This is a genomic window from Acidocella sp., assembly GCF_050253495.1.
Lineage (GTDB): Bacteria > Pseudomonadota > Alphaproteobacteria > Acetobacterales > Acetobacteraceae > Acidocella.
In genome coordinates, this window is record NZ_JBFWIX010000007.1 from 56,791 (window position 1) to 111,154 (window position 54,364).

General features: G+C 62.3%; 58 protein-coding genes, 1 tRNA gene, 1 pseudogene and 1 riboswitch (2 of these 61 running past the window's edge). Of the genes and pseudogenes, 25 read left to right on the forward strand and 35 right to left on the reverse strand.

The annotated features are described in order from the left end of the window. From AB7D48_RS07540 to AB7D48_RS07555, 4 genes are all read right to left on the reverse strand, one after another. Positions 1-382, reverse strand: the 5' portion of a protein-coding gene (locus AB7D48_RS07540; RefSeq protein WP_427977231.1) for a metallophosphoesterase. Its footprint begins 293 nt before the window's first position; only the first 382 of its 675 coding nucleotides appear in the window; it begins with the start codon at positions 380-382; the stop codon falls past the left edge of the window. A 173-nt stretch (positions 383-555) separates the two neighbouring features. Next, on the reverse strand, positions 556-1,965 hold the full coding sequence (locus AB7D48_RS07545; protein WP_427977233.1) for a cryptochrome/photolyase family protein: 1,410 nt from the start codon (positions 1,963-1,965) through the stop codon (positions 556-558). A 2-nt stretch (positions 1,966-1,967) separates the two neighbouring features. Next, a complete protein-coding gene (locus AB7D48_RS07550; protein ID WP_427977235.1) occupies positions 1,968-2,654 on the reverse strand; it encodes a metallophosphoesterase in 687 nt (228 codons plus the stop codon). A gap of 79 nt (positions 2,655-2,733) precedes the next feature. Next, on the reverse strand, positions 2,734-3,171 hold the full coding sequence (locus AB7D48_RS07555) for an MAPEG family protein (RefSeq protein ID WP_427977237.1): 438 nt from the start codon (positions 3,169-3,171) through the stop codon (positions 2,734-2,736). Between the two features lie 91 nt (positions 3,172-3,262). On the opposite strand from AB7D48_RS07555, the gene AB7D48_RS07560 reads away from it, so the two are divergent. After that, positions 3,263-3,835, forward strand: coding sequence for a hypothetical protein (locus tag AB7D48_RS07560; RefSeq protein WP_427977239.1), 573 nt, complete (start codon positions 3,263-3,265; stop codon positions 3,833-3,835). 40 nt (positions 3,836-3,875) lie between these two features. Here the strand turns inward: AB7D48_RS07560 and topA are convergent, their stop codons facing one another. The 6 genes from topA to AB7D48_RS07590 are packed head-to-tail and all read right to left on the reverse strand — an operon-like array spanning position 3,876 to position 10,853. Further along, the gene (topA, locus tag AB7D48_RS07565; protein ID WP_427977242.1) at positions 3,876-6,569 is read right to left on the reverse strand and encodes a type I DNA topoisomerase; all 2,694 of its coding nucleotides are present in this window, start codon (positions 6,567-6,569) and stop codon (positions 3,876-3,878) included. A 41-nt stretch (positions 6,570-6,610) separates the two neighbouring features. Next, positions 6,611-7,708 (reverse strand): DNA-processing protein DprA, encoded by a 1,098-nt coding sequence (gene dprA / locus AB7D48_RS07570; protein WP_427977244.1) that lies wholly within the window; start codon positions 7,706-7,708, stop codon positions 6,611-6,613. Continuing rightward, a complete protein-coding gene (locus tag AB7D48_RS07575; protein ID WP_427977246.1) occupies positions 7,701-8,075 on the reverse strand; it encodes a hypothetical protein in 375 nt (124 codons plus the stop codon). The genes dprA and AB7D48_RS07575 overlap by 8 nt, the downstream gene beginning before the upstream one ends. Further along, positions 8,072-8,665: a glycerol-3-phosphate 1-O-acyltransferase PlsY gene (gene plsY / locus AB7D48_RS07580; RefSeq protein ID WP_427977247.1), complete on the reverse strand. Its 594-nt coding sequence runs from the start codon at positions 8,663-8,665 to the stop codon at positions 8,072-8,074. The genes AB7D48_RS07575 and plsY overlap by 4 nt, the downstream gene beginning before the upstream one ends. Continuing rightward, positions 8,662-9,933: a dihydroorotase gene (locus AB7D48_RS07585; protein ID WP_427977249.1), complete on the reverse strand. Its 1,272-nt coding sequence runs from the start codon at positions 9,931-9,933 to the stop codon at positions 8,662-8,664. The genes plsY and AB7D48_RS07585 overlap by 4 nt, the downstream gene beginning before the upstream one ends. Further along, positions 9,930-10,853, reverse strand: a complete 924-nt coding sequence (locus AB7D48_RS07590) for an aspartate carbamoyltransferase catalytic subunit (protein ID WP_427977251.1) — start codon at positions 10,851-10,853, stop codon at positions 9,930-9,932. The genes AB7D48_RS07585 and AB7D48_RS07590 overlap by 4 nt, the downstream gene beginning before the upstream one ends. A 156-nt stretch (positions 10,854-11,009) precedes the next feature. Here AB7D48_RS07590 and AB7D48_RS07595 point away from each other — a divergent pair, with 156 nt between their 5' ends. Both AB7D48_RS07595 and AB7D48_RS07600 read left to right on the forward strand, forming a co-directional pair. Further along, positions 11,010-11,363 carry an OmpA family protein gene (locus AB7D48_RS07595; protein WP_427977254.1) on the forward strand — a complete coding sequence of 118 codons (354 nt, stop codon included), beginning with the start codon at positions 11,010-11,012 and terminating at the stop codon, positions 11,361-11,363. Between the two features lie 445 nt (positions 11,364-11,808). After that, a complete protein-coding gene (locus tag AB7D48_RS07600; protein WP_427977256.1) occupies positions 11,809-13,176 on the forward strand; it encodes a Hint domain-containing protein in 1,368 nt (455 codons plus the stop codon). A gap of 52 nt (positions 13,177-13,228) precedes the next feature. Here the strand turns inward: AB7D48_RS07600 and AB7D48_RS07605 are convergent, their stop codons facing one another. The 7 genes from AB7D48_RS07605 to AB7D48_RS07635 are packed head-to-tail and all read right to left on the reverse strand — an operon-like array spanning position 13,229 to position 19,747. After that, positions 13,229-14,017 carry an MBL fold metallo-hydrolase gene (locus tag AB7D48_RS07605; protein ID WP_427977258.1) on the reverse strand — a complete coding sequence of 263 codons (789 nt, stop codon included), beginning with the start codon at positions 14,015-14,017 and terminating at the stop codon, positions 13,229-13,231. Then, positions 14,014-14,793, reverse strand: coding sequence for a TatD family hydrolase (locus AB7D48_RS07610; RefSeq protein ID WP_427977261.1), 780 nt, complete (start codon positions 14,791-14,793; stop codon positions 14,014-14,016). Before AB7D48_RS07610 ends, AB7D48_RS07605 begins: the two co-directional genes overlap by 4 nt. Continuing rightward, positions 14,793-16,328, reverse strand: coding sequence for a methionine--tRNA ligase (gene metG, locus AB7D48_RS07615; RefSeq protein WP_427977264.1), 1,536 nt, complete (start codon positions 16,326-16,328; stop codon positions 14,793-14,795). Before metG ends, AB7D48_RS07610 begins: the two co-directional genes overlap by 1 nt. Then, entirely contained in the window at positions 16,325-17,302 is a 978-nt protein-coding gene (locus AB7D48_RS07620) for a DNA polymerase III subunit delta' (protein ID WP_427977267.1), read from the reverse strand. Before AB7D48_RS07620 ends, metG begins: the two co-directional genes overlap by 4 nt. Next, on the reverse strand, positions 17,299-17,928 hold the full coding sequence (tmk, locus tag AB7D48_RS07625) for a dTMP kinase (RefSeq protein ID WP_427977269.1): 630 nt from the start codon (positions 17,926-17,928) through the stop codon (positions 17,299-17,301). The genes AB7D48_RS07620 and tmk overlap by 4 nt, the downstream gene beginning before the upstream one ends. 2 nt (positions 17,929-17,930) lie before the next feature. After that, on the reverse strand, positions 17,931-18,800 hold the full coding sequence (locus AB7D48_RS07630; protein ID WP_427977271.1) for an RlpA-like double-psi beta-barrel domain-containing protein: 870 nt from the start codon (positions 18,798-18,800) through the stop codon (positions 17,931-17,933). Beyond that, positions 18,797-19,747, reverse strand: a complete 951-nt coding sequence (locus AB7D48_RS07635; RefSeq protein WP_427977274.1) for a lytic murein transglycosylase — start codon at positions 19,745-19,747, stop codon at positions 18,797-18,799. The genes AB7D48_RS07630 and AB7D48_RS07635 overlap by 4 nt, the downstream gene beginning before the upstream one ends. A 128-nt stretch (positions 19,748-19,875) precedes the next feature. Between AB7D48_RS07635 and AB7D48_RS07640 the strand changes: the two genes are divergently transcribed. From AB7D48_RS07640 to AB7D48_RS07650, 3 genes are read left to right on the forward strand one after another with little or no spacing between them, the layout of a single operon-like run. Continuing rightward, positions 19,876-20,328, forward strand: coding sequence for a YcgN family cysteine cluster protein (locus tag AB7D48_RS07640; RefSeq protein ID WP_427977437.1), 453 nt, complete (start codon positions 19,876-19,878; stop codon positions 20,326-20,328). Beyond that, a complete protein-coding gene (locus tag AB7D48_RS07645; protein WP_427977276.1) occupies positions 20,325-21,029 on the forward strand; it encodes a M48 family metallopeptidase in 705 nt (234 codons plus the stop codon). Before AB7D48_RS07640 ends, AB7D48_RS07645 begins: the two co-directional genes overlap by 4 nt. Before the next feature lie 55 nt (positions 21,030-21,084). After that, complete coding sequence (locus tag AB7D48_RS07650) at positions 21,085-22,095, forward strand: zinc-binding alcohol dehydrogenase family protein (protein ID WP_427977279.1); 1,011 nt, start codon at positions 21,085-21,087, stop codon at positions 22,093-22,095. Between the two features lie 50 nt (positions 22,096-22,145). Here AB7D48_RS07650 and AB7D48_RS07655 read toward each other — a convergent pair whose 3' ends face one another. Then, positions 22,146-23,057 carry a LysR substrate-binding domain-containing protein gene (locus AB7D48_RS07655; protein ID WP_427977281.1) on the reverse strand — a complete coding sequence of 304 codons (912 nt, stop codon included), beginning with the start codon at positions 23,055-23,057 and terminating at the stop codon, positions 22,146-22,148. 104 nt (positions 23,058-23,161) lie between these two features. Between AB7D48_RS07655 and AB7D48_RS07660 the strand changes: the two genes are divergently transcribed. Beyond that, on the forward strand, positions 23,162-24,631 hold the full coding sequence (locus tag AB7D48_RS07660) for a catalase (protein WP_427977284.1): 1,470 nt from the start codon (positions 23,162-23,164) through the stop codon (positions 24,629-24,631). Between the two features lie 140 nt (positions 24,632-24,771). After that, on the forward strand, positions 24,772-25,800 hold the full coding sequence (locus AB7D48_RS07665; protein WP_427977287.1) for a diguanylate cyclase: 1,029 nt from the start codon (positions 24,772-24,774) through the stop codon (positions 25,798-25,800). A gap of 27 nt (positions 25,801-25,827) precedes the next feature. Here the strand turns inward: AB7D48_RS07665 and msrA are convergent, their stop codons facing one another. Together msrA and AB7D48_RS07675 are read right to left on the reverse strand one after the other, a co-directional pair. Further along, positions 25,828-26,358: a peptide-methionine (S)-S-oxide reductase MsrA gene (gene msrA, locus AB7D48_RS07670; protein ID WP_427977289.1), complete on the reverse strand. Its 531-nt coding sequence runs from the start codon at positions 26,356-26,358 to the stop codon at positions 25,828-25,830. Next, a complete protein-coding gene (locus AB7D48_RS07675) occupies positions 26,355-26,765 on the reverse strand; it encodes an EVE domain-containing protein (RefSeq protein ID WP_427977291.1) in 411 nt (136 codons plus the stop codon). Before AB7D48_RS07675 ends, msrA begins: the two co-directional genes overlap by 4 nt. A gap of 65 nt (positions 26,766-26,830) precedes the next feature. Here AB7D48_RS07675 and ccmC point away from each other — a divergent pair, with 65 nt between their 5' ends. From ccmC to AB7D48_RS07730, 11 genes are all read left to right on the forward strand, one after another. Further along, the gene (ccmC, locus tag AB7D48_RS07680; protein WP_427977293.1) at positions 26,831-27,607 is read left to right on the forward strand and encodes a heme ABC transporter permease CcmC; all 777 of its coding nucleotides are present in this window, start codon (positions 26,831-26,833) and stop codon (positions 27,605-27,607) included. Beyond that, complete coding sequence (gene ccmD / locus AB7D48_RS07685) at positions 27,604-27,753, forward strand: heme exporter protein CcmD (protein WP_427977295.1); 150 nt, start codon at positions 27,604-27,606, stop codon at positions 27,751-27,753. The genes ccmC and ccmD overlap by 4 nt, the downstream gene beginning before the upstream one ends. A gap of 1 nt (position 27,754) precedes the next feature. After that, positions 27,755-28,258 (forward strand): cytochrome c maturation protein CcmE, encoded by a 504-nt coding sequence (ccmE, locus tag AB7D48_RS07690; RefSeq protein WP_427977298.1) that lies wholly within the window; start codon positions 27,755-27,757, stop codon positions 28,256-28,258. Continuing rightward, a complete protein-coding gene (locus AB7D48_RS07695; protein ID WP_427977301.1) occupies positions 28,255-30,219 on the forward strand; it encodes a heme lyase CcmF/NrfE family subunit in 1,965 nt (654 codons plus the stop codon). The genes ccmE and AB7D48_RS07695 overlap by 4 nt, the downstream gene beginning before the upstream one ends. After that, positions 30,219-30,776: a DsbE family thiol:disulfide interchange protein gene (locus AB7D48_RS07700; protein ID WP_427977303.1), complete on the forward strand. Its 558-nt coding sequence runs from the start codon at positions 30,219-30,221 to the stop codon at positions 30,774-30,776. The genes AB7D48_RS07695 and AB7D48_RS07700 overlap by 1 nt, the downstream gene beginning before the upstream one ends. After that, positions 30,773-31,225, forward strand: coding sequence for a cytochrome c-type biogenesis protein (locus AB7D48_RS07705; protein WP_427977306.1), 453 nt, complete (start codon positions 30,773-30,775; stop codon positions 31,223-31,225). Before AB7D48_RS07700 ends, AB7D48_RS07705 begins: the two co-directional genes overlap by 4 nt. Next, complete coding sequence (gene ccmI, locus AB7D48_RS07710; protein WP_427977309.1) at positions 31,222-31,848, forward strand: c-type cytochrome biogenesis protein CcmI; 627 nt, start codon at positions 31,222-31,224, stop codon at positions 31,846-31,848. The genes AB7D48_RS07705 and ccmI overlap by 4 nt, the downstream gene beginning before the upstream one ends. Positions 31,849-31,961: 113 nt before the next feature. Continuing rightward, on the forward strand, positions 31,962-32,429 hold the full coding sequence (locus AB7D48_RS07715; RefSeq protein WP_427977310.1) for a hypothetical protein: 468 nt from the start codon (positions 31,962-31,964) through the stop codon (positions 32,427-32,429). An 82-nt stretch (positions 32,430-32,511) separates the two neighbouring features. Next, positions 32,512-32,664, forward strand: coding sequence for a DUF1674 domain-containing protein (locus AB7D48_RS07720; RefSeq protein ID WP_427977313.1), 153 nt, complete (start codon positions 32,512-32,514; stop codon positions 32,662-32,664). Next, positions 32,664-32,996 (forward strand): DMT family transporter, encoded by a 333-nt coding sequence (locus AB7D48_RS07725; RefSeq protein ID WP_427977315.1) that lies wholly within the window; start codon positions 32,664-32,666, stop codon positions 32,994-32,996. Before AB7D48_RS07720 ends, AB7D48_RS07725 begins: the two co-directional genes overlap by 1 nt. A gap of 122 nt (positions 32,997-33,118) precedes the next feature. Next, positions 33,119-33,412 carry a hypothetical protein gene (locus AB7D48_RS07730; protein WP_427977317.1) on the forward strand — a complete coding sequence of 98 codons (294 nt, stop codon included), beginning with the start codon at positions 33,119-33,121 and terminating at the stop codon, positions 33,410-33,412. Between the two features lie 179 nt (positions 33,413-33,591). On the opposite strand, the gene AB7D48_RS07735 is transcribed toward AB7D48_RS07730, so the two are convergent. Genes AB7D48_RS07735 through AB7D48_RS07745 form a run of 3 tightly spaced genes read right to left on the reverse strand, consistent with a single transcriptional unit; the run spans position 33,592 to position 38,096 of the window. Then, complete coding sequence (locus tag AB7D48_RS07735; protein ID WP_427977319.1) at positions 33,592-34,377, reverse strand: SDR family NAD(P)-dependent oxidoreductase; 786 nt, start codon at positions 34,375-34,377, stop codon at positions 33,592-33,594. An 18-nt stretch (positions 34,378-34,395) separates the two neighbouring features. Then, the gene (gene mfd, locus AB7D48_RS07740) at positions 34,396-37,821 is read right to left on the reverse strand and encodes a transcription-repair coupling factor (RefSeq protein WP_427977322.1); all 3,426 of its coding nucleotides are present in this window, start codon (positions 37,819-37,821) and stop codon (positions 34,396-34,398) included. Beyond that, on the reverse strand, positions 37,818-38,096 hold the full coding sequence (locus tag AB7D48_RS07745; RefSeq protein ID WP_427977324.1) for a succinate dehydrogenase assembly factor 2: 279 nt from the start codon (positions 38,094-38,096) through the stop codon (positions 37,818-37,820). The genes mfd and AB7D48_RS07745 overlap by 4 nt, the downstream gene beginning before the upstream one ends. On the opposite strand from AB7D48_RS07745, the gene recG reads away from it, so the two are divergent. Both recG and AB7D48_RS07755 read left to right on the forward strand, forming a co-directional pair. Then, on the forward strand, positions 38,095-40,194 hold the full coding sequence (gene recG, locus AB7D48_RS07750) for an ATP-dependent DNA helicase RecG (protein ID WP_427977327.1): 2,100 nt from the start codon (positions 38,095-38,097) through the stop codon (positions 40,192-40,194). The two genes, AB7D48_RS07745 and recG, sit on opposite strands and share 2 nt — an antisense overlap. A 6-nt stretch (positions 40,195-40,200) precedes the next feature. Further along, positions 40,201-40,623 carry an NUDIX hydrolase gene (locus AB7D48_RS07755; protein WP_427977329.1) on the forward strand — a complete coding sequence of 141 codons (423 nt, stop codon included), beginning with the start codon at positions 40,201-40,203 and terminating at the stop codon, positions 40,621-40,623. A 36-nt stretch (positions 40,624-40,659) separates the two neighbouring features. Here the strand turns inward: AB7D48_RS07755 and AB7D48_RS07760 are convergent, their stop codons facing one another. Then, positions 40,660-41,151: a glutathione peroxidase gene (locus tag AB7D48_RS07760; protein ID WP_427977332.1), complete on the reverse strand. Its 492-nt coding sequence runs from the start codon at positions 41,149-41,151 to the stop codon at positions 40,660-40,662. 28 nt (positions 41,152-41,179) lie between these two features. Here AB7D48_RS07760 and mazG point away from each other — a divergent pair, with 28 nt between their 5' ends. The 4 genes and pseudogenes from mazG (at position 41,180) to AB7D48_RS07780 (ending at position 45,334) form a co-directional block, all read left to right on the forward strand. Further along, positions 41,180-41,968 carry a nucleoside triphosphate pyrophosphohydrolase gene (gene mazG, locus AB7D48_RS07765; RefSeq protein WP_427977335.1) on the forward strand — a complete coding sequence of 263 codons (789 nt, stop codon included), beginning with the start codon at positions 41,180-41,182 and terminating at the stop codon, positions 41,966-41,968. Next, entirely contained in the window at positions 41,965-42,561 is a 597-nt protein-coding gene (locus tag AB7D48_RS07770; protein ID WP_427977337.1) for a carbonic anhydrase, read from the forward strand. Before mazG ends, AB7D48_RS07770 begins: the two co-directional genes overlap by 4 nt. A 109-nt stretch (positions 42,562-42,670) precedes the next feature. Then, positions 42,671-43,951: an Nramp family divalent metal transporter gene (locus tag AB7D48_RS07775; protein WP_427977340.1), complete on the forward strand. Its 1,281-nt coding sequence runs from the start codon at positions 42,671-42,673 to the stop codon at positions 43,949-43,951. An 86-nt stretch (positions 43,952-44,037) separates the two neighbouring features. Further along, a pseudogene (locus AB7D48_RS07780) lies at positions 44,038-45,334 on the forward strand (O-acetylhomoserine aminocarboxypropyltransferase/cysteine synthase family protein). A gap of 6 nt (positions 45,335-45,340) precedes the next feature. Here the strand turns inward: AB7D48_RS07780 and AB7D48_RS07785 are convergent. From AB7D48_RS07785 to rpmF, 11 genes are all read right to left on the reverse strand, one after another. Further along, on the reverse strand, positions 45,341-46,615 hold the full coding sequence (locus AB7D48_RS07785; protein ID WP_427977342.1) for a cation:proton antiporter: 1,275 nt from the start codon (positions 46,613-46,615) through the stop codon (positions 45,341-45,343). A 6-nt stretch (positions 46,616-46,621) separates the two neighbouring features. Continuing rightward, positions 46,622-47,428, reverse strand: coding sequence for a universal stress protein (locus AB7D48_RS07790; RefSeq protein WP_427977344.1), 807 nt, complete (start codon positions 47,426-47,428; stop codon positions 46,622-46,624). A 12-nt stretch (positions 47,429-47,440) separates the two neighbouring features. Continuing rightward, complete coding sequence (gene crcB / locus AB7D48_RS07795) at positions 47,441-47,881, reverse strand: fluoride efflux transporter CrcB (RefSeq protein ID WP_427977347.1); 441 nt, start codon at positions 47,879-47,881, stop codon at positions 47,441-47,443. 60 nt (positions 47,882-47,941) lie between these two features. Beyond that, positions 47,942-48,006: riboswitch (Fluoride riboswitch) on the reverse strand. Positions 48,007-48,061: 55 nt separating this feature from the next. Then, a complete protein-coding gene (locus tag AB7D48_RS07800; protein ID WP_427977350.1) occupies positions 48,062-48,931 on the reverse strand; it encodes an NAD(P)-dependent oxidoreductase in 870 nt (289 codons plus the stop codon). Between the two features lie 12 nt (positions 48,932-48,943). Further along, a complete protein-coding gene (locus AB7D48_RS07805; protein ID WP_427977352.1) occupies positions 48,944-50,794 on the reverse strand; it encodes a chloride channel protein in 1,851 nt (616 codons plus the stop codon). Between the two features lie 182 nt (positions 50,795-50,976). Beyond that, positions 50,977-51,053: transfer RNA gene (locus tag AB7D48_RS07810), tRNA-Pro, on the reverse strand. 142 nt (positions 51,054-51,195) lie between these two features. Beyond that, positions 51,196-51,813: a MerR family transcriptional regulator gene (locus AB7D48_RS07815; protein WP_427977355.1), complete on the reverse strand. Its 618-nt coding sequence runs from the start codon at positions 51,811-51,813 to the stop codon at positions 51,196-51,198. 12 nt (positions 51,814-51,825) lie between these two features. Then, positions 51,826-52,140, reverse strand: coding sequence for an integration host factor subunit alpha (locus AB7D48_RS07820; RefSeq protein WP_427977358.1), 315 nt, complete (start codon positions 52,138-52,140; stop codon positions 51,826-51,828). A 111-nt stretch (positions 52,141-52,251) separates the two neighbouring features. After that, positions 52,252-53,235 carry a beta-ketoacyl-ACP synthase III gene (locus AB7D48_RS07825; protein WP_427977360.1) on the reverse strand — a complete coding sequence of 328 codons (984 nt, stop codon included), beginning with the start codon at positions 53,233-53,235 and terminating at the stop codon, positions 52,252-52,254. Continuing rightward, positions 53,228-54,280 (reverse strand): phosphate acyltransferase PlsX, encoded by a 1,053-nt coding sequence (gene plsX, locus AB7D48_RS07830; protein WP_427977363.1) that lies wholly within the window; start codon positions 54,278-54,280, stop codon positions 53,228-53,230. Before plsX ends, AB7D48_RS07825 begins: the two co-directional genes overlap by 8 nt. Positions 54,281-54,336: 56 nt before the next feature. Next, positions 54,337-54,364, reverse strand: partial view of a 50S ribosomal protein L32 gene (gene rpmF / locus AB7D48_RS07835; RefSeq protein ID WP_427977366.1) — the final stretch only. It continues 176 nt past the right edge of the window; 28 of the gene's 204 nt are visible here — the last part of the coding sequence; the start codon falls outside the window, past its right edge; it ends in the stop codon at positions 54,337-54,339.

A 54,364-nucleotide genomic window follows, 5' to 3' on the forward strand; every position in this document is an offset into this window, starting at 1 on the left:
GCATTGCCGGATGAAATCCGCCATGCACGAAAAAAAACGCCCCGCTATGCAGCCAAACGGGCGCGGCCATGATTTCCGCCCGCGTGCGTGCCTGCATGTCGCCGGGCAAAATTTCCATTGTCCTGGCGGTTGGCTCACCGCGCACCCGGTCGCCGCGCAAGGCCCTCGCCAGCTTGAAATCATGATTTCCCAGCAGGAATAAACCGCGCTTTTCATCCAGCAGCCGGAACATGATGCGCAACGCCCCGGGGGTATCTGGCCCGTCATCGACCAAATCGCCAAGCTGAATCAGAAATCGGTCGGTTTCCGCCGCCGCGGCAAGTCCCTTGGAATCTCCATGCACGTCACCGAGAATCCGAAGCGGCACGCCTGCGGGGATCATGCGCGTCCCTCCTGGCATGCCAAGGTGTGATTGGCCAATCTCAATCACGCCTTGCCTCCTCGATTGCGATCGCGTTCTTTGATTTGGCCCAAAGCGTGCCGATGGCGATCTAAGGCATCATATTCCATTACAATTAAAAGATGGGATGCTGACGGTGTCCTGGCAAGGGCGGGCTAACCGGTGTGTCGCGCCGCCTTCAATGTCTCATAGGCGGCCAGTGCCGCCTGCCTGCCATCGGCTGGCTGCACCAGCGGGACGGGATACTCATGCCCGAGCCTGATTCCGGCACCGGCCAATACCGCCTGGGGGGCCTCCCAAGGACAGTGGAGATACGCATCCGGCAGGTTTTTTAGCTCCGGCACGAAGCGCCGCACATACACCCCATCCGGATCGAATTTCCGTCCTTGCAGCACGGGGTTGAAGATACGGAAATAAGGCGCGGCATCGGCCCCGCAGCCCGCGACCCATTGCCACGAGGCGCCATTGGCCGCCTCATCGGCCTCGCACAGTGTGTCCCAGAACCATTTTTCTCCCGCTTGCCAAGGGATCAGGAGATGCTTCACGAGATAGGACGCGCAGATCATCCGCACCCGGTTATGCATCCAGCCTGTCCGCCAAAGCTCACGCATTCCGGCATCGACGATGGGGATGCCCGTTTGGCCTTTTTGCCAGGCGGCCAGATATGCTTGGTTGTCCCGCCAGGGGAAAGTCTCGAACTCCTCGCGGATCGGCCTGGTGCGAAGCTCCTCATGCCGCCACAGCAGGTTGAGGGAGAATTCCCGCCAGAGCAGTTCCTTCAGGAAAATCTCCACCCCTTGGCCATGCCCCGCCGCGAGGGCCCGGTGCCAGACCAAACGCGGTGAAATCTCCCCGAAATGCGCATGAGGAGACAGCCTGGAAGTGCCATGGCGCGCCGGAATATCCCGTGCCGTGGCATAATCCCGCACTGGCTCGGACAGGAACGCGTCCAGCCTTGCCATGGCGCCCGCCTCGCCAGGGTGCCATTGCGCGCGCAGCCCACCCGCCCAGTCAGGCTCGCGCGGCAGCAGGGACCAATTGGCCAACTTGTCGCTTTGGGTTTCCGGCCCGTGCAGTTTCTCCGGCGCCGGCAGGAAACCTTCCCGCACACCGGCTTCCCGACAGGCCCTTGCGAAAGGTGTGAATACCCCGAACGGTCCGCCCGCCTTGGTGGTGATTTGCTCCGGAGGAAAAAGCGAGGTGGAAAGATGGCGGTGTAACCCACAATCCAACCCTCGCAACGCCGCATCCAGCACCCTGTCCGTTTTTCGCCAAAAAGGTTCGTAGGCGCGCGCGGCATGCACGGCGGTCACGCCATGCTCTCGCACCAGCTCGGCGATGATCTCCACCGGCTCTCCCCGGCGCAGTGTCAACATTCCACCCTTCGCTGAAATATCTTGCGCCAGGGCGGTCAATGAATGATGCAACCACCAACGCCCCGCCGCGCCGGTCCGTTCATCCAGAATATAGAGCAGCAGCAAGGGCGCGTTGCCCTGAGCCGCCGCGTGTAGAGCCGGGTTGTCGGCCAGCCTCAAATCATTTCTGAACCAGACAAGCCTTGTCATGGTTATGCGACGTCCGCGAGCCGCCCCAATTGCTCCAGCGCGAAGGCGTAAAGCTGTTCCTGCCCCAGGAGAAACACCCGCAGCCCATGTGGAAAGAACTGCGCGATGGCCGGGGCGTGCACGTCCAACCCGCCATGGGGATTGCCGAAGGCGGGTAGAACCAGCCGGTGGGAATCCATCACGAAACAAGGGCGCGAGACATGTTTGCCGCGTGTGTCGATGCTCGCCCTTGGCCGATAATGGCCGGAAATTTCAATTTCCCGCGCCCCCAGACGCTGCACCGCCTCATGCCTGAACACGAACGGTCCTTCGCGATGTTCTTCGGCGCGGAGCCCAGGCAGATCGGATGCCACCGTGGATTGTGCCTGAGCCACCCAAATAATCTGCGCCTCCCGTCCCACGGCTTCGAGACGGGCCCGTTCGTCCTTGGTCAGACAAACAGGTCCGCCGCCAGCGGAAAACGCATTCCCGAGCGCGATCAACCGGGAAGGGCGATAGAGCCGCACCAGCCTTGTCAACCGCTCCAGTGCCGCGCGTGTATTGTAAGCCGATGCATCTCGGAGGGAGGGTGGCGCGCTTGAGGCCGGCAGATCGGAGACGATCAACACGCGTTTCGCCGGCCAGAACGCAGCGCCGGAAGGGTCGAGCATCAGCCGTTCATTGCGGAAATGAATTGGGGCAGCGGTCATGACGGATGAGAAAGCACATTCTGACCCGTTGGGCCATGCGCAAAATCAAGAAGAAACCGATCCCTGGCCTACCAGGAAGTCATGATGCCTGGCAGGCCAGATAAAGTGCCTCGGCACTGGCGAGCAGCAGCACCGCCCAGGTCAAAACCGCGCCGCCGCCGCGCAACGGGTTGGGGGCGGGCAGGCGCATGCCCACCGCATGGGCCAAACGCGCCAGCACCAGGACCGCGCCCGGCCAAACCACCCAGCGTGCCGCCGCTCCCGCATAGGAATCAGCCGCCAGCAGCAGCAAGATCAACGGGACATATTCCGCGAAATTCGCATGAGCCCGCACGGCGTCCCGCAACGCTTCCATGCCTTCCTGCCCGGCGCCATCGCCAATGAGCACGTGTTTGACGACACGCAGGCGCACAACCTCTCCGCTCAATGCGATGAAGATCAGGCCGAGCAATCCCGAAATGAATAACAGACCGTGAAACCCCGCCATGTTCACCTCCGGCAATCGCGCCTCGATCAAACTCGCCCATGAAACTCAAAACCGCTGGAAACATTTTCCAATTTTTCCGTGGCCATGTTTATACTGCAATCGGCCGATAAAGGAATGTGACATGAATCAGCTTCATCATCACAAAATGGATTCCGGTTTTGATCTGTCCGGAGGACCATTTAATCCCGACGAATTCATCCGCCAATGGCAATCGCGCGCCTTCATGCTGTTGCAAGCTCAGGAACGAATCGTTCAAGGCCTCGCGGCGGCGGCGCGCGCGCAATTGCGGTTCAGCCAGGAATTCATGCTCAACCGCGTCAATATGCTGCATTGGGACGCGGTGGATGGAGAACATCTGAGTGAACATGCCCGTCAGGAGATCGAGCATCTCGGCGCGCTGATACATGAGGTTTCGGATGAAATCCGCACCTGCTTCAACGAAGCCGGGGAAATGCTGGAAATCAGGCGCGCCCATGATAAACCTGTGGAAGCTCCCGCCGCCAAGCCGCAAGAGCCCGCCAAGGCCACCGTCAAACCGCCCGAACCGGTTGCGAAAGCCGAGCCGAAGGCCAAGGCGGAACCCGTTACGCAGGCCAAGCCAGCACCCTCTTCGCCCCCCGTGGCCAAGACCGCTCCCAAGGCCACTCCCGCCCGGGTTCGTCATACGTCGCGCCGGGTCAAAACGCGTGGCTGAACGGGTCCAGGAGCATCGCGCGGTCAGCGCGGATTCCGTTCTAGGCTGATTTTTTTGACGCTGTTTTCCTGCTCGCGGTTTTTTCAGCAGCGGTTTTCTTGACCGCTGCTTTTTTGGCGGGGGCCTTGCTCGCGGGTTTGGCGGTTTCTTTCTTGGCGGCCGGTTTGGCCGTTTTCACCGCCGCTGTCTTTTTGGTCGAGCTTTTGGCCTTGGCGCCTTTCTTGCCACGCGGCGCGAGCATCTTGCCTTTTTCAGCCAGCAGCGCCACGGCTTCGTCCAGGCTGACCGCTCCCATCTCCGTGCCCTTTGGCAGGTTGGCGACCATGTTGCCCCATTGCGCATAGGGGCCGAAACGTCCCTTGCGAACCAGCACGTCCGCACCGTCCTTGGGATGCGCGCCGAGCGTCTTGATGGAGTCCTGCTTCTTGGCGATGAGATCCATGGCCCGGTTGAAGCCGAGATGCAGCACGTTGTCGTCCCGGTCCAGCGAGGCGTAAAGCGCGCCCATTTTTACATAGGGGCCGAAACGCCCAATATTCGCCTCGATTTTTTGACCGGTTTCCGGGTGCAGCCCGACCAGGCGAGGCAGGGACAGCAGCCCCAGCGCTTCCTCCAGCGTGAGGCTGGCGCCATCCATGCCACGCGCCAGGGAGGCGCGTTTTGGCTTGGCCTTCTTGTCCTCGGGATCCGGCTCGCCCTGCTGGACATAGAGACCATAGGGGCCGCGGCGGAGCGTGATAGTCTCGGCCGTTTGCGGGTGCTGACCAAGCACCCGCATGCCATCCTTTAAGGCATCATCTTCTGTCTCGCCGCCCTCGACGGCGAGTTTGCGGGTATATTGGCAGGTGGGGTAATTCGAGCAGCCGATGAAGCTGCCGAAACGTCCCAGCTTCAAGCCCAGCCTTCCATTTCCGCAGGCGGGGCAGGCGCGCGGATCGGATCCGTCCTCCCGTGCCGGGAAGAAATGCGGGCCCAGATCCTGATCCAGCGCATCGATCACATCCGAGATCTTCAGATCCTTCGTCTGCGCGATCGCGGCGGAAAAATCGTCCCAGAAAGCACGCAGGATCTCCCGCCAATTGGCGTTGCCCTCGGCGATTTGATCCAGCTCTTCCTCAAGATTGGCGGTGAAACCGGTATCGACGTAGCGGGCGAAGAAACTGACCAGGAAAGCCGTGACGAGCCTGCCGCGATCCTCCGGCACAAAACGCCGCGCCTCGAGCTTCACATAATTTCGGTCCCGCAGCACGGACAGGATGGAGGCATAGGTGGAAGGCCGGCCAATGCCCAACTCCTCCATCTTCTTCACCAGCGAGGCCTCGGAATAGCGCGGCGGCGGTTGGGTGAAATGCTGCGTAGCGCTTACCTCGCGCGTCCCGGCGGGGTCCCCCTTGGCGATCGGCGGCAGGATGCGGCTGTCCTCATCCGTGTCGGACGGATCGTCCTGATCTTCCTTATAGAGTTTCAGGAAGCCATCGAAGGCCAGAACCGAACCCGTGGCGCGCAGGGTCTGGCCCTTGCCGTCGGTCAGGTCCACGGCGGTCTGGTCCAATTCGGCGGGGGACATTTGGCAGGCGAGGGCGCGTTTATAGATCAGCTCATAGAGCTTTGCCTGCTCGGCATTGAGCATGCGGGCAATTTTTTCAGACTTTAGCGAAATATCGGTCGGGCGGATGGCTTCATGTGCCTCCTGCGCGTTCTTTGCCTTGCTTTGGTAGATGCGCGGCGCGACGGGCAGATATTTGTCGCCAAATTCCGCCTGGATCTGCTTGCGCATGGAGGCGACGGCTTCTTGCGCCAGCTGCACGCCATCGGTTCGCATATAGGTGATGAGACCGACCGTATCGCCGCCAATCTCCACACCCTCGTAAAGCTGTTGGGCGAGGCGCATGGTCTGCTGCGAGGAAAAACCGAGCTTGCGGCTGGCCTCCTGCTGCAAGGTGGAGGTGATGAATGGCGGCGGCGGTGAGCGGCGGGTGCGTTTTTTCTCGACCGAGGCAACGTTGAACGTTCCCGCCTGCACGGCTTTTTTCGCTTCTCTCGCCCGGGTTGCGTCGGGCAGGTCGAATTGTTCGAGCTTCTTGCCCTGGTAATGGGTGAGGCGGGCAGGGTAGGGCGCGCCGGTGGGGGTGAGCATGGAAGCTTCCACCGTCCAATATTCACGCGCCTTGAAGATCTCGATTTCCGCCTCGCGCTCGCAGATGAGGCGCAGCGCCACGGATTGCACGCGTCCGGCCGATTTGGAGCCGGGCAGCTTGCGCCAGAGCACGGGCGAGAGGGTGAAGCCGACCAGATAATCCAAGGCGCGGCGAGCGAGATAAGCCTCGATCAGAGGGGTGTCGAGGTCACGCGGATGCGCCATGGCATGCTTGACGGCGCTCTTGGTGATCTCATTGAAGGTGACACGTTTGACATGGACGCCTTTTAACGCGTTGCGTTCCAACAAGGCGGTTTGCACATGCCATGAAATCGCCTCGCCCTCGCGGTCGGGGTCGGTGGCGAGGTAGAGAGTCGACGCCCCCTTGAGAGCCTTGGCGATCTCGCTGAGCTGCTTGGCGCCGCGATCATCGGCCTGCCAGTCCATGGCGAAATCCTCGTCCGGGCGGACGGAGCCATCCTTGGGCGGCAGATCCCGCACATGCCCGAAACTGGCCAGAACCTTATAGGAATCTCCGAGGTATTTATTGATCGTCTTGGCTTTTGAGGGAGATTCGACGACGACGATATCAGTCAACGAGCCGTTCCATTCATTCGTCTTCAAGCCGCGCCGGCGGCTCAGGGGTCTTCAGGCAGAGCCACCCTGTCCCCAGCAAGGCTTTCCACGCGCCCCGCCAGTTCAAGTTCCAGGATGACAGCCCTTATTGCTGTGAGCGAGAGTTGGCAGCGCCGGGCGATCTCGTCAACTCCGACGGGTTCGGGACTGAGCAATGCCGGGATTTCGCGCCGAGCGCGAGACAGGTCCGTGTCGGGGGTGGGTGTCTCCTCCCAAAGCGGCGGCGGCTCGGCGAACCCACGCGCTAAAGGCCGCGCGGGCAGGTTCGCCAGCACATCGTCGGCGGTTTCGGTCAGGTGCGCGCCTTGGCGGATAAGATCGTTGCCCCCGCGTGCCCTCGGGTCCAGGGGAGAGCCGGGGACGGCAAAGATCTCTCGCCCCGCCTCGGCCGCCAGACGCGCGGTAAGCAGCGAGCCGGAGCGGGTGGCGGCCTCCAGCACCACCAGCCCGAGCGTCAATCCGGCGATGATGCGGTTGCGCTTGGGAAAATGCCGGCCGATGGGGGCTGTGCCCAGTGGCGCTTCCGCCACCACGGCGCCATTTTCGGCGATGCGGCGCTGAAGGTCCGCATTATCTTCCGGATAGGGCATGTCCAGCCCCCCCGCGATCACGGCGATGGTCCGCCCGCCGCGCAGGGCCCCCTCATGCGCGGCTGTGTCGATTCCCCGCGCCAGGCCGGAAACGACGATGAGACGCGGCGCCAGTTCGGCGGCCAGATGCGCGGCCAGGCGCATGCCATTGGCCGAAGCGTTGCGCGCCCCGACGATGCCGATGGAACGGGCCGCGAGCAGGTCAGCATCGCCCAGCACGGCGATGGCGGGCGGGGCATCCGGCAGTTCGGCCAGATAGTCCGGGTAGCCGGGTTGGTCCAGAAAGAGAAAAACGCCTCCCATGCGGCTGACGGCCAGATACTCACGTTCAATCTCGGCCATGGGCGGAATGCGTGGCGGCGTGGCGCGACCGCCGGACTTGGCCAAGGCGGGCAGGGCGGCCAGCGCCTCTTCGGGGCTGGGAAAACGCGCCAGCAAACGCCGATATGTGACGGGGCCCACGCTTTGCGTCCGTGCCAGGCGCAGAAATCCCAGCACGGGCTCAGCCATTGAGCCTCAGGATGGACAGCAATTGCGGCAGCTTATCCGCTGGCACCACCCAGGCCCCGACAGGGGTGGCGTTTTCATAGAAGCTGGCGATCACACCGCAGGTTGGGGTTTGCCCGGCGAGCGTCGCCTCTGGCGTACCAGGCACGGCACCGCTGACCAGCGCGCCGATTTCATCGAAGCCGGGGGGATTCACATTGATGAACCCCGGCGCGGGCTGGCCCGTGCCGATAGTGATCCAGAGCGGCCCGGTGGGCTTGGCGCACTGGCCAGGATTGAACAAGCGGATACGGTTTGCCTGCAAATGGCTTAACGCCAGGGCCGGTGCGGCGCCGAGAAGCCAGAGCACCAGCAGCGCCGCCGTCCTCATACCGCCGCCCTCTGGCCAATTCGGGGTTCCTGCCCAGCCAGCAGCCGCTTGATATTGGATTTGTGCTTCCAATAGACCAGCGCCGCGATGATCAGGGTCGCCTCCGCCGCCAAGGGGCCGTTCATGAACAAGGCGGCAATCGGGGCAACCGCGTAGGCGGCCAGGGCGGACAGCGAGGAATAGCGCAGCGTGAACGCCGCCAGCAGCCAAACCGCGCAGCACAGTGCTCCCAGCGGCCACGCGATGCCGAAAAACACCCCCAGCCCAGTGGCGACCCCCTTGCCGCCCTTGAAACCAAGCCACAAGGGAAAGAGATGGCCCAGCACCGCCGCCAGCCCGGCGACCAGCACGCCGTGGTGAAAGGCGAGTTTCACCACCAGCACCGCGGCGAAGCCCTTCAGCCCATCCAACAGCAAGGTGGCGGCGGCGAGTGTCTTGTTGCCGGTGCGCAGCACATTGGTGGCGCCGATATTGCCGGAGCCGATGGCGCGTATGTCCCCCAGCCCGGCAAGACGGGTGAGCAGCAGCCCATAAGGCACGCTGCCCATCAGATAACCAAAAACGGCGACGGCAAGATAAAACCCGATCACCCGTAAACCCTCCGTCCGGCTTTCCAGGTGCCCAGCACCACGCCTTCCAGCGCCCGCCCGTCGAAGGGCGTGTTCTGCGCCTTGCCTGGAAGCTTCCCGGCCTGAACCTGCCAGGATTTTTCGGGATCGAAAAGACAGAGATCGGCGGGGCGGCCCTTGGCGATGACCCCAGCCTCGATCCCGAGCCAGGCGGCGGGCTTGGCGGTCAGCAAGGCAAGCGCCAGGGGCAAGGAGAGATCGCCATTCTGCACCCGCGCCAGCGTGACGCCGAGCAAGGTGGCAAGGCCGCAGCCGCCCGGCGCGGCATCCGCGAAGGGCAGGCGTTTATCGTCCGGGTCGCGTGGCTGATGGTCCGAGGCAATGGCGTCGATCGTGCCATCCTTCAACGCCGCGACCACGGCCAGGCGGTCCGCTTCCACCCGCAGCGGCGGAGAGAGCTTGGCATAGGTACGGTAACCGCCGATCGAGGTCTCGTTGAGGTCGAAATAAGGGGGGGCGGTGTCGCAGGTGATCTTCAGCCCCTTATCCTTGGCGCGGCGGATGAGATCCAGCGCCTCGGCGGTGGTGACATGGGCGAAATGCACGGCTCCGCCGGTGAGTTCAGCCAAGCGGATGTCGCGGGCGACGCCGATGGCCTCGGCCGCGGCGGGAACTTGCGGCAGGCCCATCCAGGTGGCGCGGGGACCGGCGGTGGCGGCGCCGCCACGGGCCAGTTCCGCATCTTCCGGGTGCTGGACAACCCGCGCGCCAAAGCCGGATGCGTATGAGAGGGCCAGACGCATCAGCCGGGAGGAGGCGATAGGCTTGCCGCCATCGGTAAAGGCCACGGCGCCGGCGGCCTGCAGCAGGCCATATTCGGCCAGTTCCTTACCCTCAAGCCCGCGCGTGGCGGCGGCATAGGGCAGCAGGGAGACGCTGCCGGTTTCCTCCCCCCTGGCGCGCAGAAACCGAACCAAGGCGGGGTCGTCGATCACCGGGTTGGTTTCTGGCAATACGGCGATGGTGGTGATGCCGCCTGCGGCCGCCGCTTCCGCGGCGCTCGCGATGGTCTCGCGATACTCAAAACCAGGCTCGCCGATGGCGGCGCGCATATCCACCAGGCCAGGGCAGAGCACGGCCCCTTCGGCCTCGACGATCTCAGCCCCCTCGGGCGTGCCCAGACCGGCGCCGAAATCAGCGATCTTGCCATCCCTGACCAGCAGCTCACCTTCATGTAAGCTTTCGGCTGAGTAGTCCAGATATTTGATTTTACGGAATAAAGTAATCAATAGTTGCTCCGCGCACAGGTTTCCAGCACCGCCATGCGGACGGCCACACCCATTTCCACCTGTTCCTTGATGAGAGAGCGAGTGGTGTCGTCCGCGACCTCGCTGTCGATCTCCACACCACGGTTCATCGGGCCTGGATGCATCACCAGGGCATCCGGTTTGGCGAAGGTCAGCTTCTTGCGGTCCAACCCGTAATAGGTAAAGAACTCGCGCGAGGATGGCACCAGCCCGCCCGTCATGCGTTCTTTCTGCAGGCGCAGCATCATCACGATGTCCGCACCCTTCAATCCTTCCTCCATATCGTGGAAAATCTCCACGCCGTTCACGCCGATGGAGCCGGGCAGGAGGGTAGGGGGGCCGATGAGACGGACGAAATTGCCCATCATCGTCAGCAGCAGGATATTGGAGCGGGCGACGCGGGAATGGGCGATGTCCCCGCAAATGGCCACGGTGAGGCCGGAAATGCGGCCCTTGTTGCGGCGGATGGTGAGGGCATCCAGCAATGCCTGGGTGGGGTGTTCATGCGTGCCGTCGCCGGCATTGATGACCGAGGCACCGACTTTCTGCGCCAGCAGGGCGGGCGCGCCGGAGCTTTTATGGCGCACCACCAGCAGATCGCAATTCATCGCGTTCAGGGTGGCGGCGGTGTCCAGCAGCGTCTCGCCCTTGGTGACGGAAGACGTGGCGACGGACATATTCACCACATCGGCGCCAAGGCGCCTGCCTGCCAGTTCGAAACTGGTGCGGGTGCGGGTGCTGTCCTCGAAGAAGAGATTGATGAGGGTACGGCCGCGCAAGCTGTCGCGCTGGGTTTTACCGGAGCGGTTAAGGAGGGCATAGCTCTCCGCCAGATCCAGCAGATTGGTGACGGAGGCTGGATCCAGCCCCTCGATTCCGAGCAAATGTTTCAACGACGCCATGGCGAGCCGCCTTACACCATAATTCAGCGCGCCGGGAAATGCGGCTGTTGATTTTTTGCCGGGGGTGCGGACAAGATACGCCACGTCATAATCGGGGGCTCAATGAAAAAATTTCTTATCGTCAGTATGTTGGCTAGCCTAGGCGGATGTGCCTCGATGGCGCCGCCAAGCGCGCCGCCACCCGCGACCCCGGTCTTTTTCCAGCCTTTTTCGGCGGCCCTCGACCAGCCGGCGCTCAATGCCATCTCCACGGCGGCAAAGGCCGCGAACGCTCAGCCTGGCGCGGCGGTGGTCGTCATCGGCGCGGCCGACAGCGTGGGAAGCAAGCTGGCGAACAAATATCTGTCCGAGACCAGAGCCCAGGTGGTGGCCGACCAGCTGGCGGCGGACGGCGTGGCGCAAGAGCGGCTGCATATTCATGCCACCGGCATGATCGCGCCTTCGCACGACGCGCCGGGCACACCCGTCCAGGGCGACCGCCGTGTGCTGATCCAGATCGGTGGGGAATAGTCGGAGGGCGGCCAATGGCCGCCTTCATCTTTCATCCAAAAATCGCAGAATCTATATTATGGAAAGTAACGATATGGGATAGGCGTTTCAGGCCAGCCACCCCCTCACGCCAGGGCGCCTTCATCATCCACGCGAAACAGACAACTAGAAACACGGACAAACCAGGACCGTCGCCGTGATAATCCACTGAAATTTGAAACCAAAACATCTATTTCAGGTGGTATCGGCCAGATCCTGGGGACTGAAAATCCCGAGAAGACAAAGCCTCTCAGCACATTTGTAACAAAATGTTAATATTTTTTCGCTTGCAGGTTGTATGGTTTGTGGGCTGATCTTGTTGCGGGAGTGTTAAGGACCGAGATTGCAACAATAAACGGCAACATCTCGGTCTGGCCTGGGGTTTATATGTTTCGTTTTGGTTAACGTTCACGGAAGGAGCAGCTATATGGCTACGACTTACGGTCCGAGTGACAGTGGTGTTTATTATGTCGTTACGGCGGGAACGCTCACAAGTTCAGTTTCAATCCAAAGCCCTTTGGGCACGCAAATCGATTCGATTGCTTCCGTAAGCAATGCCAACATCATCACCACGGATGGTTCCGAGCTGTCGATCGGTGCTCTGAATTCAAGCACCTACGTCATCGTGCCAGGTATTTCCGTCGATATTGCCTTTGTGGCCAGCGTCGCGAGTGCGCCGACGATTTATATCGGCGGCGAGGCCACCATTACCTCCGTGGCAAGCGCGCTCTCCGCCCCGACCTACGATGTTTATGGCGGCAGCCTGACGCTCAGCAGCGGCCTGGCGGCTGGTCTTTTGGGAAGCAGCACCGTCAATATCGGTGATGGCGGAACCTTCACCAACGGCTCTGGCCTCATTTCAGTCCTTAACGGCACCACCATCAATTTCACCACGGGGGGTGGTACCTTCATCGCCAATGCGGGCGGCTCTGTTCTGGATCTTTCAGACCTCACGATCAACGGATTCACCAGCGCCACGTCCAAGATCGAATTCGAGGATCTGTCCAGCGATGTGGAATCCTACAAGATCACCACCAGCGGTTCCTCGCAAACCATCACGCTGTACAGCGATACATCGCAAACGACAGAGATCGGCTCGGTCACGGTTGCCGGCACCACCCTCACCGCGGGCACTTATGTGGCGGGCGAAACCGGGCCGTTGACGGTCACGCAGGACAGTTCAGGCTCTGGCGTCAATGTCACGCTCGATGTCGAAAGCGCCATCGTTCCTTGCTTTTGGGCCGGCACGCTCATCGCCACGCCGGAGGGCGGAAAACCTGTCGATCGCTTGTGCATCGGCGACCTGATTCTGACCTCCGATGGCCATGCTCTGCCCGTGCGCTGGGTTGGCCGGCGCAGCGTTTCGCCACGCTTCGCGGACCCGCTGCGTGTTCTGCCCGTGCGCATTCGCGCCGGAGCGTTGGGAGAAGGATTGCCCATGCGCGATTTGCTGCTCTCACCGGATCACGCTCTGCTTGTCGGGGATGTGCTGGCCAATGCCGGTGCCCTGGTCAATGGCACGACCATTTCGCGTGAAAGCGGCATCACGGAAAATTTCGTCTATTACCATGTCGAGGTCGATGAGCACCAGTTGATCCTGGCCGAAGGTGTTTCGGCGGAGACTTTCATCGACCATGTCGAACGCATGGCTTTCGATAATTGGCTCGAACACGCGGCGATCTTCGGAGACATGCCCACAAAACCGGAAATGGTCTATCCGCGCGTGAAATCCGCGCGGCAACTGCCGCGCGCCTTGCGGGCAAAGCTGGAGAATGGCTCCCTCGCGGCGGCGTGATTTCACGCGCCGCGCTCTCAGGCGTCGCGGTCTTCTGGCCGCGGCGCCTTTTTCAGACCAAAATCTCCATGCCGTCATAGCCAGGCTCGATGCCCCGGGGCAATGTGTCGGTGAGCGTGCGGTAATCCATGGCCGGTCCCATATGGGTCAGGATGGTTCTTTGCGGCCGCAATGCCTCCACCCAGGCAAGAACCGTGGCCAGCCCCGCATGGGTCGGATGGTCGCTGGCGGGGGTAAAGCAATCCACTATGAAAATCCGGATACCGCGCAACGCCGCCAGCGCTTCCTTATCGAAGCGCACCACATCGGTACAATAGGCCAGATCGTCAATCCGCAAGCCCAGGGACCGAGAATAGCCATGGTCCTGGTCGAGCGGCAGAATATCCGTTCCGGCAATATCGAAGACTTTGCCAGGCACGATCTCATTGCGCTCCAGCACGGGACGGCCGAAAAACCCGCCATTCCAGGGCTTGAAGGCATAGGCGAAGCGTTGCCGCAGCTCTTCCCAGACCTCTTCCGTGGCATAAGCGGGCATGGGGGTGCCAAGAATGCGGTTGAGGATGCGTACATCGTCCAGCCCCGCCACATGGTCGGCATGGGCATGGGTGTAGAGAACCGCGTCGATCCTTCCAATGCCGCAGCCCGTCAGTTGGTAGCGCAGATCCGGCCCGGTATCGACGAGAATATTCCGCCCATGATCGGCATGGATAACGATACTGGCGCGAGAGCGCCGGTTCCGTGGCTCGTTGGGGTCGGTTTTTCCCCAGTCGCCGCGCCCATCGGCTCCTCCGATCTGTGGCAGTCCGGCTGAGCCGCCAGTGCCCAGCAGGGTGATTTTCATTGCGCGGCCTTCTTGAAGAGGGTCCGAAAATTACGGGTGGTCAGATCCGCCAACGCCTCTGGGGAAAGCCCCCTCACCTCGGCCAACTTGGCGGCTGTATGGGCGGTATAAGCCGGTTCATTGCGCTTGCCCCGATACGGGACGGGAGCAAGATAAGGGCTGTCCGTTTCCACCAAAATCCTGTCTTCCGGCACGATGGCGGCGATTTCACGCACGCTTTCGCTCTTGGGAAAGGTCAGAATACCGGAGAAGGAGAAATACCCTCCCAATTCCATCGCCTCCTCCGCCAGTTGGCGGGTGGAGGAGAAACAATGCAGCAGAAACTCGAAATGCCCCCCTGCCCGCTCCTCGCGCAATATGCGGGCAATGTCCGCGTCCGCGTCGCGGGCATGAATGCAAATCGGCAGGCCCGCCAGCCGCGCGGCGCGGATATTGGCGCGGAAATTCAACTCTTGCACATCTTTGGGGGCATTGTCGTAGAAATAATCCAGGCCCGATTCGCCAATGCCGATCACCTTGGGGTGCGCGGCCAGCCTTGCCAGGATTTCCGGCTCCACCACCGGCAGCACATCCGCCGCATGGTTGGGGTGAACGCCAACACAGGCCCAAATATTCTCAAACCGCTCGGCGATCGCCAAAATCTCCTGGCTCTGTTTCAGCGTGACGCCGATGGTCACCATCTCCTCGATCCCGGCCTCAACGGCGCGGCCGATGATGTCAGCCTGCTCGCCGGGCTTGTTGAAATAATCGAGATGGCAATGGGAATCGATCAGCATCACGCCGCCTCGACCACGCGCGGAAACAAGCCGGAGGGCGTGGGCAGCTTGGTGCCCTCAACCAGCGGGGCGTTCAGCACGGCCAGGGAGCGTTCCTCGCCAAGTGCCAGATAATCCAGCAATTTGCCCATCGTCTCAGGCATGAAGGGTTGCAACGCCACTCCCAGCACGCGCAACACCTCGCACAGTGTATAAAGCACGCTGTTCATCCGGGCCGTGTCGGTTTTACGCAGGCTCCAGGGGGCTTGCGCGTCGATATAGCCATCGGCCGCGCGGATCACACGCCAAGCCTCGTCCAACGCCTCATGAAAGGCGAGCTTATCCATCGCCGCGCGTATCTTCCCAGGCAGGGCATTGGCCTGGGCAATCAGCGCTTCGTCGGCCTCCTGCGAGACTCCCTTGGGAGGCACGGCGCCACCGGCGTTTTTGCCGATGAAGGAGAGTGTGCGTTGCGCCAGATTGCCAATGCCATTGGCAAGATCGGAATTGATCCGCCCGATGAGGGAGCGGCGGGAGAAATCGCCGTCATTGCCGAAGGGCACTTCACGCAGAATGAAATACCGGATCTGGTCGAGCCCGAATTCCTGTACCAAGGGCCGGACATCGATAAAATTGCCGAGCGATTTGGACATTTTCTCGCCCTCGACCGTCCACCAGCCATGGGAGAACACCTTCTTCGGCAAGGGCAGACCGGCCCCCATCAGAAAAGCGGGCCAATAGACGGAATGAAAGCGGATAATCTCCTTGCCGACCAGATGCAGGCTGGCGGGCCAATAATCCCAGCGGGGGGCGGTTTCGTCCGGATAGCCGGCGGCGGTAATGTAGTTCACCAGCGCGTCCAGCCAGACATACATCACATGCTTCTCATCGCCCGGCACCGGAATGCCCCAGGAGAAGCTGGTGCGGGAGATGGAAAGATCGTTCAGGCCGGAGCGCACAAAGGAGAGGATTTCGTTACGCTTGGCCGTGGGCGCGATAAAACCCGGGTTGGCCTTGTAATAATCAAGCAGCCTGTCCTGAAAGGCGCTCAGCTTGAAGAAATAGCTGGGCTCCACCACCCATTCCACCGCCGCCCCGGAGGCCACGGCATAGCGCGTGCCATCCGGCTTCAGCGCGGTTTCACTCTCATCGTAAAAGGCTTCGTCGCGCACCGCGTACCAGCCTTCATAAGCGCCGAGATAAATGAATCCGTTTTCCTGAAGCTTGGTCCAGATCGCTTGGCAGGAAGCCTTGTGGCGCGCTTCGGTGGTGCGAATGAAATCATCGTTGGAGATGTTCATGGCCCGTGCCATGTCCCGGAAATCGGCCGAGACGCGATCAGCGAATTCCTGAGGCGCGATGCCCGCGGCGCGGGCAGCGCTTTCCACCTTCTGGCCATGCTCGTCCGTGCCGGTGAGAAAAAACACGTCGTCCCCCTCCAGCCGGTGCCAGCGGGCGAGGACATCGGCCGCGGTGGAGGTATAGGCGTGACCGAGATGCGGCGCGCCGTTCACGTAATAGATCGGCGTGGTGATATAAAACTTCGTCTTGCTCATGACCTATGCAACTGTTCCAGCGCCACGAGGATGGCGGCGCGCTTATCCAAGTTCAGTCCTAACACCTCGCGCTCCAGTTTTCCAAAATCCTGCCAGAGCGTGACATTATGACCAAGATTTGCTCCCCCCGCCCTGGCCTGGGCGCGGGTGCGGGCGGCAAGCCGCGCGCGCAAAAGCGAGAAAAACAGATCGAATTTGTCCACCCCCTCCACCGTGCGGGCAACCTTGTCGGCAATTGCCTGGGCCCGGGCGGGCTTCACCGGGGCGTCCAGAACCTCATCCACCAGGGCGGCCAGGGCCACGCCATCGCCCTCGGCCAGGCTCAGCGCATTGCCGATACTCCCCTCGGACAGTTCGATCAGCCGCGCCTGGGCGGGCTGGTCCAGCTCCGGCGCGTAATCCGCCAGCAAGGCCCGCATGGTTTCGTCCGGCAGGGGGGACATGGGCAGCACCCGGCAACGGCTGCGTATGGTGGGCAAAAGCCTGCCGGGCGCGGCGCTCACCAGCAGCAAAATGGCACGGGGCGGCGGCTCCTCCAGCAGTTTCAAAAGCGCATTGGCGGCGTTGGGATTCATATCCTCGGCCCCATCCACCACCACCACGCGCCAGCCCCCTTCGGCGGGGGTCAGACGCATGAAAGCGCTGGCTTCCTGGATGGTGGCGATGACGATCTCGCTTTGCAGCTTCTCAGTCTTGGCGTTGACGCGGCGTTCGACCGTGAAAAAATCCGGGTGCGTGCCGGCGGCCACGCGGCGGAACACGCCGGCGGTTTCGGGAATGGAGAGATCGTCCGTCTGTCCTCCCGCCAGCAGCCAACGCCCGAAACGGTAAGCGAGCGTGGCCTTGCCGATGCCGGGCGGCCCGGCCAACAGCCAACCATGATGCAACCGCCCTGAGCGCACGGCGTGCAGCAGGGAGGCAACGGCCCCCTCATGCCCACGGAAAAATGGATTGGAGCGTGGTTCGAGGTTCACCGGCGCCCTGTCCTGCCGCGCAGCGCCTGGCATAGCGCGTCCACCACCAGACCGGGCGGCGGGCTGGCATCGATCTTCACGAAACGCCCCGGCTCGGCCGCCGCCATGGCGGCGAAGCCTTTTTGCACGCGGGTGAAAAAAGCCTCCCCCATCTCCTCGTACCGGTCCGTGCCACGGGCCCGGGCGGCAAGCCGGCGCCTGGCGTCTTCCTCGGGCAGTTCCAGCAGAAAAGTGATGTCCGGCGTCAGCCCGATCAACCGGATCAAGGCGCGCACATCGGCAAGCGCCACCCCCTGGCCGTAGGACTGGTAGGCCATGGTGGAATCATAAAACCGGTCGCAAATGACGGTGGCGCCACGCGCCAGCGCCGGGCGAATGGAATGTGCCACATGGTCCGCCCTGGCGGCGAAATGCAGCATGGTTTGGGCCAGCGGGTCGAGAGGCAGATCCTGGTCCAGCAGCACGCCGCGGATCGCCTCCGCGCCCTTGGTGCCACCCGGCTCGCGGGTGAGCAACACCTCCTGTCCCTCCGCGCGCAACCGCGCGGCCAGCCCGGCGGCTGCGGTGGATTTGCCAGCCCCTTCCCCGCCCTCCAGCGTGATGAACAACCCGCCCGTGGACGACATCGTTACCGCACGATGATTTCAGGATCGGCGATGCCCATCCGCAGCACTTGCCGCAATCCCTGGTCCGCCGCCTCGACGGAATGGTAAGGCCCGACATTCACGGCCCAAAGCGTGCGATCGCCGCCAAATACCGGCACCAGCCGTGCTGGAAGACCATAAAGCCGCGCCATGGTCCGGGCGGCGTCCCCCTCGCTGCCAAAGCCGGAAACCTGGACCCAGAGCGGGCCTGGCGTGGGAGCGGTTGTCGTGACCTGGCCGGAAAGTCGTGGCCCGTCATTCGTCCCCGCCGCGTTATCGCTGGTGAGAAGTTGCCGCACGGCACCGCTGGCGCCGCCGCTGCCCGGTGGTGCCAGCGATTGCGCGGTGATGCCAGCCACCGGCGCCGCGGTCAGCTTGGGGCCGGCTCCAAGCGTGGCCTGCAGGGCGGCGCTGGCCTGGGTGTCGAGCTTCACAGCCACCTCCACCACCCCGCCGGATGGAAAGTTCAGCAGCTTGGCGACATGCGGCGTCACCGCGATGACGCGGCCGGGAATGTTCGGCCCCCGCTCATTCACCCGCACCCGCACAGAATAACCATTGACCAGATTGGTGACGGTCACGATGCTGGGCAGCGGCAATACGGGGCTGGCGGCCATCAGCCCGTTTGGATCGTAAAGCTCGTTATCGGCGGTGTAGGCACCATCGCCATGCCGGATGACGACCCCCAGCCCGGTGACATCGTAACTGTTGAAGTCGCGCGGGTAGCGCCATTCCCCCCCCACTTGATAGGGGTTGCCGATCGTATAGGTGACCGGCCCTGGGGATGGCGGCGGGGTATGCGGCACGCACCCCGCCAGAATTGTGCATAGCCCCAGGAGGAGCCGGCTGGTCATGACAGAATCGCCCGCCCGAGCGCGCCGACGGCCAGCGCGTAAAAATCGGACGGGTTATAGCGCCGAATGACGTTGAAATTCTGATACACCAAAAACGCTTGCCCGCCTGCGCCATCAGGCAGCAGCAGGGCCGCGGGCGTGGCGGAGGAAAGCCGCGCCGCTCCCGGCAGGCGCTGCACACCAAGCTTTTCCCAGTATCCGATGGTCTTCACTTCCTTGCGCCCGGTAAGCTTGGGATTGAGACCGCCGGGGGCCAGCACCGCTTCCGAGGACGGCTCGCCATCGTGCCAGCCTGCCTTGGCGAGATAATTGGCCATGGAAGCCAGCGAGTCGGCATCGGAATGCCAAATATCCGGCGCGCCATGCCCTGAAAAGCTCACCGCCGTGGTGAGATAGGTACTGGGCATGAATTGCGGCTGCCCCATGGCCCCCGCATAGGAGCCGAGCAAATTCGAGACCGGCGCATCGCCCATCGCCACGATCTTCATCGCCTTGATGGCTTCGGTACCGAAATAATGGCTTTGCCGGTCCCAGGCCAGGGTGGTCAGCGCATCGATCACGTTGAAATCGCCCTGATTGGCGCCGAAATTCGTCTCCAACCCCCAAATGCCGAGCATCACCGGGGCGGAAACGCCAAAACGGCTGGTCACGGCCGCCAGCAGGCTGCTCGTGCTCTGGTATTTCCGCTGGCCGGTGTCGATGCGCGTCTGGCTCAGCACGCGGCTGGAATATTGCGACCAGGTGAGGGTGAATTCCGGCTGATGATGGTCCAGTTTCAGCACTTTCTGGTTGGGCACCAGATTCGCCGTGGTCGCCTGCACCACGGAAGCGGGAATCCCCGCCGAGCGGGCCCGGGCCCGCAATTGCGCCAGAAACGCCGGAAAGCTTTGCGCCGCCCAGCTTGCCCGGGGCAAAGCCAGGGCGCCGCCCAGACCAGCCAACATCATGCGTCTTAACATGGGCCGATCCTGCCATGCCCGCCCGCGCCGCCGCAACGGGGCCAGCGGGCGCTCAACCAACTTGTCATGTTCCGCCCGCCATGGCGCGGAACACCAAGCTCGGCTATGCTGTAAACATGGGATTCTGGCGCACCAAGGCATTGACGGAGATGAGCCGGGCGGAGTGGGAATCGCTCTGCGATGGGTGCGGGCGCTGCTGCCTGCACAAGCTGCGCGACGATGAGACTGATGAAATTTCCTTCACCAATGTCGCTTGCCGCCTGCTGGACCTCAAAACCGCCCGGTGCCGGGATTATCCCAATCGCAAGACCAAGGTGCCCGATTGCGTGAAGCTCACCCCCAGGCGCCTGGAGAAGATGGACTGGCTGCCACCGAGCTGTGCCTACCGGCTGCTGCGCGAGGGTAAGGATCTGCCCCCCTGGCACCCGTTGCGCAGCGGCCGGGCTGAAAGCGTGGTGGAGGCGGGAGCCTCCGTGGCGGGGCGCTGTGTCGATGAACGCCAGGCCGGGCCGCTTGAACATCACATCATGGATTGGCCGGGCCGGATGCCCCGCCGCCGCCCGGCATGAGCACCGAGCCCTTGACCACGGAAATGGTGCCCGTGCGGGGGGCCTTGGTGGCGGTGGCCTTCAGGCGCTCATCGCGGGCCAGGCGGGTTTCGCTCAGGATCGATCCGGCCCAGGGGGTGGTGATCACCCTGCCCCCACGAGCTTCGCGCCGGGCCGGGCTGGCGCTGCTGCACGCCCATGAGGAATGGGTGAATGAGAAGCTGGAGGCCCTGCCCCACCCCCTGGCGCTGCGCCCGGGCGCCATGGTGCCCGTGCGGGGGCAACCGCACGAGATCGTGCATCTCCAGAGCGGTCGTGGCGGCGCCTGGATCGAAAACGAAAAAATCTTCGTGACGGGACAGCCGGAATTCCTCGCCCGGCGGGTGGCCGATTGCCTGAAGCGTCTGGCCCGCCAGCGCCTGACCGCCATGGCGGTCCTCACCGCCCAGCGCGCGGCCCTGCATCCCAAGACAGTGCGTATCAAGGACACACGCTCGCGCTGGGGCAGTTGCGCGCCGGATGGCACGCTGGCCTTTTGCTGGCGGCTGGTCTGCGCCCCTGATTTCGTGCAGGATTATGTGGTGGCGCACGAGGTGGCCCATCTGCGGCATATGAATCACGGACCGCAATTCTGGCTTCTGACTGAGCAGCTTACCCCGCACAGGCTTGCCGCCACCGCATGGCTGGCTAGCGAGGGCACGGGCCTGTTGCGCATCGGCTGATCCATGCCAATCATACCTTACAGATAGCCGATCACCCCAAAGTGAAAGACCTTCGATGAAAGCCGTTGCCTTTACCCATTCCCGCCCCATCACCGAGCCGAACGCGCTCGAAGACATTGATTTGCCCGTGCCCGTGCCCCGGCATCACGACCTTCTGGTCGAGGTCAAGGCCGTTTCGGTCAATCCGGTCGACACCAAGATCCGTCAATCCAACGAGCCTCTGGGAGAACCGCGTGTGCTGGGGTTCGATGCCGCTGGCATCGTGCGCGCCATCGGCCCGGAAGTGCAGAATTTTTCGGTGGGCGATGAAGTGTTTTACGCTGGTGTTCCAGACCGGCCAGGCACCAATGCCGAGTTTCATCTGGTGGATGACCGCATTGCCGGCCATAAGCCAAAGACCCTGAGCTTCGCCGCCGCCGCCGCCCTGCCCCTGACCGCGCTGACCGCCTGGGAAATGCTGTTTGAGCGTTTCCGCATCCCGCGTGACCAGCCCCATGGCGGCACGCTGCTGGTGGTGGGTGCTGGCGGCGGTGTGGGGTCCATGGCCATCCAGTTTGCCTCTCAGCTCACCGACATGACGGTGATCGCCACCGCCTCCCGCCCCGATACGGCGGAATGGTGCCGCTCCCTCGGCGCGCATCATATCGTAAATCATCACCACGATCTCGGCGCGCAGATCCTCCAGGCGGGGCTGACACCGCCCGGGCATATTCTGTGCGTGGCGCACGTGAAGCAGCATTTCCACAAGCTCGTCGATCTGCTGGCCCCGGAAGGGGCCGTCGGCATCATCGAATCCAATGCCGGGGAACTCAACGTCTCACCGCTGATCCGCAAGAGCGCCACGCTGCATACGGAATATGTGTTCACGCGCGGCATTTTGCATACGCCCAACATGAGCATTCAACACCGCACGCTGGAGGCCATCGCGCATCTCGTCGATAACGGCACGCTGAAAACGACGATGACCGAGAATTACGGCCCCATCAACGCCGCCAACCTGATCCGCGCCCATGCGGCGCTGGAGGGCGGCAACACTGTCGGCAAGATCGTGCTGGAAGGGTTTTAAAAACAACGCGGAGGGGGCGCTTCCCAGCGCCCCCTCCGTTCATGGCGTCCTTAAGAATTTGTCAGCCCAGGCGGTGGATGCGCGCTCAGCAACGCGGCCAGTTCGCGAAAACGCGCCTCGCGCGGGTCGGAAATGCGCCAGCTCAAGCTCAGCCAGCGCCCGGCATCCTCCTCAAGGCCACGCACGCTGACCCTGGCGCGCAAATCCGGCCGCGCCGCCAGCGCCAGGGCGGGCAGAAGTGAAATCCCCTCCCCCGCCGCCACCATGTGCCAAAGCGTTTCCAGGCTGGTGGAATGACGCATGGCCCTTGGCGCGGCGCCGCACAGGGCCAGCGCCTGGTCGCGCAGACAATGCCCTTCTTCCAGCAGCAGCAATTCACCCAAGGGCAGTTGCTTTAGGTCGATCCGCCCGCGCCGCGCCAAGCCATGCCCTGGCGGCACCGCCAGCAAAAAAGGTTCGAAGAAAAGCGGCTGACTGGCCATGCCCGGCATATCGGGACCAGCCGTGATGATGGCATCGAAGCGCCCATGGCGCAGCCCCTCGGCCAGCGCCGCCGTGCGTCCCTCTCCCAGGCGGGGGTCCAGCTCCGGCTTTTCCGCCTTCAGCAATTGCAGCAGAAATGGCAGGTAATAAGGCCCCAGCGTTTCGATGGCGCCGATCCGCAGCGCTCCGCTCAAGACATCGCCATGCGCGCCAAGCGCGAATAAATCCCGTGCCGCCGACAAAACCAACCCGATTTGCTCCACGATCCGTTCGCCGGCTTGTGTCAGCGACACTTGGCGGCGCCCGCGCTCGAAAATCGTCACGCCGAGGCGTCCTTCAAGTTTCTGGACCTGTTCGGAAAGTGCCGGCTGACTGACATTGCAGCGCGCCGCCGCCTTGCCAAAATGCTTGAGTTCGGCAACCGCCTCCACATATTCCAAGTCACGGAGCGACGTTCCCGCCAGAGGTTTCAGAGCCATCGGGGCTTTTTAATAGGTTTTACCTTTCAAGAAAATAATTAAAATCGACTATACCTATTATTTCGTCTGGCTCAGTCTCGCTTCACAACGAAAGGAGCAGCCACATGACTTATGAAAACCCTAAAACCCCGGCCCGCCTGACCACGACCGGCGGCATGCCGGTTGCGGATAATCAGAACTCCGAAACCGCGGGAGCGCACGGCCCCGTGCTCCTGCAGGACTTCCAGTTGCTGGAAAAACTAGCGCATCAGAACCGCGAGCGGATTCCCGAGCGCGTGGTCCACGCCAAGGGCTCGGCCGCCTATGGCAGGCTCACCATCACCGGCGATATTTCACAATACACCAAGGCGAAGGTTCTGCGGCCCGGTGCCGAGACTGAGTTGCTGCTGCGCTTTTCCACCGTGGCGGGCGAACGCGGCGCCGCCGACGCCGAACGGGATGTGCGCGGTTTCGCCATGAAATTCTACACCGAGGAAGGCAATTGGGACCTGGTCGGCAACAACACGCCGGTTTTCTTTGTCCGCGACGCGCTGAAATTCCCCGATTTCATCCATACCCAGAAGCGCCACCCCGTCACCAACCTGCGCTCCAACACCGCGATGTGGGATTTCTGGTCCCTGAGCCCGGAAAGCCTGCACCAGGTCACCATCTTGATGTCCGATCGCGGATTACCGCGCGGCTATCGCCACATGAACGGGTATGGTTCGCATACTTATAGCCTCATCAATGCGCGCAATGAGCGGTTCTGGGTGAAGTTCCATTTCAAGACCATGCAGGGTCATGAATTCTGGACCAATGAGGAAGCCGCCCAGGTGGTGGCCGGAGACCGCGAAAGCTCCCAGCGCGATTTGTACAACGCCATCGAGGCGAAGACCTTCCCGCGCTGGAAGATGCAGGTGCAGATCATGCCCGAATCCGAGGCGGGCAAAACCTCCTACGATCCCTTCGACCTCACGAAAATCTGGCCGCACGCGGATTATCCCTGCATCGATGTCGGTATTCTGGAACTGAACCGTAATCCGGCGAATTATTTCGCCGAGGTGGAGCAGGCATCCTTCTCACCCTCGAACGTGGTGCCCGGCATTTCCTTTTCTCCGGACAAGATGCTGCAAGCCCGCATCTTCTCTTATGCCGATGCCCATCGTTACCGCGTTGGCACCCATTATGAGGCGTTGCCGGTCAACCGGCCGAAATGCCCGGTGCATCATTATCATATGGACGGCGCCATGCGTTTCGACGCACCCAAGGTGGGCGATGCCTATTACGAGCCGAACAGCTTCAACGGCCCCAAGGAGGACCCGTCTCAAAAAGAGCCGCCTCTGCCCATTTCCGGCGCGGCGGGGCGTTATGACCATCGCGTGGACAATGACGATTACAGCCAGCCCCGCGCGCTTTTCCAGCTCTTCGACGCGGCGCAAAAGCAGCGCTTGTTTGGCAATATCGCCGCGGCGATGGATGGCGTGCCCGCGTTCATCGTCGAGCGTCAGCTTGAGCAGTTCGCCAAGGTCGATCCGGCCTATGCGGCGGGCGTGCGCGCGGCCCTGGCGGGCGGCGCGGCCAAGGCCGCCGAATAGCCCTTTCCCGGTGCCGGGCAGCCAGGGCGGCCACCCGGCACCACGTAACGAAGAGTTAATTATACTGAAGGGCGTACAGTAATCAGCTTGCTTACAGCTTACGGTTGTGTGCTAAATCACCCTCAATGACAGGGGTTTGTGTGTCCGCAGCGGATGGTTATTTCAGCCTGGGCGAGGCTCAGCGCTTGCGGGATCTGCATGCGCTGAAGCTGCTCTACACCCCGGCGGAAGAACGCTTCGATCGTATCACCAGACTCACGGCCCGGGTGCTGCAAGCCCCCGTGGCGATGATCAGCTTCATCACGGAAGACGCCCAATGGATCAAATCCAGCTTTGGGGTCACGGTGGGGCATATCGACCGGTCGTGGTCCATCTGCGCCCAGACCATCAAGGAGCATCATACCATGGTGGTGCCGGACCTGATGGCGGATGCGCGCTTTGCCGCCAATCCACTGGTCGGCAGCGCGCCTTTCATCCGTTTTTATGCCGGCCAGCCTCTCCATAGCGGCACACGCTCCACCGTCGGCGTGTTGAGCGTCATGGACACGCTGCCACGGCAATTGAGCCGAAGCGAGCAGGAGACATTGCAGGATCTGGCGGTGATCGTGGAACGGGAGCTAAGCCGCCGTGGCCAGAATAGTTTCCAGGATACGCTGATCCAGACCCATGACACACAGCAGCGGCGCGGTACCATCGACGAACTGACCCGCATGTGGAACCGCGCCTCGATCATGGAACTGGCGCATCTGGAATGCGCCGCCGCCAGCATGGGCTCATCGCTCAGCATGCTGTTGATCGATGTCGATCACCTGGCCTCGATCAACGAGAGCATGGGGGTGGCAATGGGCGATTTCGTGCTGCATGAGGTCGCGGCGGAAATCCGCCACTCCTTGCGCGACACGGATATTTCTGGCCGCTATGGCGGGGACACCTTCATGGTGATGCTGCGCGCGGGCGTACTGGATTCCAAGCTCGTGGCCGAGCGGATCCGCATGGCCATCGAGCGCCGGGTGATTCCTGGCATGGCCATGCCAGTCACGGTGAGCGTCGGCGTGGCCTGCGCCAAGTCTCAATCGCCCACGCCGGCGCTGCTGATCAGCGCGGCGGACAGGGTGCTGAATCAGATCAAGGATGAAGGGCGCAACCAGGTGGGGCACGTGCTGCTCTAGCCCCACCGCTCGCGGTGGAAATGTCGGTCAGGCGTGTTTTTTCAGCCTGTCCCTGAAGCCCTTGCGCAGCTTGGCGATTTTCGGGGCGATCACCGCCTGGCAATAGCCGGACCAGGGATTGCGCACGAAATAATCCTCATGCTCGGGCTCGGCCGGCCAAAACATGCTCAACGGCGTGATCTCGGTGACGATCTTGCCCCAGACGGTGGTAAATTCCGCAACCGCCGCCTTGGCCGCGGCTTGCTGTGCTGGCGTGGTATAAAAGATGGCCGAGCGATATTGCGGGCCGATATCATTGCCCTGCCGATTCAGCATCGTGGGGTCGTGGATCGTGAAGAACACCCGCAGCAGATCCTCGTAGGAAATCACCGAAGGGTCATAATCCACCCTCACAGCCTCGGCATGGCCGGTGGTGCCGGTGCAGATTTGCTTGTAGCTGGGATTCTCCACATGCCCACCGACATAGCCGGACTGCACTTTTTCCACCCCCTCCAACTCGTCATAGGCTGCCTCCAGACACCAGAAGCAGCCCCCGGCCAGGATCGCCGACTCACTCATTTTAGGCCTCCCATCTCACAGAGCATCTCCCAGTGCGCGGCGTCGACCGGGGAAACCGACAGGCGCGAATATTTCACCAAGGCGAGTTCCTTGAATCTCGGATCCGCCTTGATCGCCGCGAGCGTGACCGGCTTGGCCAGGGTCTCGATGGCTTTCATGTCCACACAGACCCAGTCCCCGCTTTCGGCCGTCGGGTCCGGGTAGGCTTCCCGCGCCACCTCCACGATGCCGACAATCTCCTTGCCGACATTGGAATGGTAGAAAAAGGCCCGGTCGCCCTTGCGCATCTCCTTGAGATGCCGTTTGGCGAGATGGTTGCGCACGCCCGTCCAGGGCTCGACGCCGTTCTTGACCTGTTCATCCCAGGAAAACGCGTCTGGTTCGGATTTGATCAGCCAATAGCTCATGCCAAGAACTGTAACCAATTTTCACACCGCTTCAAATTTACCGCACGCTGACATAAGTTGCGCGCATGAAGGAAAACGTCCTGTCTCCAGCCAGAACAGCCCGAAGCGGTGGATGGTTTCATTATCTCGCCAATCCTGGGCGGTTTCAGCGCGTCGCGCGCCCGACCCTGCCCTGGCTCACGGCGTTTTCGCTTATTCTGACCGTGACTGGCATCGTGTGGGGTTATTGGTTCGCCCCGGCGGACTGGCAGCAGGGAGACGCCTCGCGCATCATGTATGTGCATGTGCCCGCCGCCTGGGTGGCCATGGCCGGCTATGCCGCGCTGGCGGTTTGCTCCTTCTTGTCTCTTGTCTGGCGCCATCCGCTGGCGGACATCGCGGCGGAGGAAATCGGCCCTGTCGGTGCCGTCTTCACCGCGATGTGCCTGATCTCAGGCTCCCTCTGGGGCAAGCCGATGTGGGGAGCCTATTGGGTATGGGATGCCCGGCTGACCTCCGTGCTGATCCTGTTTTTTCTTTATCTTGGCCATATCGCGCTTATTCGGGCCTTCGATAACAAGACCCATGCTTATCGCGCCGCGGCCATCCTGGCCCTGGCTGGGGCGGTGAATCTGCCCATCATCATATTCTCCGTGCAATGGTGGAACACCCTGCACCAGGGTAACACCATCTCCATAACGGGTGGGTCGAAAATCTATATCACCATGCTCTATCCACTGCTGATCGCCTCGGTGGGGTTTTACCTCACCTTCGTTACATTAGTGGTGGCGCGCATGTCGGCGGCGATTTCGGAGCGCAAGATCGCGGCCTTGTTGCGTGCCTCGGCGGAGTGTGAGCCATGAACCCGGCCGTGCAACCCATTAATGTCTGGCCCTTCGTCAACGGGGCTTACGGTGTCACGGTGATCTTGCTGGCGGGTGTGGCGTGGCTGACCTATGCGCGCTATCGCCGCGCCCGCCGACGCCTTGCCCAGGCCGAGCAGCTTTAGCATGCGCACCCCCAAGCGGCGGCGGCTCTATCTGGTGCTGGCCTGTCTTGTCTGCCTGGGCGGCGCGGTGGCGCTTGGGCTGGCGGCTTTTTCATCCTCCCTCACTTATTTTCTCTCTCCCCGGCAGGTGGAGGCCAAGCCGCCGCCGCCAGGGCGAAGCTTCCGGCTGGGCGGAATCGTCGAAGTGGGCACCGTTTCCACCAGCGTGACCAATGGCATACCGACCACGCATTTCGCCGTGACCGATGGGCGCGCGGCGGTGCGGGTGGCTTTCACCGGCGTGTTGCCGGATCTGTTCCGCGAGGGGCAAGGGGTTGTGGCCATCGGGTCAATGAGGCCAGGTGGAGGCTTCGTGGCCGATGAGGTGCTGGCCAAGCATGGGGCGGATTATATGCCCAAGGATGTCGAACAGGCGTTGAAGGAAAGCGGCAAATGGGATCCGCGTTTTGGCCCGCCGCCAAATGCCAGCGCCTGGGACGATATGAAGGTAAAGGGCAACACATGATTCCCGAACTCGGCCATTTCTGTCTGGCCATGGCGGTGGCGATCGCCTGCGCGCAAGGGGTGGTCGGCATCGCGGGCCCCACGCTGCGGGACCCACGCGCCCTGGCCGCCGCGCCCGTGTTGACATTGCTGCATTTCACCGCGATCCTGCTCTCTTTCCTGGCCCTGGTCTGGGCCGGGGTGGTATCGGATTTCACGGTCGAGAATATCGCCGATTTCTCCTCCTCGGCCACGCCGCTGCTCTATCGGATCACTGGCGTATGGGGCAATCACGACGGTTCGATCCTGCTCTGGTGCCTGATTCTCTCGCTCTGCGGCGCGGCCGTGGCGGTGGGTGGGCGGCAATTGCCCGCCTCCTTGCGCGCACGCGTGCTGGGCGTGCTGGGGCTGGTTTCCTGCGGGTTTCTGCTGTTCACCCTGGCGGTGTCCGATCCCTTCACCCGCATCTGGCCGCCGCCGGCGAACGGAGCGGGCATGAACCCGATTTTGCAGGACCCTGGCCTCGCCTTCCATCCTCCGGTTCTCTACACGGGCTATGTCGGCTTTTCGGTTGCCTTTGCCTTCGCCATCGCGGCGCTGATCGAAGGGCGGATCGACGCCGCCTGGGGCCGCTGGGTAAGGCCCTGGGCGTTGCTCTCCTGGTGCTTCCTGACCGGCGGCATAACGCTGGGAAGCTGGTGGTCCTATTACACGTTGGGCTGGGGCGGGTTTTGGTTCTGGGATCCGGTGGAAAATGCAGCGCTTCTGCCGTGGCTTACCGGCACGGCGCTCCTGCATTGCGCCATCGTTGTCGAGAAGCGCGAGGCGCTGAAGGCCTGGACGGTGCTGCTGGCGATCGCAACCTTCTCGCTCTCGCTTTCCGGCACGTTCCTGGTGCGCTCGGGCATTCTGAACTCCGTGCATAGTTTCGCGGCGGCGCCGGACCAGGGGCTGTTCATCCTGGTGCTGCTGGCCATCACCATTGGCGGATCGCTGCTGCTTTTCGCCGTTCGCGCGCCGGTGCTGGCGGCCAGTGGCATTTATGCCCCGATCAGCCGGGAAAGCGCTTTGATCCTGAACAATATCTTCCTGTGCGCCATCGCGGCGGTGGTGTTTACCGGCACGCTCTATCCTCCCTTTGCCGATCTGCTGTTTGGCATTCAGCTTTCCGTCGGCGCGCCCTTCTTCAATCAGACGGTGCTGCCGCTGGCCGGACCGATCATTCTGGCGATGGGGGTGGGGCCGATGCTGCCCTGGAAACGCGCCGACTTGTTGCCGGTGTTGCAGCGCCTCTGGCTCGCCGGGGCGGTTGCCGTGCTGGTATTTATCAGCCTCGCCGCAACCAGGCATCTGATAGCCGCCCTGGGGCTGGCCGGCGGTGCCTGGGTGATCATGTCCGCCCTGACGGATCTGGCTGGCCGTATCAGGCTGTTCCGCGGGCCACCGGGCCAGGCATTGACGCGGTTGTTCTCCTTGCCGCGAGCATCCATCGGCGCGGCGCTGGGGCATATCGGCTTCGGTGTGTCGGTGATCGGCATCGCGGCGATGACTCTCGCCACGCAGAAAGTCATCGTACTTCAGCCTGGCCAATCCACCGAGCTTGGCGGCTATAGCTGGACACTGAAGGATATTCATGACGCGCCGGGGCCGAATTATTCCCAGCGCGTGGCGGATGTGGTGGTCAGCAATCATGGCCGCACCGTCATGACCCTGCATCCCAGCCGCAGATTTTTCACCGCGCAGCACACCATCACCAGTGACGCGGCCATCCGCACCAATGGGTTTCAGGATGTATACGCGGTCTTCGCCGATGAACATGATGGCGGGGCTGAATTGCGCCTGAACCGTCATCCGGGCGCGCCGGAAATCTGGTTTGGTGGGCTGATCATGGCGCTGGGCGGTTTTTGCTCTTTGTCCGACCGGCGCTTGCGTGTCGGCGCGCCGTTTCGCAAGCGGGTTCCCGGCGGCAGGGCGGCTGTTTAATGTCTCCCTTGCGCCGGCGTCTGCTGTTTGGAGTGCCCCTGGCCGTGGCCGTGGCGGGCGGAGCTGGATTTTACACCATTCTGCGCCGCATGCAGGATGACGAGTATAATCCGCATGCCTTGCCTTCACCCTTGATCGGCAAACGCCCCCCCGCTTTCACCCTTCCCGGTGCGGATGGGAGCCAGGGATTCTCCAACACAGATCTGCTGAGTCCCGCGAAACCGATGCTGGTGAACTGGTTTGCCTCCTGGTGCGCTCCCTGCCGGGAGGAAGCGCCGATATTGAGGCAATTGGCCGATTCCGGAATGACCATCTGGGGAATCGCCTATCAGGACCATCCAGACGATCTGGCTGCTTATCTGAAAGCCTATGGCAATCCCTACCGCCGCGTCGCCAGCGACGAATCAGGCCTGACCGCCATCAATTGGGGGGTTTACGGCGTGCCGGAGACCTATTTCATCGACAAAACCGGCATCGTGCGGCTGCGTTATGCTGGCGCCTTGACCAAAATGGTTCTGGACCGCGAGATCATGCCGCTATTCAGGCAATATTCATGAGGATTCCGCGTTTTCTGCTCATTCTGCTGCTGGTTCCCGGCTTCGCCCTGGCACAGGACATGGTGGCGCGAGACGGCGTGACCCTGACCCAGGCGCAGGAGAACAGAGCCGAGGCCATTGGCGATCAATTGCGCTGCCTGGTCTGCCAGAATGAAAGCATCGAGGAATCTTCGGCTGGATTGGCCAAGCAATTGCGTGGAATCATCCGCCAGCAAGTGGCAAAGGGCGCGCCGGACAAGCAGATCATGGATTACATGGTGAAGCGCTATGGTATTTTCGTGCTTCTGAAACCACCTGTCTCACCATTGACCTGGCTGCTTTATGCCTCGCCCTTCGTGGCCCTGATTGTTGGTTTCCTGGTCTTTTGGATGAGCCGGCGCGGCCGCGGCCAGCCCGTGGCCCCCTTAAACGAGGCCGAACAGGCCCGGCTGGATGAGTTGCTGAAATGACCTTGATCCTGATGGCGGTGCTGGCCCTGATACTGACCCTGCCGCTGCTGCTCGTTTTTCATCAACCGCGCAAGCTGCGCGAACGGCGCGACGCCGCGATGGCTCTTCACCGGGCCCAACTCACCGAGTTGGACCGGGATCTTGAGGATGGGCGCATCGACATCGCGGAGCATGCGGGCGCGCGGCTGGAGATCGAGCGGCGGCTGCTGGCTGCCGATGCCTTGCCTGTTCAGCCCACCGGCGGCAGCGCCAAGCTGCTGCTGATCATGCTGCTGGCCGCTCTGCCAATCGGCGGATTTGCTCTCTATTGGCCAGACAATAGCTGGTACGTGCCTTCCGAACCGCATGCGCGCTGGGAGGCCCAGCAGAAAGCGGCGGCGCAACGGCTTGAACAGATCATCGCGCTGTTGCGCGCGCATCTGGCCAAGGTCGAGCCCAACTCGGCCGATGCCAGCCAAGGGCAGGCTTATCTGGCCGAGGCGCTGACCGAACAGGCGGGCGGCATTACGCCCGAGGCTTTGTCGCTGTTCAAGCAATCTCTCGCCGATGCTCCGGAGGGAGCCTCCTGGCGGCAGATCGACGAGCAACGGCTGATGCAGGCGAAGACGCAAGGGCAGCAATAGAACGATATGGCAATTGATGGCTTGTTGAACATCGACGAAAAGGCCCAATCGTTCTAAATCAGAGGTTGTGATGTCTGGCCGATATCATCAAAACCACGAGGAGGCTGTGCTGGATGTGTAACGGAAACGACAAGACACCCCGAGAGCGTATCGACCAAGCGACGAAGGGCTCATCCGATTATTACGGTATCGCCGTAAATAAGGTGAATGGCTGGCTTATGCGCTACAAACAGCCCGCGAGCGAACAAACGGCGCGGTTTGTCATCGCCAACGTCAATAACACAAAACGGCAATCTATTTCATATACATCGGCGCATTGGAACGAAACCTGGCATTTCGGCAAAACCGCGATTTTAGGCGGCACCGAGGGCAGGCTCATTCCGTTCATGGGCGCATTCGCTAATTTCCTTGGTGGTTTTGTGAACCCGCAGACGTTGAATCCAGCGCTTTATAGAAATTTTCCGGTGACTCTCGGTATTGACGAAACGATAGATTATTACGCGGCCATCTCTAATTTCAAGGAACCAGACTGGGACAAGGTCGCAACTGAACTTGAACCAAAAGTATTTACAGATAGCTGATCTTCAAATCAGCCCGTTTGATTGGCTTCAAAGTTAAACGGGCCCTACTTTCCTTCCCGGTTTTTGGGCGTAAACTCCGCCCATGGAAGATAAAACCGAAACCGCCAAACCTGAACCCGCCGTGACGCTGAAGCCGGATACGCGCCAACCGCCGAAGGAAATCGGCGGGCCAAAGGGACCAGAGCCCACCCGCTACGGTGACTGGGAAAAAAACGGCCGCTGCTCTGACTTCTGATGGTGGCCTATCTGCTCCTGGCCATCGCCATTGTCAGTGAGGTCACAGCGACCTCCGCGCTCAAACTATGCGACGGTTTCACCCGCCCCCTGCCCTCGGCTGTGGTGATTCTCGGCTATTGCATCAGTTTTTTCACGCTTGCCCAGGTGGTGAAGCTGATGCCTCTTGGCTACGCCTATGCGCTCTGGTGCGGGTTCGGCATCGTGTTGATCGTGGCGGTGGGGTATTTCTATTACCGCCAAGCGGTTGACCTGCCAGGGATTTTCGGGTTGGCGCTGATCATGGCCGGGGTTCTGGTGATCAATCTTTTCTCGAAAATGGCCGTGCGCTGAGCAGTTAACCATAGGCTTAAGCCGATTTTATTTGCGGAACGGGAAACCCGCCCCAAATCGCCTTCAGGTGCCTGGAAAAGCAATTGCTTGGAAAGGGATCTTCAACAATTTGGGGAACAGGAATGAAATCAGGGATCGCTATCATCGGTGTCATCGTCATTGCGGTTGCGGTGTTTTTCATCGTGCCGATGGCCGCTGGCGGCAGCGCCAATGTCTGCCAGGCGCTGGAAAAGCATAATGTCAGCCAGACCGCGCAGAACATCACCGGAACCAACTCCGGCCCGGTGCATGATGTGATCAATTCCGTCGGGCAGAGCTTTGCCACGGGCGATGGCGAGGCCGCGAAGCAGGCTCAGGACCATCCCGATACCCCTTCCGCCGTGAGCTGCGCCGCCGCTTACTGGAAAACATTGTAGAAGTGAAAATCCGTCTCTTGGGCTTCGGTCTTGTCCAAGCAACCGATTGGAACGCCTAGATGTTGTCCAGGATTTGGGGCGTTTTACAAAAAACGCCCCAAAAGTTGGACCTTTTTAGCAACCGGCCCAATCCGCCCGAAGCGCCGGAGAGGGGCTTGAGGACAAACTGTTTTCAGGCGCTAAAAAGCGCTCCGGACGACCCCGCCATCCACCCGCAAGGCGGCCCCAGTGGTGGCGGAGGCCGCTGTGCTGGCCACATAGGCGACCATGGCGGCCACTTCCTCCGTGGAGGCGAAACGCTTGATGACCGAGCTGGGCCGCGCGGTACGAAAAAAATCGTCCTGAAAATCCTCGAAGCTCTGACCACCGGAGAGCTGCCGGATAAATTCATCCACCCCGCGTGAACGGGTGGGGCCGGGCAACACGCTGTTCACGGTGATGCCCGTGCCAGCCACCGATTCCGCCAAGCCACGCGCAACGGCGATCTCGGCGGCCTTGGTCATGCCGTAATGGATCATTTCCACCGGGATCTGAATGGCGCTCTCGGAGGAAATGAAGATGATTCGCCCCCAATTGGCCGCCTTCATGGCGGGGAGGACCAGACGCGCCAGCCGGGCGCCGGAGAGCACATTCACCTCGAAAAAGCGGCGCCAATCCTCATCGGGGATTTCCTCAAAGGGCTTGGGTTCGAAAATACCCAGATTATTCACCAGCACCTGAATATCTGGAAAACGCTCGACCAGCGCCTCGGCCACGTCCGGGCGGGTGAGATCGCCCGCGAACCCCAGAACCTCGCCGCCCATTCCAGGCTCGATGGCGGCGGCGGCTTCGTCCACCGCCTCCTGGCGGCGGCCATTCACGATCACGCGCGCGCCTTCCGCCGCCAGCCGCGCCGCGATGGCATGGCCAATGCCCGCGGTGCTGCCCGAAACCAGTGCCAGCTTTCCCTTCAATCCGAGATCCATGATATCGCTCCTTTATGCTCAGGATGCTGGTGATTTGGCGATCCTGGCAAGATTTCCAAGAAGGTCCCGCGCGAAGGCCATGCGCGTGGCGACATCCATCTCCCGCACCAGGGACAATTTCTGGTCCGGGCGGAGCTTCACGAGGCCGCCCTTGGTGCCGATCCATCGGATCAACCCGGCGGGGTTGGCAAAATCATTCTTGCGGAAACTCACCACCATGCCTTTCGGCCCGGCATCCAGCTTCTCGACATTCGCCTCGCGGCAAGCGCGCTTGAGCGCCACGATGGAGAGCAGATTTTCCACCTCGGACGGGATGGGGCCGAAACGGTCCACCAGTTCGGCGGCCAGGGCCTCGCTTTCGGCATCCGAGGCCAGGGCGCTGATGCGCCGATAGAGACCAAGCCGGACAGGCAGATCCGCGACATAGGTTTCGGGGATGAGCACCGGCAGGCCGAGATTGATGTTGGGCGTCCAGTCACGCTCGATCTTCTGGGCCTGCTTGTTCTGGGCGCGCAGATCGTTGACCGCGTCTTCCAGCATCTGTTGATACAGCTCGATGCCGACCTCGCGGATATGGCCGGATTGCTCATTGCCGAGCAGATTGCCCGCCCCACGCAGGTCGAGATCGTGAGACGCCAGGGTAAAACCAGCCCCCAGCGTATCCAGCGTCTGCATCACTTCCAGCCGTTTTTCCGACGCGGCGGACAAGCGGTGATGCGGGGGCCAGGTCAGATACGCATAGCCACGCTGCTTGCCACGCCCCACGCGGCCGCGAAGCTGGTACAGACCGGCGAGGCCGAACATGTCCGCGCGGTAGACAATGAGCGTGTTCACGGCGGGCATATCCAGTCCGCTCTCGACAATGTTGGTGGCCAGCAGAATATCGTATTTGCCCTCGCCAAATTCCGTCATCACCCGTTCAAGCTCGCTCGGTGCCAGCCGGCCATGCGCCATCACGGTGCGGATCTCCGGCACGATTTCGCGCAGACGGGCAGCCATGGGGTCCAGATCTTCAATGCGCGGCACGACACAGAAAATCTGCCCGCCACGGAATTTCTCGCGGGCGATGGCTTCCTTGATCACCAGGCTGTCGAACGGCATGATGAAGGTCCGCACGGCCAGACGGTCCACCGGCGGGGTCGTGATGAGGGAGAGATCGCGCACGCCTGTGAGGGCTAGCTGCAAGGTCCGCGGGATGGGGGTGGCCGTCAATGTTAGCACATGCACGTCGGCCTTCAGCTCTTTCAGCCGTTCCTTATGCTTCACGCCGAAATGCTGCTCCTCATCCACGATCAACAGCCCGAGATCGGAGAAGGAGATGCCCTGGGCCATCACCGCATGGGTGCCGACAACGATGCTCACCGAGCCATCCGCGAGGCCGGCCTTGACCTGCGTCGCTTCCTTGGCCGTGACAAGGCGGGAAAGCTGCGCCACCTTGATGGGCAGCCCCGCGAACCGGGCGGAGAAAGAACGGAAATGCTGGCGAGCGAGCAGCGTGGTCGGCACCACCACCGCCACCTGGGAGCCCGCCATGGCGGCGACGAAGGCGGCGCGCAAGGCCACCTCTGTCTTGCCGAACCCGACATCGCCGCAGATGAGCCGGTCCATCGGCCGGCCCGTGGCGAAATCCTCCAGCACATCGGCGATGGCCTTCGCCTGATCCTCGGTCTCGGTATAGGGAAAGCGGGCGCAGAATTCGGCGAACGCGCCGTCATCGGCGGCAAGCAGCGGGGCTTCGCGCATCTGGCGTTCGGCGGCCAGACGGATAAGACCCGCCGCCATGTCCTGGATGCGGTTCTTCGCCTTGGCCTTGCGGGCCTGCCAGGAGGCGCCGCCCAGCTTGTCCAGCGTGACGCCATCCCCTTCATTGCCAAAGCGGGAGAGCAGATCGATATTTTCGACGGGCAGGAATAATTTGTCCCCGCCATCATAGATCAGTTTCAGGCAATCATGCGCGGCGCCGTTGACGGTAACGGTCTCCAACCCCTCATAACGGCCAATGCCATGATCTTGATGCACGACCAGATCGCCCGCCTCGATCTCGGTCGCGTCGGCGATGAACTGATCGGCGCGCTTCTTGCGCTTTGGCGGACGGGCGATGCGGGAGCCGAGCAAGTCCTGCTCCGCCACCACGGCCAAACGATCGGTGACAAAACCACGCTCCAGGGGCAGCACGGCGAGCGCCACGGTGCCGGAGGGCAGAGCGCGTGCTTCGTCCGCCGAGACCACCGGGCGGGACGGAGAGATGCCGTGCTCCTTGAGCATCAGCGTCAAACGCTCGCGGGAGCCGAAGCTCCAGGCGGCGAGGATGACGGTGCGCTCGGATTTGGCCCATTTGGTTTTCAGCTCGGCGAACGCCTCGAAGGCCGCGACCTGCTGGCCGGTCAGGATCGGCGCTGGACGCCCGCCAATCTCGATGCCCTGGGCGGCGCCATCCGGCTTGATGAAGGGCGAGAAGCCAAAGCACGGCCCCTTGGCCAGGGCGTCGTCCCAGCCTTCCTGGTCCAGATAAAGCATGCCGGATGGGATGGGCCGGAAGATCGGCTCGCCCGCGCGGGGCGGCAGACGGCGCTGCGCATCATGGTCGGCGATCAGTTCCAACCGTGCCTCGATGGCCGCTTGCGCCTGATGATCAAGGCTGACGCAAGCCCCCGGCACATAATCGAAGAGCGTCTCCATGCTCTCGGTAAAGAGCGGCAAATAATGCTCCGCGCCGGGATGGCGCCTGCCCTCGGAGATGGAGACATAGAGCGCATCCTCCACCGCCTTGGGGCCGAACAGCTCGCGCCAGTTGGTGCGAAAGCGAGCGACGGAAGCGGAATCCAGCGGCAATTCCGAGGCGGGATGAAAGTCCAACCGCAAGAGCGGCTCACCGGAGCGTTGGCTCTCCGGGTCGAAATGACGCAAGCTCTCGATCTCGTCGCCGAACATGTCGATGCGTACCGGCGCGCTGGCCCCGGCGGGGAACACGTCGAGAATGCCGCCCCGCAGGCTGAATTCGCCCGCATCCATCACCATGCCGGTGCGGCGATAGCCATCGGCCTCCAGGAAGGTTGCGACATCGCTCAACGATACGCTCTCCCCCTTGGCGAGGCTCAGACCAGCCCCGGCCAGAGCGGAACGGGGGGCGACCTTCTGCAAGGCGGCATTGACCGTGGTGAGAACGATGCGCTTCTTGCCCGGCTCCGCCTGCAAGCGGCTCAGGGCCGAGATGCGTTCCGCCACCAAGGCACCATTGGGGGACACGCGGTCGTAAGGCAGGCAATCCCAGGCCGGAAAGGAAATGACTTCGATCTCCGGCCTGAAAAAGGCGATTTCCTCGGCAAGTGCCGCCAAGCGCGCATCGTCGCGCGCGATATGCAGCACCGGGCCGTCATGTTCGCCCAGGCGCCGGACCAAAACCAGCGCGTCCACCCCCTCCGGCGCGCCGTAAACGGGGATCATTTACCCGCCAGCGCCGCTTCGCGGATACGCCGCAGCATCGGGCTGTCGGCATAGCCGGGGATAGGCTTGCGCCCGGTCAGCCAGTCCGCCAACTCGGCATCGGGAAATTCCATCACGGCCTCGATCTCGTCCAGCTCCTGCTCGGACATCGCGGCGATTCGAGCTTTCACGAAACCGCCGATCATCAGGTCGTTCTCGTAGGTGCCGCGATGATTGGCACGGTAGAGCAGCCGTTTGCGGCGGGTATCCAGGGACACGTTCTGGTCTTCGGTCATGACGGCTTGCGGTATAGGTTGGGTTTGGCCAAGAGTTAAGCCCGTGACGACTGAAATTTTGCTGCCGCTGCGTGCGTCCCTTTCCACCCTGCCGGGTCTTGGCCCCAGGCTTTCGGCGCTGATGAACAAACTGGTGGATGGGGAGAGTGTGCGCGATGTGCTGTTTCATCTACCCGTGGAGTTTATCGACCGGCGCGTGACGCCTTGTCTGGCCGAGGCCCGGCCCGGGCAGGTGGCCACGTTGCGGGTGGAGGTGGTGCGCCACGAGGACCCGGCCCGCAAGGGTCAGCCCTGGCGGGTGGTGGTCACAGACGGCACCGGCTTTGCCGAAATTGTGCTGTTTCATGCCGCCCGGCTGTCGCAGTTTCCGGTGGGGGCGAGGCTGATCATCGCGGGAAGGCTGGAGCAGTTTCAGGACCGGCTGGTGATGGCCCACCCGGACCAAGTGACGAGCAGCGCGCAGGAGGCCGCGTTTCCGTGGATCGAGCCCATCTGGCCGCTGACGGCGGGCATCACGTCCCGCACCATGCGCAGAACCGCCCTGGGGGCGCTGGCGCGGTTGCCGGATTTTCCCGAGTGGCAGGACAAAACCATTCTGGCCAAGCGCGGTTGGCCAAGCTTTGGCGCGGCCCTGCGCGCGCTGCACGCCCCCAAGGACGTGCCGGACCGCCAACCGCGCGAACGGCTAGCCTATGACGAGTTGCTGGCGCGCCAGATTGCCTTCGCGCTGGTACGCGGGCGCCGGCGCCGGCAGGTTGGACGCTCCATGCCCGGGGATGGGCGGCTGCAAGCCGTGGCGCTGAGGAAATTCGGGTTTGAACCAACGGCCGGGCAGTTACAGGCGCTGGCGGAGATCGACGCGGACATGGCCGCCCCGCACCGGATGCGCCGGCTGCTGCAAGGCGATGTTGGGTCTGGCAAGACATTGGTGGCCTTGCTTGCTTGCCTGCGCGCGGTGGAGGCCGGTGCCCAGGCGGCGATGATGGCCCCCACGGAAATTCTGGCCCAGCAGCATTTCGCCACCTTCAAAAAACTCTCTCCCGTGCCGGTGGCGCTGCTGACCGGCAGCGTGAAGGCCGCCGGACGCCGGGAGATCCTGACCGGGGTGAAGGATGGGTCAATTCCCATTCTCATCGGCACGCACGCGATTTTCCAGAAGAGCGTGGCGTTTCAGGATCTCGGTTTCGCGGTGATCGATGAGCAGCATCGTTTTGGCGTGGATCAGCGTTTGGCCTTGGGAAGCAAGGGAGAAGCCGTTGATTTGCTGGTGATGACGGCCACGCCCATTCCACGAACGCTGCTGCTGACCCATTGGGCGGAGATGGATGTCTCCCGTATCACCGAAAAACCGCGAGGGCGGCAGAGGATCACCACCACCATGCATCGGGTGTCCGATCTGCCGAAGGTGGAGGAGGCCATCGCGCGGGCGATCGCGGCGGGGGGCAGAGTCTATTGGGTATGCCCGCTGGTTTCGGAGTCCGAGACGCTGGACATCACCGCGACGGAGCTGCGCTTTGCGGAGCTGCAACGTAAATTCGGCGCGGCGGTGACAATGGCTCATGGCCAGATGAACAGCGCCGAGCGCGATGCGGCTCTTGGAGCGTTCGCCACGGGAAACAAGACAATTCTCGTTGCCACGACGATTATCGAAGTGGGGGTGGATGTGCCGGAAGCGAATGTGATGGTCATCGAGCACGCGGAACGTTTCGGACTGGCGCAACTGCATCAGTTGCGCGGGCGCGTGGGGCGCGGCGCGGCGAAAAGTTTCTGTCTGCTGTTGCATGACGACAAAATTGGCGAAACCGCCCGCAGGCGGCTTTCGATCTTGCGCGATACCGAAGATGGGTTTCTGATCTCGGATGAGGATTTTCACCTGCGCGGCGCGGGAGAATATTTGGGCACCAGGCAATCCGGCTTGCCAGGTTACCGGTTGGCGAACCCGGAGGAAAATGACGACCTGCTGACCATGGCGCGGCAGGATGCCGTGATGACGCTTCAGCGCGACCCCAGGCTGGAAGGCGAGCGTGGCCAAGCTTTGCGGATTTTGCTCAATCTGTTCGATCAGCGCGATGCGATCGAAACCGTGAATGCGGGGTGAGGAAGCATGTTCGTTTATCCCACCGCTCCGAAAGTCGGCATCGGCATCGTGTTGATCAAGAACAACGAGGTTTTGCTGGTTCGCCGCGGCAAGCCACCGGGAGTGGGGTTATGGTCCTTGCCGGGCGGTAAGCAAGAGCTGGGCGAGACGGCGCAAGAGACGGCGCGGCGGGAATTGCGCGAGGAAACCGGTTTGGAGTGCGGACCGCTGAGCTTGGCCGGATATGCCGATTCCATCCACCGCGATGCCCAGGGGCGGATTGAGTTTCATTACACGATCCTGGATTTCGTGGCACGCCATGTGGGCGGCGAGGCAAGGGCCGGAGACGATGTGTCGGAAGTCGCTTGGGCCCGCCAGGAAGAGTTCGATCGATACGAGTTATGGAGCGAGGCGCGGCGGGTGGTCGCGGCCGCGTTCAGGCTGGTTTAGGCGGTCATCTTGCGCGCCACGGCAATCAGCCGGCGGTCATGGATCCGGAGCCGAGAGCGCTTTCTCGATCGCCCGGCTCACCCGGCCTGATTCGGGCTTGGTGGCGGAGATGAAGAAATCCAGCAAGGCGCCGTCCTTGCCAATGAGATATTTGTAGAAATTCCAGCGCGGCCGCGCGAGGAAGCCTTTTTCCGCCGCAACCCAGCGGAAGAACGGATGCGCCCCCTCCCCGATGGCATGCTCCTTGGACATCAGGGGAAAGTCCACGCCATAATTCATTTGGCAGAACTGGGCGATGTCCTCCGCGCTCCCAGGCTCCTGCCCACCGAAATCATTGCACGGAACCCCGACCACCATCAGGCCGCGCGGCGCATATTCCCTCCATAAGCGCTGCAACCCGGCATATTGCGGGGTAAAGCCGCAGCGACTGGCGGTGTTGACCACCAGCACGGGCCGCCCGGCCTGGGAACTGAGTGGATAAGGGGCACCTTGCGGCGTGGTAAAACTGAAATCGTGGGCGCTGGCCATTTTCATTTCCGGTAACTAAAACCCCATCATGCCGAATGAAGCACCGATTCAGGCCCTCATCAACGTGATGGCGGCATTGCGCGATCCAAAAACCGGTTGCCCCTGGGACAAGGAGCAGGATTTTTCCACCATCGCGCCTTACACGATCGAGGAAGCCTATGAGGTGCGCGCCGCCATCGCCTCCGGCGATCCGGCGCAGTTGCAGGATGAGCTGGGGGATCTGCTGTTCCAGGTCGTATACCACGCCCGCATGGCCGAGGAGCGTGGCTGGTTCAAGTTCGACGACGTGGCCATGACGATCAAGGACAAGATGGTCCGCCGCCACCCGCATGTGTTCGGCGACGAGGCCGCCCGTACCGCCGCCGCGCAGACCGCCGCCTGGGAAAGCCAGAAAGCCGTGGAACGCGCGAAACGAGCCCAGCATGGCGCGTTGGATGGCGTGGCCGAGGCCCTGCCCGCCTTGAAACGCGCCCAGAAACTGACCAGCCGGGCCGCGCGCGTGAAATTCGACTGGCCGGATGCGGAAGCGGTGCTGGAGAAGCTGGCGGAGGAAACCGCCGAGCTGAAAGCCGAACTCGCCGAGGCGAAACCGGACCGTCTGGCCGATGAGTTGGGAGACATGCTCTTCGTGTTGGTCAATCTGGCTCGCAAACTGAGCCAGGATGCGGAAAGCTGCCTGGAAGGGGCAAACGAGAAATTCATGCGCCGGTTTGGCCGGGTGGAAGGGTTGCTGGCCGCGCGGGGCAAAATGCCAGTCGACTCGACATTGGACGAGATGGAAAACTTATGGGCCGAGGCCAAGAAGGAGGGGTTATGAAAACGCTGCTCGAAGGGTATGAGCGGTTTCGCAATGGCTATTGGCAGGAGCATCAGGAACTTTATTCCAGCCTGGCGCGCGATGGGCAGAGGCCGCCGGCCATGGTGATCGCCTGCTCGGATTCCCGCGTGTCTCCGGAAATGATCTTCGACTGCACGCCGGGCGAGATTTTCGTGGTGCGCAATGTCAGCGCCCTGGTGCCCCCCTACGAACCGGATGAAAACAAGCACGGCACGTCGGCGGCGTTGGAATTCGCGGTCAATGCGCTCAAGGTGCGTTCCATCGTGGTGCTGGGCCATAGCGGATGTGGCGGTATCCGGGCGCTGATGAAAGGCCCCGGTGGAGGCAGCCGGGACTTCATCGATTCCTGGATGGGCATCGCCGGAACCGCGCGGCAGCGCGTGTGCGATTCTCCCGAATTGGCGGGGGCGGATTTCGAGGCACGCTGCATCGCCTGCGAGCATGAGGCGATCCGGGTGTCGCTCGCCAATCTGCTGACCTTTCCGTGGATCAAGGAATGTGTGCTGGATGGCCGCCTGACCTTGGCCGGGCTGCATTTCAGCGTCGAAACCGGGACGCTGCAAATGGTCTGAGCCTCACGCGCGAAGGCATGCCAGACCATGCCCCTTGCAATAAATGTAGCCTTGGCTACATTTACTCCGTGCGGTGTTTTATCGCGCGCAGCGGGGATGCGAGGCCGCCATGGACGCCGATACGCAGACAGGCTTGAGCAAGAAGACGGAAAACAAAATACGCGCTGTTCTGGCGGGGCGCCGGCATGGGTTGACGACCCCTTTGCTGTTCGCCGGCCCAGCGTTGATCTCTTCCATCGCCTATATGGATCCCGGCAATTTCGCCACAAACATCCAGGCTGGCGCGCGCTATAACTATACCTTGCTCTGGGTGGTGGTGCTGGCCAATCTCATCGCCATGCTCTTCCAGGGGCTTTCGGCCAAGTTGGGGCTGATCACGGGGCGCAATCTGGCGGAATTATGCCGGCTTCACCTGCCCCACTCACTGGTTCTGGTCATGTGGGGCGTCAGCGAGGTGGCCGCGATGGCCACGGATCTGGCGGAGTTCCTGGGCGGTGCGCTCGGGCTTTCATTGCTTTGCCATATACCGTTGCTGGCGGGCATGGCCGTGACCGCCATCGTCACTTATCTCATTCTGGTTCTGGGAGGACGCGGTTTCCGGCCGATGGAGTTGATCATCGGCGCGCTCGTCCTTGTCATTGCCATGTGCTATGTGGCGGAATTATTCATCGCCCCCGTGAATTGGCGGGAGGCCACCACCGGTGCCGTGCTGCCACGCATGCCCGATGGCGAAGCCCTGACCATTGCCGTTGGCATTGTCGGCGCCACGGTGATGCCGCATGCGCTTTATTTGCATTCGAGTCTGACCCAGCATCGCGTGCCACCGCGCAGCGACGGAGAGCGCGCCACCTTGCTCCGGTTTTCCAACCGGGAGGTGATGATCGCCTTGAGCCTGGCCGGGCTGGTGAACATGGCGATGGTTATAACCGCCGCCGCCGCCTTTCATGCCGGGCATGCGAATGTTGCGGATATTCAGACGGCCTACCACACCCTTACCCCCTTGCTGGGCCCGGCGGCCGCGGGGGTGTTCCTGGTCTCGCTCATGGCCTCCGGGGTGTCCTCCTCCGCTGTCGGCACCATGGCGGGGCAAACGATCATGCAAGGTTTCGCGGGGTTTAGCGTACCGGTCTGGCTGCGCCGTCTGGTAACGATGATTCCGGCCTTCATCGTGGTGGCGCTCGGCGTGAACGCCACCCGGGCGCTGGTGATCAGTCAGGTCGTGCTCTCCTTCGCCTTGCCGGTTCCGATGATCGCCCTGGTGGTGTTTACCCGTCGCCATGACATCATGGGCCGCTTCGCCAATGGCAGGCTGATGAATGGCGCCGCCATCGGCGGCACGGGGATCATTTTAATGCTGAACGCCGTGCTGCTGGCGCAAACCTTGGGGTGAAGTAGCCATAACTCCAGGTGTCTTGTAGAGTTTCAAGGCGCATGCCATGCTTCATGGACAACGACAACACCATGAAGGACGCGCATATGGCCCCTCCCCCGCTTCATCCTGAAACGCTTGCCCTGCATGCGGGCTGGCGCGCGGACCCGGGTACACATTCCGTTGCGGTGCCGGTCTTCCAGACCACTTCTTATCAGTTCGACAGCCCCGAGCAGGCCGCCAACCTCTTCGCGCTGAAGGAAATGGGGAACATCTATACCCGCATGATGAACCCGACGACGGATGTGCTGGAAAAACGGCTGGCGGCGCTGGAAGGCGGCGTGGCGGCGCTGGCGGTGGCATCGGGCCAGGCGGCCTCGGCCTACTCTGTGCAGAATTTGGCGCGGGCGGGCGACAATATCGTCGCATCCACGGATCTGTACGGCGGCACCTGGAATCTCTTCGCCAATACGCTGAAGGATCAGGGGCTGGAGGTGCGCTTCGTGGATCCGGCCGATCCGCACGCCTTCGCCAACGCCACCGATGCGCGCACCCGCGCTTATTATGCCGAGACGCTGCCAAATCCGAAGCTGAGAGTGTTTCCCATCGCCGAAGTGGCGCAGATCGGCCGCAAGCAGGGCATTCCGCTGATCATGGACAATACGGCGGCGCCGCTGCTGGCGCGGCCGTTCGAGCATGGCGCGGCGGTGGTGATTTATTCCACCACCAAATATATTGGCGGGCACGGCACCTCGATCGGCGGCGTGTTGATCGATGGCGGCAATTTCGATTGGGCCGCCCACCCCGGGCGCCAGCCTCTCCTGAACACACCTGACGCGAGCTATCATGGCGCGGTCTGGACCGAGGCGGTGAAGCCGCTTGGCCCCATTGCCTATATCATTCGCGCGCGGGTGGTCCTGCTCAGGGATCTCGGGGCCGCGCTATCGCCCTTCAATGCCTTTCAACTCATCCAGGGGTTGGAAACGCTGCCCCTGCGTATCGCCCGCCATGCCGAAAATGCCGAGGCCGTGGTGAAGTTCCTGCAAGGCCGCGAGGAGGTGGCGACGGTCATTCACCCCCAGCCTCGCCACCGGGCAGGATGCCGACCGGGTGAAGACCTATCTGGCACGTGGCAAGGGAGGCCTTCTGGGCTTTGAACTGGCCGGCGGCGCCGAGGCTGGCAAGCGGTTCATCTCGGCCTTGAAGCTCTTCTACCATGTGGCGAATATCGGCGATGCGCGCTCGCTGGCCATTCATCCCGCGAGCACGACGCACAGCCAGCTCAGCCCCGAGGACCAGGCCGCCACTGGCGTGACGCCTGGTTATGTCAGACTGTCCATCGGCATCGAGCATATCGACGATATTCTGGCCGATCTCGGACAAGCGCTCGACGCGGCGGCATGATGGGTCTTACCGGCTTTGGGTAATGCCCATGGCCCTGAGCAGCAGGGGCATGGTGAGCCCCTGCACCACCACCGAAAACACCACCACGCCGAATGTGGCGATCAGAACCTGATTGCGCATCTCAAGCGTCGCGGGCAATGAAAGCGCGAGCGCCAACCCCAGGGCGCCGCGCAGCCCGCCCCACCAGAGCACATGTTGGAACTTCGCTGATATGCGCCAACGCGACCGCCGGAACAAAACGCAGAGCGGATAGATGGTCAGCGCGCGGCTGATCAGCACCATGACGATGTCGAAGCTCAGCGCCCTGTTGCCTAGCTCATGGAACGGAATGCCGGCCACGGTGATGCCGATGAGCAGGAACACGAAGGAATTGGCGATGAAGGCCAGGAAGTCCCACAAGGCCAGGGTGAATTCACGCCCCTTGTCGGTTACCGAGCCGCCATATTTGCTCGCCGGCGCAAGACCGAGATTGCCCATCAGCAGCCCGGCCGTGACGGTGGCGAGAACGCCCGAGCATTCAAAATGCTCGGCCAGCAGGAAAGAGCCATAAGCCAGAACGGTGGTCACCGTGCTTTCCACCAAATGGTCCGAGGTGCGCCGCACCAGCATGATGGCGAGCCCGGCACAGACAGCGCCAGCCAGAATGCCACCGCCGACCGTGACGGCCAGCAGGCTGGCAACCTCTCCGGTTTCCAGATGGGACTGGCCGGATGCCTGCACCCAGGCCAGAACCAGCGCGAACAGTACCGCCGCCACACCGTCATTCAGCAGGCTCTCGCTTTCCACCAGCAGGCGCAAACGGCCATGCACGCCGTTATCCTTGAACATGGCGATCACCGCGACGGGATCTGTCGCGGCGATCAGTACGCCAAACATCAAGGCAGGCTGCAAGGGCCAGCCGAGGAGATAATGAAAGGCCAGGGTCACCACGGCGGCGGCGATCATCGTGCCTGGAATCGCCAGGGTCAGAATGGGCAACGCGTCCTGACGCAGATCCTTCCATTGGATGTTGATGGCCGCCTCAAAAAGCAGCGGCGGCAGGATGATCTCGAAAATGATGGTTTGGGTCAGCACCACCCCCAGATGGATGGGGCTGAGCGCCAAGCCTATGCCGGCGATGACGAGGCCGACCGTGTAGGGCAAGCGAAGACGGTGAGCGATAAGCGCGACGGCAATGGCGACGATCATCAAGTCGATCATCGAGGTCAGGAAACCATTCATGCGCGACAGAATAGCCGGGTGGCGTGCGTTACGGCACCCCATCCCGGAGGAAAATTGCAAAAACCCTCAATGATGCATCAATACAGGCATGTCCAGATCCTTGAGGATCTCGATGGTGGCGCCGCCAAAGCAAAATTCTCGCAGGCGGCCATGGCTGAAGGCGCCCATGACCAACAGATCGGCCCCAACCTCACGCGCCTCGCTCAACAGCGCTTCCCCGATATGCCGGCTGGCCAGAGAGAAATGGTGCAATCCAGCGGGCCGCCCGGCATTGCTCAGCATCTGCATCAGATTGTCGGGCGGGGCGGATGAGTGCGCGCCTTCATCGCCGATCAGGATAATGGTACGCGGCGCCGCCAGCAGCAGCGCGCTGACCGCGTCCACGGCGCGTTTGGCCGGGCCATTTCCCGCCTCCCAGGCGATGGCGATGCATTGGCCAAAACTGCGCGGCATGGTGCGCGGCACCAGCAAAACGGGCTTCATGCACTGAAACAGCAATGTTTCAAGCAAGGCGCGCGCCTCAACATCGCCATGCGGCGCCCCAAGGATCACGATATCGGCCTTTTCCGCCGCCTGGGCCGCGACATCCTGCACTTTGCCCCTGACCTGCTTCAGCGGCGGCAGCCCCGCCTTGTGCCATGAGGCGGCTTCATGGGCGAGAGCACTGACCAGATTATCCTGCTCGGCTTCGAAAACCTTGCGCTGTGCCTCGGTATAAACCTCTTCGGTCGGCATGAAATCCGGGTCCGTCTCCGGCCGGGGATAGAGCAGCTCGATTTCCGCCGGACCCGTCTGGGCCGTGAAACAGGCCGTGGCGGAAAGGGCCGGTCCGGCAGTGAGCGGGCTGGTGAGCAATACCAATATGCGGGTCACGCGCGCCTCCCCTTACGATGCTTCTTCTTCGATGGCGGTTTGGGCAACACTTTGACTGAGCTGGGCGGGCGCCGCGCCAAGATGTGCCCCCAGCGCATAGCCCGCCGCGACGGCCAGCAGGCAGAAGGTCACCGACAACCCGACATTCAGCAGCGCCCGGCCCACGGCACCGCCGCGCAACAGATCCAGCGTTTGCAGGCTGAAGGAAGAAAATGTGGTGAAGCCGCCGCACACCCCAACCATGAAGAAGACACGCGCCGGCTCCGGCACCGGGAATTTCCCATGGCTGAGGGTCAATGAGCCAAAAAAGCCGATGGCGAAAGAGCCGATGATATTAAGGCAGATCGTACCCCATGGCAGATTACGGCTGATGGAAGCCGCGGCGATGGCAAACCAGTAACGGCCGACGCTGCCGACGGCACCACCCAGCGCGACAAATAGGGTTTGAAGCATTTCCGCCTGATCTCCTTCCAAAAAAGCGGAAGCCGAGGCGAACGACTCCCGCAGTGCATGACGCCTGCAGGAGTCATCAGCTCCCCAAGGGAGCGGTTTTGGGGGACTCCATCCCCATGGGGGCTCCTTTAAGCCATCTCACCCTTGCTGTTCAAGACCAGAACCGCATGGCGCGATGCTCTATTGGCCGGAATCCTTCGCGGGCAGCTGGCCAATGGCAGACCAGTCCAAGTGCTCTCCACCCTGGGCCAGCAACGTCAGAAAACGGTCCCTGAGCAGGCTGGCCAGAGGCAAGGGAACATTCAGCGCCTCGGCCGCGGCAAGGACCAGCCGGATGTCCTTCTGCCCGAGGGGCGCGGCGAAACCGGCCGGTTCGAAGGCTTGTTCCACGATAAGGCCGCCATAGGTCTTATAGACGGGGGCATTGAACAAGGTTGAGGTCAGCAAATCCAGATAGGCACGCTTGTCCACCCCGCCCTTGGCCACCAGCGCCAGGGCCTCGCCGAGTGATTCGATCACCGAAGCGATGAGAAAATTCCCGCTCAGCTTCACGAGATTGGCGAGGGAAGGCTGTTCGCCCAGAACAAAGCTGCGCTGCCCCAGAACATCGAACAAGGGCTGGACCCGGGCAATGTCGTCCGGCGCACCGGCGGCGGCGATGAATAATTTCGCGGCGGCGGCGGCATCGGGCCGGCCAAAAACGGGAGCCGAGACGAATTTCTGGCGTGCCTGGGAATGGGACAGGGTCAAGGCCTCGGCCGTGGCGACACTGATGGTGCTACAGGAGACATGCACCGCCCCGGTGGGCAGATGCGCCATGGCGCCTTCGGGCCCATGCAGCACAGCCTCCAACGCCGCGTCATGCGCCAGCATGGTGAACAACACTTCCTTGCCGGCGGCGGCCTGGCCGGGCGTGGCGGCAATGGGGGCATCAAGTCCGATGGCCTTGTCCCGCGTGCGGTTATACAAGGTCACTTCGTGCCCGGCCTTGATCAAATTGGCGGCCATGCCGTGCCCCATCTGCCCCAGCCCCACGAAACCGATTTTCATGCTCCCGCCTCCTTACTCATTCCCGAAATTGACCACGGCGTTGGCCATGCTGTCGGCCACGTGCTCCTTGGTGATGACGCCGAGCACGTCAGCTCCCCGCACATCCGCCGTGCCGCCGCCGGTCACCACGGCCATGATCGCGCCGCGCATCCACATCAGGCGAATGATGCGGTGTGCGATGTCGTCCTTGTGGACGACGACGAAACGCCGGCTTGCCAGGGCCGCCAGAGTCAGGCCCCGCTCGGCCTCCGCGAGGCCCTTGCGCAGCGCCATATTGACACGCAGTACGCCCGTGACACGGCCATTTTCCGTCACCACGACATGGCGCATGCGCCCTGTTTCCTCCTCCGCGCTGATCAGCGCCTCGAAGGGGGTGGAGCCAGGCAGAACCTGAATGTCCCTCTCCATGATGTCCGCCGCCTGGCGGACCAGGAACATATCGGCATGCAATGCCTTCGGGATGAAATGGCCACGCTTGACGAGCTTGATGGTGTATAGGCTCTCCGGCGCGAACAGCCGGCGCACGCCCACCGCCACCGCCACCGCGATGATCATCGGCATGACGATTCCATAATCGCGCGTCATCTCGAAGATCATGGTCACGGCGGTCATCACCGCGCCGGTACCGCCGCCGACCATGGCCGCCATGCCGACCATGGCGAAGCTGGTGACATCGCCCGCGCCTGTCAGGTGCAGGATTTGCAGCAATGAGGCAAAAGCACCGCCAAGAGCAGCGCCCATGAACAGAGAGGGAGAGAATATCCCGCCCGAGGACCCCGAACCAAGGCAGGCGCAGGTGGCGAGCAACTTGGCGCCAAAGAGCAAGACCAGAAAACCGGAAAACAAGGCCAGACTGCCGCCCGGCGCGAGATGGCCGGTCAGCAGCGCCTGGATCATCGCATAGCCGACACCCTCGACATAATAATGCCCGGTGAAGACAAAAAAACCGTAAATGAGCAGCCCCATGCCGAGCATGCCAAGCATGTGGCGCAGATAGGAATTGCCGATCCGTTCGAAGAACTCCTCGGAGAAATACAATCCCCGGATGAAACCGCCTGACGCCAGGCCGACGATGCCCCCCAGCACCGCGAATAACAGCAGATCCGCCACCGCATGAAAATTCGTGCCCAAGGGGGGCAAGGGCGGCACGAAAAAGGCGGGCTGACTGCCAAGCAAGGCCCGCCCCACGAAGGTGGCCGCGCCAGTGGCCAACGCCACGGGCAAAAAGGACGAGACGCTGATTTCCGGCAGCATCAGTTCCAGGGCGAACATGACGCCGCCAATCGGCGTGTTGAACGTGGCGGCGATGCCAGCGCCCGCCCCGGCCGCGACCAGGATGATGCGTTGGTAAGAGGGCATCTGAATGACCTGCCCCAGCGTGGAGCCGAAGGCCGAGCCGATTTGAATGATCGGCCCTTCCCGTCCTACCGCGGCGCCGGTGCCGATGGCGATGGCCGAAGCCACCGATTTCACGGCGGCGACGACGGGACGGATAATGCCGTCCTTATAGAAAATCGCGTCCATCACCTCTGGCACGCCATGCCCACGGGCCTCGGGCGCGAAATTGACCACCAGAAACGTCACGACCAGGCCCCCAATGATGGGCACCAGAATGATACCCGCCCCCCAGGGCGAGGCGGCCGTGAACAGGCTGGCATCGTAGTGAAAGGAAAACCGGCCAAGAAACGCGAGATTATGAATGAAGCCGATCAACTCACGGAAGAGAACCGCGCCGCACCCCGTGAAAATGCCAAGCCCCAAGGCCAGAAACGCCAGCGTGACCAGAGACAGGGGGCGGCCTCCATCCAAGACCGCATGTTGGGATATGTCTTTTTCCAGCATCAGCTCCCCTGACAAAATCATTACCGCTGTCTTGCGGGACTATTTCTTGATTATGCAGGTTTTTGACGACAAACGCCAAACCGGTGAGCGAAAAAACAACCACACCCGACCGCCCCCGCTTCCCTGAATCCGGAAAAGTCCCTGGAGAGGGCGCTATGTTCCGCATCGGACATGCGGGGTGAAATGATTTGGAAAAATCGGAATGGTCGGAGCGGCGGGATTCGAACCCACGACCCCCAGTCCCCCAGACTGATGCGCTACCAGGCTGCGCTACGCTCCGGCCGTGGCGCGAGCCTGTAGCAGCCCATGAGCAAGACGCCAAGAGGGGGAATGAATCTTTACGCACCCCCATTGTGGCCAGCCAAAACAAAACCGCCGCTCCCAAGGAACGGCGGTTAGCAAAAGATCAGGGAAAACAGGCATTATCCCAATGCGCGGCGGAGCTCCTCAAGCGTCGACAGCGCTTCCGTCAATAATGCACGCAGGTGCACAGCCTCGCTTTCCTCCTCTGGGGGCGCTTCCGGCTCAGGACTCGGGGCCACCTCCAACTCGGCGGCGGGAGGTATTTCAGGCGGCACCCCAAAATCCGGTTCGGCTGGTTCGCTCGAAGTTTCCGGGGCTGGTTCCGTCTTTATGTCCGAGTCGGAGAGCGATTTTGGCGCCTCGGGCGGCAGCAGGGAATCCTGCGCGACGGCTTGAACGGGAGGCTCGGAATGCGAAACGGCATTATCCCGCAGCAGGCGCTGCACACCCTTGATCGTGTAGCCTTGAGTATAGAGCAAATCGGCGACACGGCGCAGCAGCAGCACGTCCTCGGGCCGGTAATAGCGCCTGCCGCCGCCACGCTTGAGTGGCCGCACCTGGGGGAATTTCGTTTCCCAGAAGCGCAGCACATGCTGGGGCACATGCAGTTCGTCCGCAACCTCGGAGATCGTCCGGAACGCATCGGCGGCCTTACGGATCCGTGGACGGCCCGCCTCCCCATTCAGGTCGGCCGGAGCGCCGTCTTCAAGCTCCGGATTATACTCTTCATCCACCATGCGATCCTTCGTTTAGTCAGTCTTGGGCGCGGGCATGTTCTGGCCTGTATTCACCGCATCCCTCAACATCTGGCTGGGGCGGAAGACCAGGACACGACGCGGCAGAATGGGAACTTCAACCCCCGTCTTGGGATTGCGGCCGATCCGGCGCCCTTTTTGTCTCACAGAAAACGTACCGAAACCACTGATTTTAACGGATTTACCAGCTTCAAGCGCATCCGCGATCCGGTTTAGCACATGTTCGAGCAGGTCAGCCGATTCGTGCCGCGACAGGCCGACGGTCGCGTAGATCGCCTCGGTAAGCTGTGCACGGGTCAATGTGTTCATTTTGCAAGATTAGCACGAGAGGCTTTAGGGTCAACAAGTTACTTGACCGATTCGCGGCGAAAACAATAAACTCCGTGTTTTTCGATTGTTTTTAAATAGTTTTGCAAAAGCTCAAAGGCGAAGCAGCGCGGAGCCCCAGGTCAGCCCGCCCCCCAAAGCCTCCAGCAATAAAAGCTGACCGGGCTTGGCTTGCCCCGACGCCACGGCGCTGGCCAGGGCCAAGGGGATGGAGGCCGCGGAAGTATTGGCGTGCTTATCGACGGTCGTCACCACGCGCTCGGGCGGCAAGCCCAGCTTCCTGCCGACGCCATCGATAATGCGGCGATTGGCCTGGTGCGGCACCAGCAGATCGATATCGGCGGCGGTCAGGCCGTTTTCGCTCAGGGCTTCGTTCACCGCGCCCGTCAAAAGATTAACGGCATGCCGGAACACCTCACGCCCATGCATCACCAGATGGCCGGGCTTTTCCTTCTGACCGACGGCACCGTCGACATACAGAATATCCGCCAATTGGCCGTCCGCGTGCAGATGGGTGGAAAGCAGGCCGGGACCGTTCTTTTCCACCTCCCTGGCCACCAGCAACACCGCGCCCGCGCCATCGCCGAACAGAACGCAAGTGCCGCGATCCTCAAAATTCAGGATTCGGGAATAAACTTCCGAACCGATGACCAGCACGGCTTGCACTTGGTTGACCCGCAGCATCGCGTCCGCCACGGAAAGCGCATAGATAAATCCCGAGCAGGCGGCGGAAAGATCGAATCCGAACGCATTTTTCGCCCCCAGCGCCGCCTGGATATGCACGGCGGTGGACGGAAATGCCTGATCCGGCGTGGAGGTGGCGACGATGATCGCGCCCAGAGCCTCGGGAGGCAACCCAGCCTGTTCCAGGGCCTGGCGACCCGCCGCGGCTCCCATATAGGCGGCGGTTTCATGCGGCGCCGCAAAATGGCGCTGCTTGATGCCGGTACGTTCGGTGATCCAGTCGTCGGACGTATCCACCCGCTTGGCCATGTCCTCATTGGTGAGGATCTGGGCCGGCAGATAGGCGCCGATGCCGGCCAGCACCGCGCGCTTCAGTAAAGATTGTTCAGCCATGGCTGTTTGTCACCGGCTCGTCAGAAAGAATGGCGCGGTCCATTGCCGCCAGCGCATCGGCGATACGGCTATTGAAATCATGGGCCACCATGTCGAGCGCCACATCCACGGCATGAGCAAATCCCTCGGCATCCGTGCCGCCATGCGACTTCACCACAACTCCATTCAGCCCCAGCAGCACCGCGCCATTATAACGGCGCGGATCCAGCGTCTCCTTCAGGCGCTTCAACGCGCCACGGGCGAAGACGTACCCCATTTTGGCCAGCGGGCCGCCATTGAAGACACGGCGCAAAAGATCGCCAACCAGCTTCAGCGCCCCCTCCCCGGTTTTCAACGCGACATTGCCGGTAAAACCGTCGGTCACCACCACGTCCACCGTGCCGGCGGCGATGTCGTGCCCTTCGACAAACCCATGAAACTGCCCGGCAATGGGGCTCTCGCGCAGCGTGTTGGCCGCGCTGCGCAGTGTCTCGTCGCCTTTTCCTTCCTCGGAGCCGATATTCAGCAGCCCGAAGGACGGAGAGGGCAACCCCAGCACGATGCGGGCGAAGATCGTCCCCATCAGTGCGAATTCGACGAGGTTGCGAGCATCGTAAACCACGTTCAGCCCAAGATCGAGCATCACCACATCGCCCTTGGCGGAGGGGGCGGTCGCGGCCATGGCGGGCCGGTCGATCCCGTTGAGGGTTTTCAGGACGATTTTGGACAAGGCCAGCAAGGCGCCGGTATTCCCGGCGGAAACGACCCCCCCGGCCTCTCCGGCCAGCACGGCGTCGATCGCCCGGCGCATCGAGGAGTCGCGCAGGCGCAACCCCACCGTCGGCTTCATGCCGCCGGTGATGATTTCGGCGCAGTGACGCAGCTCATAGCGGCCAGTCAGGCGTTTGGACGCGGCAAGGAGCGGCTGAAGCCGCTCCGCATCTCCAAACACCAGGAAAAAAGCTTGCGGCTGTCGTTCCGCGGCAATATCGAGCCCGGCAATAATCGCTTCTGGCGCGTGGTCACCACCCATGGCATCCACTGCCAGTTTACTGCTCTGGCTCATCTTATCCCTGTTTTGGGTTTTCCATTACCGCTTCACGCCCTGCCGCGTCAGCAAGCTTAGACGCGGACGACGCCCTTGGCTTCC

What these genes read in the sequence shown, in the direction of transcription:
- dprA (WP_427977244.1), bottom strand. Translation starts at nt 7,708, where the DNA reads ATGGCTGAGCCCGTGCTGGGATTTCTGCGCCTGGCACGGACGCAAAGC.
- AB7D48_RS07610 (WP_427977261.1), bottom strand. Translation starts at nt 14,793, where the DNA reads ATGCTGATCGATTCCCATTGCCATCTCGATTATTTCAACAAGCCCGGC.
- AB7D48_RS07695 (WP_427977301.1), top strand. Translation starts at nt 28,255, where the DNA reads ATGATTCCCGAACTCGGCCATTTCTGTCTGGCCATGGCGGTGGCGATC.
- metG (WP_427977264.1), bottom strand. Translation starts at nt 16,328, where the DNA reads ATGAGCAAGACGAAGTTTTATATCACCACGCCGATCTATTACGTGAAC.
- mfd (WP_427977322.1), bottom strand. Translation starts at nt 37,821, where the DNA reads ATGATCCCCGTTTACGGCGCGCCGGAGGGGGTGGACGCGCTGGTTTTG.
- plsX (WP_427977363.1), bottom strand. Translation starts at nt 54,280, where the DNA reads ATGAGCCAGAGCAGTAAACTGGCAGTGGATGCCATGGGTGGTGACCAC.
- AB7D48_RS07700 (WP_427977303.1), top strand. Translation starts at nt 30,219, where the DNA reads ATGTCTCCCTTGCGCCGGCGTCTGCTGTTTGGAGTGCCCCTGGCCGTG.
- AB7D48_RS07595 (WP_427977254.1), top strand. Translation starts at nt 11,010, where the DNA reads ATGGCGCCGCCAAGCGCGCCGCCACCCGCGACCCCGGTCTTTTTCCAG.
- AB7D48_RS07705 (WP_427977306.1), top strand. Translation starts at nt 30,773, where the DNA reads ATGAGGATTCCGCGTTTTCTGCTCATTCTGCTGCTGGTTCCCGGCTTC.
- AB7D48_RS07760 (WP_427977332.1), bottom strand. Translation starts at nt 41,151, where the DNA reads ATGGCCAGCGCCCACGATTTCAGTTTTACCACGCCGCAAGGTGCCCCT.
- AB7D48_RS07715 (WP_427977310.1), top strand. Translation starts at nt 31,962, where the DNA reads ATGTGTAACGGAAACGACAAGACACCCCGAGAGCGTATCGACCAAGCG.
- AB7D48_RS07575 (WP_427977246.1), bottom strand. Translation starts at nt 8,075, where the DNA reads ATGAGGACGGCGGCGCTGCTGGTGCTCTGGCTTCTCGGCGCCGCACCG.
- tmk (WP_427977269.1), bottom strand. Translation starts at nt 17,928, where the DNA reads ATGTCGTCCACGGGCGGGTTGTTCATCACGCTGGAGGGCGGGGAAGGG.
- crcB (WP_427977347.1), bottom strand. Translation starts at nt 47,881, where the DNA reads ATGCTTCAAACCCTATTTGTCGCGCTGGGTGGTGCCGTCGGCAGCGTC.
- AB7D48_RS07660 (WP_427977284.1), top strand. Translation starts at nt 23,162, where the DNA reads ATGACTTATGAAAACCCTAAAACCCCGGCCCGCCTGACCACGACCGGC.
- AB7D48_RS07755 (WP_427977329.1), top strand. Translation starts at nt 40,201, where the DNA reads ATGTTCGTTTATCCCACCGCTCCGAAAGTCGGCATCGGCATCGTGTTG.
- mazG (WP_427977335.1), top strand. Translation starts at nt 41,180, where the DNA reads ATGCCGAATGAAGCACCGATTCAGGCCCTCATCAACGTGATGGCGGCA.
- AB7D48_RS07725 (WP_427977315.1), top strand. Translation starts at nt 32,664, where the DNA reads ATGGTGGCCTATCTGCTCCTGGCCATCGCCATTGTCAGTGAGGTCACA.
- AB7D48_RS07600 (WP_427977256.1), top strand. Translation starts at nt 11,809, where the DNA reads ATGGCTACGACTTACGGTCCGAGTGACAGTGGTGTTTATTATGTCGTT.
- AB7D48_RS07735 (WP_427977319.1), bottom strand. Translation starts at nt 34,377, where the DNA reads ATGGATCTCGGATTGAAGGGAAAGCTGGCACTGGTTTCGGGCAGCACC.
- AB7D48_RS07650 (WP_427977279.1), top strand. Translation starts at nt 21,085, where the DNA reads ATGAAAGCCGTTGCCTTTACCCATTCCCGCCCCATCACCGAGCCGAAC.
- msrA (WP_427977289.1), bottom strand. Translation starts at nt 26,358, where the DNA reads ATGAGTGAGTCGGCGATCCTGGCCGGGGGCTGCTTCTGGTGTCTGGAG.
- ccmD (WP_427977295.1), top strand. Translation starts at nt 27,604, where the DNA reads ATGAACCCGGCCGTGCAACCCATTAATGTCTGGCCCTTCGTCAACGGG.
- AB7D48_RS07775 (WP_427977340.1), top strand. Translation starts at nt 42,671, where the DNA reads ATGGACGCCGATACGCAGACAGGCTTGAGCAAGAAGACGGAAAACAAA.
- AB7D48_RS07645 (WP_427977276.1), top strand. Translation starts at nt 20,325, where the DNA reads ATGAGCACCGAGCCCTTGACCACGGAAATGGTGCCCGTGCGGGGGGCC.
- ccmI (WP_427977309.1), top strand. Translation starts at nt 31,222, where the DNA reads ATGACCTTGATCCTGATGGCGGTGCTGGCCCTGATACTGACCCTGCCG.
- AB7D48_RS07745 (WP_427977324.1), bottom strand. Translation starts at nt 38,096, where the DNA reads ATGACCGAAGACCAGAACGTGTCCCTGGATACCCGCCGCAAACGGCTG.
- AB7D48_RS07550 (WP_427977235.1), bottom strand. Translation starts at nt 2,654, where the DNA reads ATGACCGCTGCCCCAATTCATTTCCGCAATGAACGGCTGATGCTCGAC.
- AB7D48_RS07770 (WP_427977337.1), top strand. Translation starts at nt 41,965, where the DNA reads ATGAAAACGCTGCTCGAAGGGTATGAGCGGTTTCGCAATGGCTATTGG.
- AB7D48_RS07800 (WP_427977350.1), bottom strand. Translation starts at nt 48,931, where the DNA reads ATGAAAATCGGTTTCGTGGGGCTGGGGCAGATGGGGCACGGCATGGCC.
- AB7D48_RS07605 (WP_427977258.1), bottom strand. Translation starts at nt 14,017, where the DNA reads ATGAAAATCACCCTGCTGGGCACTGGCGGCTCAGCCGGACTGCCACAG.
- AB7D48_RS07545 (WP_427977233.1), bottom strand. Translation starts at nt 1,965, where the DNA reads ATGACAAGGCTTGTCTGGTTCAGAAATGATTTGAGGCTGGCCGACAAC.
- recG (WP_427977327.1), top strand. Translation starts at nt 38,095, where the DNA reads ATGACGGCTTGCGGTATAGGTTGGGTTTGGCCAAGAGTTAAGCCCGTG.
- AB7D48_RS07635 (WP_427977274.1), bottom strand. Translation starts at nt 19,747, where the DNA reads ATGATGTTGGCTGGTCTGGGCGGCGCCCTGGCTTTGCCCCGGGCAAGC.
- AB7D48_RS07720 (WP_427977313.1), top strand. Translation starts at nt 32,512, where the DNA reads ATGGAAGATAAAACCGAAACCGCCAAACCTGAACCCGCCGTGACGCTG.
- AB7D48_RS07675 (WP_427977291.1), bottom strand. Translation starts at nt 26,765, where the DNA reads ATGAGCTATTGGCTGATCAAATCCGAACCAGACGCGTTTTCCTGGGAT.
- AB7D48_RS07805 (WP_427977352.1), bottom strand. Translation starts at nt 50,794, where the DNA reads ATGATTTTGTCAGGGGAGCTGATGCTGGAAAAAGACATATCCCAACAT.
- AB7D48_RS07815 (WP_427977355.1), bottom strand. Translation starts at nt 51,813, where the DNA reads ATGGTGGATGAAGAGTATAATCCGGAGCTTGAAGACGGCGCTCCGGCC.
- AB7D48_RS07825 (WP_427977360.1), bottom strand. Translation starts at nt 53,235, where the DNA reads ATGGCTGAACAATCTTTACTGAAGCGCGCGGTGCTGGCCGGCATCGGC.
- AB7D48_RS07820 (WP_427977358.1), bottom strand. Translation starts at nt 52,140, where the DNA reads ATGAACACATTGACCCGTGCACAGCTTACCGAGGCGATCTACGCGACC.
- AB7D48_RS07630 (WP_427977271.1), bottom strand. Translation starts at nt 18,800, where the DNA reads ATGACCAGCCGGCTCCTCCTGGGGCTATGCACAATTCTGGCGGGGTGC.
- AB7D48_RS07730 (WP_427977317.1), top strand. Translation starts at nt 33,119, where the DNA reads ATGAAATCAGGGATCGCTATCATCGGTGTCATCGTCATTGCGGTTGCG.
- AB7D48_RS07640 (WP_427977437.1), top strand. Translation starts at nt 19,876, where the DNA reads ATGGGATTCTGGCGCACCAAGGCATTGACGGAGATGAGCCGGGCGGAG.
- ccmC (WP_427977293.1), top strand. Translation starts at nt 26,831, where the DNA reads ATGAAGGAAAACGTCCTGTCTCCAGCCAGAACAGCCCGAAGCGGTGGA.
- ccmE (WP_427977298.1), top strand. Translation starts at nt 27,755, where the DNA reads ATGCGCACCCCCAAGCGGCGGCGGCTCTATCTGGTGCTGGCCTGTCTT.
- AB7D48_RS07560 (WP_427977239.1), top strand. Translation starts at nt 3,263, where the DNA reads ATGAATCAGCTTCATCATCACAAAATGGATTCCGGTTTTGATCTGTCC.
- AB7D48_RS07655 (WP_427977281.1), bottom strand. Translation starts at nt 23,057, where the DNA reads ATGGCTCTGAAACCTCTGGCGGGAACGTCGCTCCGTGACTTGGAATAT.
- AB7D48_RS07590 (WP_427977251.1), bottom strand. Translation starts at nt 10,853, where the DNA reads ATGGCGTCGTTGAAACATTTGCTCGGAATCGAGGGGCTGGATCCAGCC.